The organism is Hydrogenophaga sp. IBVHS1, assembly GCF_002127265.1.
Taxonomy (GTDB): Bacteria; Pseudomonadota; Gammaproteobacteria; order Burkholderiales; family Burkholderiaceae_C; genus Hydrogenophaga.
This window is the reverse complement of record NZ_NFUU01000001.1, coordinates 277,157-332,526: the sequence shown is the minus strand read 5'-3', so window position 1 is coordinate 332,526 and position 55,370 is coordinate 277,157. Positions and strand designations below refer to the sequence as shown.

Sequence of the window (55,370 nt, the reverse complement as noted above, 5' to 3'; positions counted from 1 at the left end):
CGGACCCTGCTCGCGGGGCTCACCGCGCTCGTGCTGCTGGCGGCCACGGCACTGGGCATCGGCGTTTTCCTGGCCGAGCGCAAGATGCAGCGTTTTGTGGACGTGCCGGTGAAACCGGTGGCGCTGCGCACCGATGCCGCCGCGCTCGAGCGGGGCAAGTACCTGTTTTCGTCGCGCGGCTGTGTGGATTGCCACGGCAGCACCGGCACCGGCCGCACCTTTGCGGAAGACGGTGGCCTGGTGATCGCCGGCCCCAACATCACCACCGGCCCCGGCGGCGTGGTGGCCGGCTACCAGGAGGTGGACTGGGTGCGCGCCATCCGCCACGGCGTGGGCCCCAAGGGCCGGCCGCTGATGATCATGCCGAGCGAAGACTACAACCGTTTCACCGACGACGACCTAGCTTCGCTCGTGGCCTACGTGCGCTCACTGCCGCCCGCGAGCGGCCAGGGCACGGTGCTGAAACTGCCGCTGCCGGTGAAGGCGCTCTACGGCTACGGCGTCATCAAGGACGCCGCAGCGCGCATCGACCACAACCTGCCTCCGCAACAACCCGTGCCCGAAGGCGTGACCGTGGAACACGGCAAGTACGTGGCCAACATGTGCATCGGCTGCCACGCCGAGAATCTCGGCGGCGGCAAGATACCCGGCGGCCCGCCGGACTGGCCCCCGGCGTCGAAGCTCACCCCCGGTGAAGGCAGCGTGATGGGCCGCTACCCGGACGCCGACGCGTTGATCGCCTTGTTCCGAAGCGGCAAGCGGCCCGACGGTTCGGCGGTGAAGGTGATGCCGTTTGAATCGCTGCGGGAAATGAGCGAGACGGATCTGCGGGCCTTGTATCTCTACCTGAAGTCGCTGCCGGGGAAGGGCTGATCGATGCGCGCAAAGCGGACTATTCAGACCGTCAGCGAGCCGCGGAAGCCCCTGACGGCGTAGTACGACTGCGCTCCGTTGTGGTACGTGAACACCACACCATAGCGGCGGTCACAGAACAAGGAAGTTGCGCATCGTCGTCATCCGAGCAGGAGCGCATCGTCCTCGATGCGTTCGCCACGTGTTCGTTCAAAAAGGTGAAGAAGATCAGGGACATCCATGCGCGAGCGCTCATCGCCGCTCACGTCAAGCACGACTCGTCCCTCGTGCAGCATCACGGTGCGCGACCCGTGGGTGAGGGCCTGCCGCATGCTGTGCGTCACCATCATGGTGGTGAGCCGACCATCCGCAACGATCTTGTTGGTGAGTTCCAGAACGAATGCGGCCGTCTTGGGGTCTAGCGCAGCGGTGTGTTCATCCAGCAGAAGGATCCGGGAAGGTTGCAGGGCCGCCATCAGCAGACTCACCGCCTGGCGTTGACCGCCGGACAAGAGGCCCATGCTGTCCTTGAGTCGTTTCTCAAGGCCCAGACCCAAGGTGCTGAGACGTGCCCGGAAGATGTCCCGGAGTTCTTTGTTGAGCGCCAGAGACAGGCTTCTGGGATGGCCTCGCCGCCAGGCAAGCGCCAGGTTCTCTTCGATAGTCAAGGCCTCGCAGGTGCCCGCCAGCGGATCCTGGAAGACCCGCGAAACCAGCTGGCTGCGTTGCCATGAGGCCAGCGAGGTAACGTCCACATCGTCAATCACGATGTGGCCGCCGTCGACGATCAAGTCCCCACTCAGCGCACTGAGCAGCGTGGACTTGCCGGCGCCATTGGAACCAATGACGGTCACGAACTCGCCGCTGGGAATGGTGAGGTCGAGCCCGCGCAAAGCCCGGTTTTCCATGGGGGTGCCGGCATTGAAGGTGATCTGCAGACCTTTGGCGCTCAGCATGTCGAGGCCTCCTTCCTGACACCGCCCGCCCGCGTGAAACGCCGCACCAGGTAACGCCGGGATGCAGGCAACACCAGCGCAACGGCCACGAGCACGGCGGTCACCAGGTTGAGATCCTGCGCTTTCAGGCCGATGAAGTCGCTGTTGAGGCCCAGGGCGATGAGCATTCGGTAGAGCACCGCACCGACAATGCAGCCGAGGGTAGCGATAGCGATGGTGCGTCCCGGCAGGATGGTCTCGCCGATGATCACGGCCGCCAGCCCGATGACAATGGTCCCGATGCCCATGGACACATCAGCCCCGCCCTGCGACTGTGCGAAGAGTGCTCCGGCCACGGCCACAATGCCGTTGGACAGAGCAAGCGCAGCCAGCGACAGGCGATCAGTGGAGACTCCGACCGCGCGCGTCATGCGAGCGTTGCCGCCCGTCGCCCTCATGGCCAGGCCGCTCTCGGAGGCGAAGTACCAGTCCAGCGCGAACTTGATGAGCAAGGTCAGGACCAGCAAGACCACCGCCGTTCCCCAAGGCTCGGGAATGAAATCCAGAGGGAGCAGCTGGAAGATCGTGGGCGTGTTCAGAAGCGGCTCATTGGGCTTGCCCATCACGCGCAGATTGATCGAGTAGAGCGCGATCATCATCAGGATGCCAGCCAGCAACTGCATGATCTTGAGCTTTACGTGCAGCCACCCCGTCACGAGACCTGACAACGCGCCGGCCACAAAGGCGGCCAAGGTGGCAAGCATCGGGTGCCAACCCATCACGAGTGCCGTGGCCACCACCGCACCACCCAGGGGGAAGCTGCCGTCCACGGTGAGATCGGGGAAATTGATGACGCGGAACGAGATGAACACCCCCAGCGCCACCAATGCAAATATCAATCCGATCTCGAGCGCACCCGCAAAAGCGATAGCAGTCATTGAATGCTCGAGGGTGGGTTAGTCAATGAGCCGGGTCGCCGTCTTCAACAACTCGTCGGTCAACGTGAGTCCCTGTTTTCTGGCCGCCGCCCGGTTTACATGCATCTCCAGCGTGGGGCTGACCTGGGGTGCAATTTTTCCGGGCGCTTCGCCTTTGAGAACTCGAACCACCAACTTGCCGGACTGGCGGCCCAGGTCGTAGTAGTTGGTGCCGATCCCGATGGAGGCGCCCCGCTCTGCCAGGGCCGGGTCGGCCGAGATCAGGGGCAGTTTGCCCTGCTCCGCCACTTTGGCGAGACTTTCAAATGCAGAGGTGACGTTGTTGTCCGTGGGCTCGTAGAACAAGTCCACCTTCCCGATGAGACTTTGGCCAGCGCTGGCTACGTCCACCGTTCGGGGCGCGGCGGCTTCATGCACCGTCATGCCCAATCGGGTTGCCAGCTTCTTGAGTTCTGCGATCGCAGCCACGGAGTTGGCTTCACCGGGGTTGTAGATCACGCCGATGCGCTTGGCGGACGGCATCAGCTTTCGAATCACGTCCATGTGCTTGTCAAGCATGGGGAGATCGGAGACACCGGTCACATTGCCTCCAGTGGCTTCCCAGGACTTGACCAACTTGGCAGCGACGGGGTCGGTCACGGCGCTGAAGACGATGGGAATGGTGCGCGTGGCCGCCACGGCGGTCTGGGCCGAAGGGGTGGACATGGCGACGATGACGTCGGGCTTGTCTCCCGCAAACTTGCGAGCGATCTGCGCCGCCGTGGCGGTATTGCCCTGGGCATTCTGGTAATCCAGCTTCATGTTCTTGCCGGGCACATAGCCCGCATCCGCCAGTTCATCGAGGACGCCTTTTCGAGCGGAATCGAGCGCGGGGTGGTCGACGATGGCCGTGAGGCTGACCCTCACATCGGCGGCCCAAGCGGTCGTGGCGAGAGCGCCTGTCAGCGCAAAACCCAGAAAGGCCGAGCGGAACTTGCTTGTGAACATGCATTTGTCTCCTGAGGGTTGTGTATGTCGCTTCAACAACGACTGATCAAACTGGAAAGCCGGTGACCTTGCCCGGATTCATGATGCCGAGAGGGTCCAGCGCGTACCGGAGGGCTTGCATGACTTGAAATGCGGCGCCCGCTTCTTCTTTCAGGAACTCCACCTTTCCGTGACCAATGCCATGCTCACCGGTACAGGTGCCTCCCACCGCCAACGCGCGGCGGATCATTCGCGTGTAGACGCCTTTGGCACGGCCCATTTCGTCCACATCCAGCGGATTCACCATGAAGCAGAGGTGAAAATTTCCGTCGCCTACATGCCCACACATGGGGGCGATGAGGTTATGCGCCGCAACGTCCTGCTGCGCCGCCTCGACCTGATCCGCGAGTTCAGAGATCGGGACGCAAACGTCGGTGGGAAGTCCTTCGGCTCCGGGCCGCAGGCCTTTGTTGGCCCACCAGATGTCATGGCGTGCCTGCCACAGACGGGTGCGGTCTTCGGGTCGTTCGGCCCAGGCGAAGTCGCTGGCACCATGCGATGCGGCAATCTCCTGGACCATCGCCACCTGATGCGCGACCTCCGGTTCGCTGCCGTGGAACTCGAAGAAAAGGGTGGGCGCCACCTGCATGCCGAGTCGCGAGTACCGATTCACCGCGTCGATCTGCACGGCGTCGAGCAGCTCCACCCGGCCGATCTGCACGCCGCATTGCAAGGTCTCGATGACGGTATTGACGGCTTCGCGCAATGAGCCGAAGGCGCAGCTGGCGGCGGCGACGTACTCGGGCAGAGGGTGCAGGCGAACCGTGGCGGCGGTGACGATGCCCAGCGTGCCCTCTGCGCCCACGAACAGACGCGTCAAGTCGTACCCGGCGGAAGACTTTCGAGCCCTCGTTCCCGTCTGAATCAGTTCACCATTGGGCAGCACCACCTCAAGCGACATGACGTTCTCCCGCATCGTTCCGTAACGCACTGCGTTGGTACCGGACGCCCGCGTGGAAACCATTCCGCCGATGGATGCATCGGCGCCGGGGTCAATGGGAAACTGCAGGCCAGTTCCATGGAGGTGCGCGTTGAGCGTCTTGCGGGTCACGCCCGCTTCCACGGTGGCATCCATGTCGGCAGCACGGATTGCGCGGATGCGGTTGAGCCCACTCGTGTCCACGCTGACGCCACCGCGGAGCGCGGCAATGTGCCCCTCGCAGGAGGTTCCCGTGCCGTAAGGGATGACGGGCACGCGGTGCTTGGCGCAGGCCGCGACAATGCGCTGCACCTCTTCCACCGTGTGCGGAAAGGCGACGGCATCCGGTGGCATCACCGGGTGGAAGGTGGTGTCGCGCCCATGGTGTTCGCGAACGCTGGTGGTTGTCGACAGACGATCTTGCAGCCACCCACGCAGCTCCTCGACGCATGTCTGCGTGGCAGTGTTCATGGCAGAACCGCCTTCTGGTGAATGCGCCCCAGCACGTCGCGACCGTCTTCGGTCTGGAAAGCCAGCGTCACGGTATCGCCGGGTTGCAGATACGGGGCCAGTTCGCGCTCGTCCAGCCCGGCCAGCGTTTGCAGCGTCCGTTGCTCCACGATGCAGGCCACACCACGCGACTCGTCGCGGTTGGAGACGGTACCGGCGCCCACGATGCTGCCGGAACTCAGTCGCCGGGTGCGCGCCGCGTAGCAAATGATGTCGGTGAAGCTGAAGTCCTGATCAACGCCTGTCATCAGGTCGCCCCGCACCTCGTCGTTGACTTCGATCCTGAGCCGCCCGAATGCGCGACCGTCTCTCCAGCCGGAGCCGAGTTCATCGGGCGTCACAGCGAACGGGCCGAATGCACTTGCGGGTTTGCTGTGAAAGAAACCGAAGCCCTTGGCCAACTCAACGGGGATGAGCGATCGCAGCGAGAGGTCGTTGACCAGCACGACCAGGCGGATCTGCGAGAGCGCCTCTTCAGGCGTGGGCCTGGGGCCCACTTCGCCGGTGATGACGGCCAGCTCTCCTTCGATGTCGGCACCCCAGCTCGGGTCCGCAGGAATGTCGTCACACCAGGCCAGGTTCCGGTCGGACAAGCCCTGGTAGATCACAGGCTCCGTGCGTGCCGAGGGCGGCATTTCCGCGCCACGGGCTCGTCGCACGCGCTCCATGTGAGAGAGGTAGCCGCTGGCGTCCACCCACTGGTAAGCACGCGGGAGTGGCGCCAGCAACGAAGCAGGGTCGAGTCGATGTCCGACTGCCGGACCGCTGGCCAGGCGCTCACTGATCGCCTGCAGAAGCGGCTTCACGTTGTCCCAGTCGTCCAAGGCCGCCTGCATCGTAGGAACACCGTCCACTGCCACGCAGCGCTCGCCGTCGGCCGACACCACCACCAGTTGGCCGTCACGTCGACCGTTGTTCCGAGTGGCGAGTCTCATGCCGCCACCTCCTGCCTGGCCTGGGAATCGGTGTCGAGATAGCCCTTCCATGAGTCGGCGTGTCCTTGCCGCTCACAGGAATCCATGCCCGGCGCGATATCGAGTGGGTCGCGCGTGTCGATGTTGATGGCCACCTCGTGCAGCTCCGTTCGGGGTTTGGTCAGGCTTGCCTGGTAGGCGGCGGGGTGTGGGCCATGAGGGAAGCCAGCAGGGTGGAACGTCAGCATGCCGGGGCCCATGCCGTCGCGGCTGAAGAACTGGCCGGCGTGCAGGAACAGCAATTCGTCGCAGTCGTCGTTGGAATGGAAGAACGGGACCTTCAGAGCGCCAGGGTCGCTCTCGACCGGACGCGGACAGAACGTGCACACCGCCATGCGTTGCGTGACAAAGGTGGTGTGGGCCGTTGGTGGCACGTGATAGCGCGCCGAAAGAATGGGCCGAATGTCGCGCCAGTTCAGGCGCACCGGTGCCAGGGTGCCTTTCCAGCCCACCGCATCCAGCGGGTTGTGCGGATAGATCAGCGTCGACATGCGGTGGCGCGCCTGAATGCGCACAGCCCACTCCCGGCCACTGCCAGCAGCTTGCTGCTGCGCCTGGAATTCGTCGTCGAGCTGGGGCACGTCCAGCACGCCCTGATCGAACAGGGCGTGCTCCCCCAGCAGACCACGATCGGGCAACTGGAAGCTGTCGCCCGTGGCCTCGAGCAGCAGCAGGAAGGATGTGGAGGTTGGCTCAAATCGCCACGCGGTGCCGCGTGGAATCACCACATAGTCGCCGTCGCGCAGCAGCAGATGGCCGTAGTCGCAATACAGGTGGCCTCCGCCTTCGTGAACGAACATCAGCTCATCACCATCGGCATTGCGTGCCAGGTGATGCATCTGCGTGCGCGGCTTCCAGCAACGCAAGCGCATGTGCGCGTTGCTGGCCACCAGGGGCGCGTCCAGCGGGCAATGCATGCCCGGGCCAGACCCATCGAGCACGCCATTCAGGTCGTACGCGCGTGGTCGATGCGGCCCTTCCCAACGCAGCCACGCGGTCGGCGCGTGGCGGTGGTAGAAATGCGTGGCGGGCCCGCCAAAGCCTTCGCGACCCACCTCCCGCTCATAGGTGCCGGGCGGGATGTCTGCGTGGGCCTGGCGCGACACGATGCCCGCGCGCATGGGGATGTGGACAGGTTTGTTCATCTTGTGTTCAGTGGCATTTCTGGAGTTCGCTCTGCAGAAACTCGGGTCCGTTGGGAGGCGTCATCTGGGCGAGAGGCGTGATCTCCACAGAGGAAAACAGGCCCGCGCGGCAGTAGGGCTCTGTGTCGATGAATCGTTGAGCCTCGTCGGAAGATTCAACAGCCAGCGCAACGACCATGCCGATGAAATGCTGACCATCGGCATCCAGCATGGCGGCGCCAAACACGGTCTGGGGCAACCACGCCAGCATGTGACGGATGTGTTCCGCACGCACGGCCAGGCGGTCGCTCGCGCCTCCCGGTCGATACAGACAGCGGACAAGCCAGGCCATGCCTTCAGCCTCCCGCTGTCTCGCCCGGCTGACGGGCTTCCTGCTCGCGCTTGATGGCCTCGAACAGTGCCTTCGCGTTGCCTTCGCCAAACGAGGTGTTGCCTTTTCTCTGAATGGCCTCGAAGAAGATCGGGCCTACCATCGGCCGCGTGAAGATCTGAAGCAGGAAGCGCGCGCGCTTGTCAGGGTTCTCGCCCGTGCCTGCGCCATCCAGCAACATGCCCAGCGACTTCATTCGCGCCACATCCTCGCCATGGCCGGGGAGGCGTTCATCCAGCACGTCGTAGTAGGTGGACGGCGTGGGCAGGAACTCCACATCGTTTTGCTTCAAACGTTCGACGGTGGTGTAGAGGTCGTCGCTGTACAGCGCGATATGCTGGATGCCCTCGCCGTGGTACTGGTCGATGAACTCCTGGATCTGCGAAGCCTTGCCCATGGGTTCGAGCACGGTCACGCAAGCCGTGTTGTCGGGGTCGCGCACCGCAATCGTGTCGAAACCGTTCGAGGCGTTGCCTGCCACGAACTTGAACACTTCTTCAAAACCGAATATCGACCGGTAGAAGTCGACCCACTGCGCCATGTTTCCGGGGTGTACGCAATGCGTGACGTGATCCACGCGTACGAAGGGCGATATCTGGGCTTCGGCCTGCACTGCCATCAAGTCATCGAAGACAAACTGGGTGTACAGCTCATTCCTCGCGGCTTCATCCACGAGGTACAGCGCGCTGCCCCCGATACCTTGAATGGCCCGTGCTGGAAGCAACGAGTTCTCCGACGCGTCCAGGGGCTGCGCCCCACGCGCCAGCGCGATCGACAATGCGGCAGCACTGTCGTCTACGAAGAAGGCCATGCCTGCACAAGACGGGCCATGGTAGGCCGCAAACGCCATCCCATGGCTACCCGGCCGCGTGGACACGAAGAAATCGACTGTCGCCTGGCGCATCAGCAGGCCGTCTCCGTCTCGATGCCGCGCGACCGTGCGAAACCCCATGCGTTCCAGCACGCCCACCAGCGCCTCTGGTTGCGGACTTGCGAATTCCATGAATGCGGTGCCAAGCACCTGCACCCGTTGCGGTGTGTTCATGAAAAGCTCCTGACTTCAACTGTCAATGGAGAAGCCGGTGGACTTCACGATGGGCGCCCACTTGTCGAAATCGGTACGCACCATGGCATCAAGTTCCCGGGGGGTCACGGCGCTGGGCAGAAAGGCCCTTGCGGCAAACGTGTCCTGCAACTCCTTTGTGTTCACGGCGGCGCGAATGTGCTCTGCCAGCGCACTCACGATGGGCTGGGGCGTCTTTGCCGGCGCCCAGACCGCGAAGTACTCCTGGATATCGACATCCGGAAAGCCCATTTCGCGCATCGTCGGTACGTCGGGCAAGAAAGGCGTGCGCGTCGAGCCGGTCGTGGCGAGCACGCGGATTCGCCCTTCCCTGGCAAAGGGCAAGGGTTCGGCCAGCACGTTGATGGACGCTGCGATCTGGCCACCGACGACATCCTGAATTGCGGGCGCCCCTCCCCTGTAGGGCACGTGTTGGAGGTCCATTCCTGCGGCACGTGCCACCATGACCCCGGCGAAGTGGGCCATGGTGCCTTCGCCGGGTGAACCGAAACTGGCGCGGGACGGATTGGCCTTGCACCATTGAGCGAACTGTTGAATGGTGCGGACCTCGGCAGGCACCGCCGGTCCCACGCTGAAGCCAAACTGAAACGTACAAGCCGTGGACACAGACGTAAAGTCCTTGAACGGGTCGTAGCTGAGTCGCTTGTATACGTGGGGATAAATCACCATCAGCGATGCAGGCGCGATCACCAGCAAGGAACCATCGGGCTCAGCGGCTTTCACCGCATCCATGGCAATGCGACCACCCGCACCAGATCGGTTCTCGGTGATCACGGTCGGGGCGTAGCGACCGCGCAGGGCTTCCGCCAGCGGTCGGGTGACGGAGTCCAGCGAACCGCCCGGAGGAAAACCCTGCAGGATGCGCACGGTTTTCGCGATCGTTGGTAGGGCAGCGGTCGGCTGAGCCAGCACGGCGGGTGCTGCGAGCGAGCAGACAGAGGCTGCGAGAAGGGTTCTGCGTTGAATCATGGGTTGTCTCCTTCGATCCGACTTCTTTGCCTGGCAAGGGCCACTCCCCTGCTGGCCTGGCGATTCTAGATCATTTAATTTCAAATTGAAAATATTAAATGTAGAAATCGTTTTATCGAGGCGCAGAGGAGCTTGGCGCGCTTGCGCCGAGACAGAGAGTCAAAGGGGTCGCCTGGACCTAGACTGCAGGCAGGGTCGGGATCTGCTCCGGCACCAGCTCGCGCCAGTCACGAGCTGCGTCCAGAGCCGTGTTGGCGCGATGCACCAGCGCCTTCATTGCGCTGTGCAGGGCGTCGATCTCCTGCGGCGTCATCTCGCTGACCAGCTCGCGCTCGATCGCCTGGGCGAGCGGCATCACGCGCTCGTAGGCTGCCGCACCATCTTTGGTGAGGCGCAACACCACCTTGCGCCGATCTTTGCCATCGACGCGCCGCGACACCAGCTTCTTGCTCACGAGCGAGCTCAGTGCACGCGTGACACTGACCTGGTCCATCGCCGTGGTTTCGGAAAGCTCTTTTGCCGACATCGGGGAGAACGATCCCAGATTGGCCAGCAGACGCCACTCCACGACGCCGATGCCGAATTCTTCGTGGTACATCCGCGCCAGCATCGAGCTGACGCGGTTGGTGACCACCGAGCATTGGTAGGGAAGCCAGTCATCGAGACGAAGGATTCCGTTGGGCAAAACGTTGGCGCGGCGAGCGGTCATGGGGGAGCAGGCGTATCTGATGAAGATGCACTTTAGCTCAGCAAGCTGTCGACGAGCGCGCGCCACCTGGCTGCACGTTGCCGCATCGCTTCAAGCCAAAACCGCCCCATACACCAACCCCCGCATCACCGACCGGTAAAACACCCGCTGGTTCGGAGCCTGTGCCATGAAGATGGCGAACAGCTCTTGCGCTGGATCGACGAAGAAGTGGGTGCCGCCGATGCCGCTCCAGTGGTATGTGCCCAGCGAACCGGGCACGGGGGCCAGGCCGGCTTCGGTTCGCACGGCAAAGCCAAGGCCGAAGCCGTGGCCGGGGGGCAGCAGGGGGTTGTCGGTGTGGCCGATGGCGCTGCCCAGGTGGTCGGCCGTCATGTAAGCCAGGGTGTGCGGCGACAGCAGGCGCTGGCCTTCGAGTTCGCCGCCGTTGCACAGGCATTGCAGGAAGCGAGCGTAGTCGTGCAGTGTGGACATGAGCCCGCCGCCACCCATCTCCAGCGCAGGAACTTCGCGCGGGTCGTGCATGGCCATCTGGGTGCCGCCGTCGGGGTCGTGCGCAAAGGCTTCAGCGATGCGGAGGTGCTGCTCGGGGGGCACAAAGAAACTGGTCTCTTTCATGCCCAGGGGTTGCAGGATGTGGTCGCGCAGGAAGGCGCCCAGCGTCTGGCCTGTGATCACTTCGATCACGCGGCCCAGCACATCGGTGGCGCGGCTGTAGGCCCAGGTGGTGCCGGGGTGGTGAGCCAGCGGCAGCGCCGCCAGGCGTTCGCACAGCTCGGCATTGGTCTGCTGCCTGTCGCCAAGGCCAGCCTGCGAATAGAGCTGGTTCACATGCTCGTTGCCGGTGAATTCGTAGGTGAGGCCGGCGGTGTGGCGCAGCAGGTCCTGCACGGTGCTGGGGCGTCTGGCGGGCACCAGCGTGATGCCTTCGGGTGCGGACCTGGCCACCTGCTGCTTCATGAACCCAGGGATGTACTGGCCCACCGGGTCGCTCAGCAGCAGCCGGCCCTGCTCCACCAGCATCATGGCGGCCACCGAAACAATCGGCTTGGTCATGGAGTAGATGCGGAAGATCGCATCGGTGCCCATGGGCACGTCGCGCGCCGGGTCGAGCCGGCCCACGGCGGTGTCGAGCACCACGCGGCCGCGCCGCGCAATGAGCACCGCGGCGCCAGGCAGGCGGCCTCGGTCCACGTCGCGTTGCAGCGCCTGCACAATGCCTTGCGTGCGTTCGGGACACAGCCCCGCTTCAGCCGGCGTGGCCGTTGGCAATCCGTGCATGTTCAGACTCCGTAGCGTTCACGGGCCAGCGCAGCGCCCTTGGCCAAAGCTTTGAGCTTGGCCACCGCCACCTCGCGGCTCATCGGGGCGAGGCCACAGTTGGTGCAGGCGATCAGGCGGTCTTTCGGCACGTACTTCAGCGCGAGGCCAATGGTCTCGGCCACCTGCTCGGGCGTTTCCACCACTTCGCTGGCCACGTCGATCACGCCCACCATCACGTCCTTGCCTTCGAGCAGCTTCATCAGGTCGGGCGGCACGTGCGAGTTGAAGCACTCCAGGCTCACCTGCCGGATGCTGCTTTTCGCCAGCGCGGGAAATACCTGCTCGTACTGGCGCCACTCTTCACCCAGCGTCTGCTTCCAGTCCACATTGGCCTGGATGCCGTAGCCGTAGCAGATGTGAACCGCGGTGGTGCAGGTGAGCCCCTGCGCCGCGCGCTCCAGCGCGGCCACACCCCAGTCGGCGGCGTCCTTCATGTAAACGTTGAACGCCGGCTCGTCGAACTGCACGATGTCCACGCCATCGGCCTGCAGCGCCAGCGCTTCCTGGTTCAGCAGCTCGGCGGAGGCAAAGGCCATCTTCACCCGGCCTTCGCTGTTCCCGCCGTAGAAGCGATCGGCCACGGTGTCGACGATGGTCATGGGCCCCGGCAGCGTGAACTTGAGCTTCTTCTTCGTGTGGGCGCGCGCCAGCTGCGCTTCAAACGCATGCACGCGGCCCTTCAACCGCAGTGGCGCCACCACCTGCGGCACCATGGCGTCGTAGCGGTTGTTGCGGATGCCCATCTTCACCTTGTTGGCGAAGTCGATGCCTTCCACCTGCTCCAGAAAACCGTGCACGAAATGCTGGCGCGCCTGCTCGCCGTCGCCAATCACATCGAGGCCGGCGTCTTCCTGTGCCTTGATCCACAGCAGCGTGGCGTCTGCCTTGGCCTGCTGCAGTTCGGGGCCTGCGGCCTTCCACTGAGGCCAGAGTTTTTCAGTTTCGGCCAGCCAGGCCGGCTTGGGCAGGCTGCCCGCTGTCGCGGTTTCAAACATGGGTGGTGTCTCCAGTCGTTGTTTCTGGGCATTGTGTACCGAGGCCTGGTGTTCTCAGGCAAGCAGCCGGGGTACCGCAGCCACCAGCATGGCCACGCCCGACAGGCTGAGCAGCGAGAGCACCAGTCGGCGAAAGGCCAGATCGCTCAGCCCCACATAAACCCGGGCACCGATCAGCGATGGCACCAGCAGCGCCACCGCCACCAGGGGCAACAGCGGCCACATGTCGCGCGTCACCAGGCCGGTGGCCACGTACCCCGCCATGGTGAACGCAAGCGCCGCAAGGTTGAAGTTCTGGATGATGGCGCGTTGTTCATCTTTGGCCATGCCACGCAGCGTGCACCACAGCGTGGGCACCACACCGGTGAACCCACCAATGCCGCCCATGAAGCCGCCCACCGCGCCCGCCACGCCATCGGCCAAACGGCCGCCCCGGGTCACTTTCGGCAGGCTGGACGCCAACAGCATGACCGGGCAGCACACCACCAGCACGCTGCCCAGGGCCAGGCGGAAAAGATCGGCATTCAGGTGCGGCAGCACCGCAATGCCCAGCGGAATGCCCACCGCGCCACCGGCCAGGAAAGGCGCGAGGGCGATCAAGCGGAATTGCCGCCGGCTGGACAGCGCCGCCACCACCTGCCCGGTGAGCGAACCAAACACCGCCATCACCGCCGCCACGCGCGGTTCGATGCCCCAGACCCAGAAAGACATGGCGACCATGCCGAACGCGAAGCCCGAAAGCCCCTGCACGAAGCCCGCCACGGCGGCACCCGCCACGAGCAGCCAGAGCTCGGGTGTCATGCCAATTGATACAAAAAAGAGGCCATTCACGGAGTCTGCCAGCCAAAGGAGCACAATACACGGGTGCACGTCGCATTGCGGCTGCACAGTTTGGGTGATCGGTCAGTTTCGCGCGCCACGGCGCACTTTCGGGTTTGTTGTGCTTACGGGACCGCCATCGCTTTTGTTTCTATGTTTTTGAGGAGTCCCCCATGGGCAACAAACTTTACGTCGGCAACCTGCCGTACACCGTCCGCGACGAAGACCTGCAACAGTCGTTCGGCGCCTTTGGCTCGATCACGAGCGCCAAGGTCATGATGGAGCGCGACACCGGCCGTTCCAAGGGCTTCGGCTTTGTGGAAATGGGCAGCGATGCCGAAGCACAAGCTGCCATCACCGGCATGAACGGCCAGTCGCTCGGCGGCCGCAGCATCACGGTGAACGAAGCCCGTCCGATGGAGGCACGTCCTCCCCGCACCGGCGGCTACGGCGGTGGCGGTGACCGCTCCGGCGGTGGCGGCTACGGCGGTGGTGGTGGTGGCCGCGGCGGCTACTAAGCCCTGACGAGCACGCACAGTGCTCGCGCTTTCAAGCCAAAAGGCCTCGAAACTTCGGTTTCGAGGCCTTTTTACTTCATGTCAGTTGCTTGCTGTTTCAAGGCTTCACGCCCAGGACACGGTTTGTCACAGAAGCGCATGGAATCGAGACTAGATTTGGTTTCACAACCCAACAAGGAGTGAGCAGATGGACAAGTCAATGATCAAGGGCATCGCAGTGGGCGGTCTGGCCATGGTGGTGCTGGGCGCCAGCGGCGTGACCGGCTACAAGACGCTGATGCAACCGAAAGAGGCCGAAGTGGTCGCCGTGAAAGAGGTCATGGAAACCGTGGTGACCCCGCGCGAGCAATGCGAGAACGTGCAGGTTCAGCGTCAGGCCCCCGTGAAGGACCAGAACCGTCTGGCGGGAACCGCCATCGGCGGCCTGGCTGGCGGCCTGCTGGGCAGCACCATCGGCAAAGGCAGCGGCAACACCGTGGCCACTGTGGCGGGCGCTGTTGCAGGCGGTTATGCCGGTAACCAGGTGCAAAAGAACATGCAGCAGAAAGACACGGTCACGTCGGTGGAGCAACGCTGCAGGACCGTGAACGAGAAGTCGCAGAAGCTCAAGGGCTACGACGTGACCTACCGCCTGGATGGCAAGGACGGCACGGTGCGCACCAGCTTCAAACCGGGCGCCACACTGCCGGTGAAGGATGGCCAGGTGGTGACGACGCCACCGGTTGCTGCGGCGCAGGCAAAGTCCTGAACCCTCGGAGCCTCACCGCTCCGCAATGTAGTGCGACATCTTCGCGCTCTCGCCTTCGGCGAGGTAGGCCCGCACTTCGGACTCGATCGTCCGGTCGGCCACGGTGGCGCGGGCGCGCTGGTGCAGGTAGTCGGCCCACGATTCGACGATGAACCTCTCGACGTAGCGTGAGGGTTCGCCGAGGTCGCGGTAGACGCGCCAGAAGGTGGCGCCATCGCGACGGCGGGGGGCTTTCATCTGGCTGATGGCGTCGAGGAAGGCGCGGTCTTCGTTGGGGCGGATGCGGTAGCCCACTTCCACCGCCACCGGGCCGGCCTCGGGCGCGGGCTCGGCTTCCACAAAAAGATCGTCCCAGGGTGTGCCCTGTGTCACGTCCTGGTCGCCGCCCACCCGCAGGGGAAACGGCCGCACCAGCAGCAGGCCGGCCGCCATGAGCGCGCTGGCGGCCACCAGTGCGCTGGTGAGACCGGCGATGTCGGACACCGCGCCCCAGAAGGCGGAGCCCATGGCGAAAGCGCCGAGCGCGGCGACGATGTGCATGGCCACCGCGCGGGAGCGCACCCACGGCGGCGCGCTGCCCTGGGTGGCGGCGTTCAGGGTGGACATCGACGACATCCACGCGCCGCCGCCCACCGCCATGGCCAGGTACACCACCGCGGGTACGCGGACGAGCGCGGCAATGAGCATGACCACGGCAAACACCACGCAGGCCACGGCGACGATGCGGTCCAGGCTGAAGCGTGCGCGCATGCGTCCGATCATCAGGCCCGAGATGACGGCCCCCGTGCCCAGGCAGCCCATGAGCAGGCCGAAACCTTCGGCGCCCGTGCCGAGCTGGCGCTGCGCGATCACCGGCAACAGCGCCCAGAGGGCCGAGCCCGCCGCGCTGTAGGCCATGACGCGCACCAGCTGCGCCAGGATGATGCGCGAGTGCCAGGCAAAGCGCAGGCCGCTGAGCGTGCCACCCCACAAGCGCTCGGGCGGCAGATTGGACGGCGGGTGCGCGCGCGGTGGCCAGCGGCGGATGGACTCCCACATGACCAGCGTGGTGAACACGGTGATGAGGAACACCCAGCCCGCACCCGCCCAGGCGAACAGCAGGCCGGCCAGCGTGGGGCCAATGGCGCGCGCGGCGTTGTAGGCGATGCTGATGGCGGTGATGGCCAGCGGCCATTCGGCGCGCGGCACGGGGTCGATCACCGACGAATTCCAGGCCGGTGTGAGCACCGCCGTGCAGCACCCGCACACAAACACAAGGAACAGCACCGAGGCCGGGCCGCCGCGCCCGCTGAGCACCAGCAAGGCGAGCACCGCGCAGGCAGCCACCTGGGCCAGCAGCGCACCTGAAATGAGGCGCCGGCGGTCGGTGGTGTCGGCCAGCACGCCGGCGGGCAGGGCCAGCAGGAACATGGGCATGAACACCGCCGTCTGCACCAGCGCGGCCAGAAAGGACGAGCCGGTGAGCTCGATCATCAGCCACGCCGCGGCCATCGACTGCATGCCGCTGCCGATGAAAAACACCGCGCCACAGAACCACAGCCCGCGGAAGGCGGGCTGTCGCAGCGGGCTCCAGATCGAGGTGGACATTCAGCTCGGGCTCGCGCTAGACGATTCCATTGCGAATGGCATAGACAGTGAGTTCGGCATTGTTCGCCAGATGCAGTTTCTCCAGCACGCGGGCCCGGTACACGCTCACGGTCTTGGGGCTGAGCATGAGTTCTTCGGCAATGTCGGACAGCTTCTTGCCCGAAGCGATCTTCTGCAGCGTCTGCAGTTCGCGCTCGGACAAAGTGGCGTGCAGTTCCTCGCTCTCGGGCGCGCTGAGCGTGTCCACCAGCATCTGCGCCACTTCGGGCGTCACATATTTGCGGCCCTGCTGCACGGTGCGGATGGCGCCCACCAGCTCGGCGGGTTCACCGGCCTTGTTAACGTAGCCGCGCGCTCCAGCACGCAGGCAGCGGATGGCGTACTGGTCTTCGGGGTACATGGAGACGACCAGCGCTTTCACGGCAGAGCCCTCTTCCTTCAGCGCGCCCAGCACTTCAAGCCCACCGCGTCCCGGCATGTTGAGGTCGAGCACCAGCACGTCGCATTCCACCTTGCGCATGAGCTCGCGCAATTCGGGGTAGCTGCCGGCTTCGCCGACCACCTGGATGTCGGTGGCTTCCGAGATCGTGTCCCGGATGCCTCGCCTCACCACCGCATGGTCGTCACACAAAATCACCTTGATCATGGGGTTCCTCGTCGGCATTCGCCGCGTTGTCCGGGTTCGTGGAAGTTGACAGGGGCACCGAGAGGATCACTGAGGTTCCCTTGGGCGAGGAGCTCACGTCGAGCCAGCCGCCCACCTTGGCGGCCCGCTCGCGCAAGCCCAGCAGGCCAAAGGAATTCGCCTTGCGCAGGGCCTGCGGGTCCAGCCCTATGCCGTTGTCGGTCACTTCCAGCGTGAGCACGCCCTCGCGGTCGCTCAGGTCGATGTCGACGGCGCTGGCCTGTGCGTGCTTGGTGATGTTGGTCAGCGCCTCCTGGGCGGTGCGGTAGGCCACCAGCTGCACTTCGCGCGGCACATCCAGCTGATCGGAGGAGCGCCGCACGGTCATGCGCAGGCCGGTTCGCCGCTCGAAGCCCGAGGCCAGCCACATCACGGCGGCCACCAGGCCCTGGTCCAGGATCGGAGGGCGCAGGTTCATCATGATTCGCTGGCTCGCGCCCAGGGCGTGCTGCAGCATCTCCAGCGCCGAGCCCACATGGCGGCGCATCTCTTCGTCGGTGGCACGGCGACCAACCCAGGCCAGATCAAGCTTCACCGCAGCCAGCGCACCGCCAATGTCGTCGTGAATCTCGCGCGCAATGTCGGCGCGCTCCTGCTCGATGCCGGTCTGCAGATGCTCGGCCAGCTCGGCCAGGCGCTGGCGCGACTCGCCCAGCTCCGCATCGGCCCGCATCTTGGCCTGCCGCGTCTCCCGCACCTCGATGGCGCGCTGGATCACGTGCGAGAGCCGGTGCATGCTGTCCTTGAGCAAGTAATCGCTCACCCCACGGTGCATGGCGTCCACGGCGGCCGCTTCGCCGATGGCGCCGGAAAGAATGACAAAGGGCACGTCGAGCTGGAGTTCGCGCACCACGTCCCAGGCGTCCATGCCGGTGAAACCGGGCAGGTGGTAGTCGGCCAGGACGATGTCGTGCTGGCCGGACAGCAGCTCCCGGCGAAAGTCATCCACGGTGTCCACCAGCACCACGTCGCAGACAAGCTGGCTGCGCTGCAGGGCGAATTTCACCAGGGCGTGGTCCACCCGGGAATCTTCCAGATGCAGGATGCGGACCGGGCGTTTTTCCGTCTTGTCGGGCGTGGCGCTCATGCTCTGGATGGTGGTGACAGGACGCCGCGAGCGTCTCGTGGGGGACGCAGGCGCGGGAAATTGGTGCTGAATTCGGGCCGTTTTCTGTCGATACACCGGGGGACAGATGCTGAAAATTGTAATACCCACCCCCCTACCCAGCCTAAACGCCTCCCATGAACCAACCGACGATGTTGCACGCACCTCCGTCCGTCTCGCTGCCGGTGCATCTGGTGGCGGGCCTGCAGGACGCGCTGCTCATGGCCATGACGGACCTGCAGCGCCTTGAAGGCCTGCTCGACCACGCCACCGCCAACCTGCTGGACCGCTTCGGTTCGGCCAACCGCACGCTGGGCCAGATCGATGGTGAACAGGCCGCCGAGCTCGCCCCGGTGCGCGAGGCGCTGCACCAGGCTGTGACCGAATTGCAGTTCCACGACATGGCCACGCAGCTCATCGTGCACACCGGCAAGGTGCTGCAGAGCTGCGCCTGGCGCCTGGCCGAAGAGGCCATGGAGCCCGAGGAAGACGAACAACCCATGGCGCTGGACCCGATGCCCGAGCGGCCCAGCCCGGTGACGCAAAGCGAGATGGACGCCGGGTCGGTCGAACTGTTCTGAAACCCCACATCCCCATGACCCAGCGATTCAAGTCGACCCCAGAGTGGTCGATACCTGACCCAACACGGAGTACGCCATGCGATCGATTCTTGCCGTAGATGACTCGGCTTCCATGAGAAAAATGGTGTCCTTCACCCTCACAGGGGCTGGTTTTCACGTCGTGGAAGCGGTGGACGGCCAGGACGCTTTTGAAAAGGCGCAGACCCACAGCATCGACCTGGTGCTCACCGACCAGAACATGCCCAACCTCGACGGCCTGGGCCTCACGCGCAAGCTGCGCGAGCAGGCGAAGTTCAAGACCATCCCCATCCTGATCCTCACCACCGAGTCGAGCGACCAGATGAAGCAGGCAGGCCGCAGCGCGGGTGCCACGGGCTGGCTGGTCAAGCCATTCGATCCGGGTCGCCTGATCGAAGTGATCCAGAAAGTGATGAGATGACCCGCCGCCCCGCCAAGGAGACCCACCATGGGTGAAATGAATCAAGGCCACCAGGTTGGCGACGACATCGACCTCACACAGTTCTATCAGATCTTCTTTGAAGAAGCGGGTGAGAACCTGGACCAGATGGAGCAGATGCTGCTCGCGCTGGACGTGGAGAAGGCCGATGACGAAGAGCTCAATGCCATCTTCCGCTGCGCCCATTCCATCAAGGGCGGCGCCGCCACCTTCGGCTTTGCCGACGTGGCCGAACTCACGCACCAGATGGAGTCGCTGCTGGACAAGCTGCGCCGCCACGAACTTCAGCCAACCACCGCCATGGTGGACGTGCTGCTGGAATCTTCCGACGCCCTGCGCGGCTTGCTGGCCGCTCACCAGGGCCGCGGCGTGACGCCGCCCGCCACCGGCGACTTGGTGCACCGCATCAGCGTGCTCGCGCACGGCGACGCCCAGCAACCCATGCCGGCACCGGTGGCCGTTGTTGCTGTGGCGGCCGCCCCCGCACCGGTGCGCCCGGCCGCCAAAGTGGAGCGCGAGCTGGAGATCCACATTGGCCCGCTGGAGAACCCGGCCCAGGCCGACGGGATTGCCGAGCTGTTCCGCGACATCCCGGGCCTGGGCACGGTGGAAGCCCTGCCTTGCGACCTGAACACGCACCGCGCCTGGCGCGCCCGCACCTCGGCCAGCGATGCCGACCTGATGGACCTGTTCACCTTCCATGTGGGCAAGGACGACATCCGCATCGTCGAGCAGGCTGCGGCCGCGTCGCCCGTGCTGACCGCCGAAGACGGCAACGAGGTGCTGATGGGCACCGGCCACCCGAACCCGACCACCGAAGGCCGCGACTACGGCTTTTTCGACGGTGCGCCCGGCGTGCCGGCCCGCACCGCCGCACCAACCGGGGCCGACAGCGCATCCGCATCCAGGGCATCGCCCCGGGTGGAGACACGCGCGCCCGCCGGCGCTGGCGCCGCGCCCGAATCGAGCACGCTGCGCGTGTCGGTGAGCAAGGTCGACCAGCTCATCAACCTGGTGGGCGAGCTCGTCATCACGCAGGCCATGCTGGCGCAGAAAAGCCGCGAACTCGATGACAGCGCCAACCAGCCCCTGCTGGCCGGCCTGGCCGACCTGGACCGCAACACCCGCGATCTTCAGGAAGCGGTGATGTCGATCCGCATGATCCCGATGTCGGTGGTGTTCAACCGCTTCCCGCGCATGCTGCGCGACCTGGCGGGCAAACTTGGCAAGAAGGTGGAGCTCATCACCCAGGGCGAGGCCACCGAGCTCGACAAGGGCCTGGTGGAAAAAATCACCGATCCGCTGACCCACCTGATCCGCAACAGCTGCGACCACGGCATCGAAATGCCAGAGGAGCGCCGCGCCAAAGGCAAGACCGAGCACGGCACCATCACGCTGTCGGCCACGCACGAAGGCGGTTCGATCCTGATCGAGGTGCGCGACGACGGCAAGGGCCTTTCGCGCGAGAAGCTGCTGAAGAAGGCGCGCGAGAAAGGCATTGAAGCCCCCGACTCGATGACCGACAACGACGTGTGGAACCTGATCTTCGCGCCCGGCTTCTCCACCGCCGACGAAGTGACCGATGTCTCTGGCCGGGGCGTTGGCATGGACGTGGTGAAAAAGAACATCACCGCGCTCAACGGCACGGTGGAAATCGACTCGGCCGAGGGCTACGGCCTGCGCGTGTCGGTTCGCCTGCCCCTGACCCTGGCGATCATGGACGGCATGTCGGTGCGCGTGAGCGAAGAGGTTTACATCCTGCCCTTGTCCAGCGTGGTCGAGTCTTTCCTGGTCAAGCCCACCGACATCAACACCCTGGCGCAAGGCGCGCAGGTGGTAAAGGTGCGCGATGAATACATGCCGGTGATCGAACTCGAACGCGTGTTCGACGTGCCGCGCTTCGAGCACAACGGCGCCAGCCCCATCATGGTGGTGGTGGAAGCCGATGGCTCGCGGGTCGCGCTCATGGTCGACGAGCTGCTGGGCCAGCAACAGGTGGTGATCAAGAACCTGGAATCGAACTACCGCAAGGTGCCCAACATCTCCGGCGCCACCATCCTGGGCGATGGCAAGGTCGCGCTCATCCTGGACACCTCCGGCCTTGTGCGCCGCTCCAGACACTGACCCTCCGCCACAGCCAGCGGCCCCGAATCCCCAAACACGCCGCAAGCCCACCATGTTGCTCCAGACCACCCCTCCCCGCCGCGCACCGGTCGTGCCACCCCGGGCACCTGCCGCGCAGGACGGCCCGCTGGCCGAAGGCCGCGAGTTCATCTGGTCCGACGCCGACTTCGCGCGCATCAAGGCGCTGATCTACAAGAAGGCCGGCATCAGCCTGCACGATGGCAAGCACGCCATGGTGTACAGCCGCGTCTCGCGCCGCTTGCGCGAAACGGGCCACGGCAGCTTCAAGACCTACCTGGACTGGCTGGAACAGCACGATGGCAGCGAGTGGCAGGAATTCATCAACGCCCTCACCACCAACCTCACGGCGTTCTTCCGCGAGCAGCACCATTTCGGCATCCTCGCCGAGCTGATGGGTGCGGCGCGTTCGCAGCCCTGGCGCATCTGGTGCTCCGCCGCCTCCACCGGCGAGGAGCCCTACTCCATTGCCATGACCGCTACCGAAGCGCTGGGCACCAGCGGCTCGTTCCAGATCGTCAACAGCGACATCGACACCCAGGTGCTCGCCACCGCTCAGCGCGGCGTCTACAAGGTCGATGGGGTGAAGGGCCTGAGCCCGGAGCGGCTGCAGCGCTTCTTCATGCGCGGCAAGGGCAGCAATGCCGGCCTGATGCGGGTGAAGCCCGAGCTGCAGAAGCACATGAGCTTCCAGACCGTCAACCTGATCCAGGACCTGCCGTTTCGCGAGCCTTTCGACGTGGTGTTCTGCCGCAACGTGATGATCTATTTCGACGCCGCCACGCAGCGCCAGGTGCTGGAGCGCATCCACCGCGTGATGAAACCCGGCGGCATGCTGTTCGTGGGTCATGCCGAAAATTTCAGCGACGCGCGCAACCTGTTTGCGCTCAGGGGAAAGACGGTCTATGAGCGGCTCTGAGACCCTGCTGGCACCTCGTGGCGCGCCTGCGCCATCGCAGCTCGACCTGCTGAAGGCCCGTGCGCGCAAGCCCGGCGAAGCCAGTTTTTTCTACCACGACCACCACTTTCACCACGACGCGGTGAAGGTGCTTCCGGGTGAGTATTTCGTCACCGCCGACGACCTGCTGGTGATGACGGTGCTGGGTTCGTGCATTGCGGCCTGTCTCTGGGACCCGCGCGTTCGCGTGGGCGGCATGAACCACTTCATGCTGCCTGAGGGCAACGGCGACACCAGCGGGCGCTACGGCTCTTACGCCATGGAGCTGCTGATCAACGAGATGATGAAGCTCGGCGCCCGGCGCGAGCACATGCAGGCCAAGGTGTTCGGCGGTGGCCAGGTGATGCACAGCTTCACCACCATGAACGTGGGAGAGCGCAACACAGCCTTCGTGCTGGAGTACCTGCAGACCGAACGCATCGCAGTGATTTCAAAGGACGTGCTCGACATCCATCCGCGCAAGGTCTGCTACTTCCCCGCCAGCGGCAAAGCCATGGTGAAGCGGCTGGCGCATTCGCACCCCGACACACTGGAAACGCAGGAACGCAAGGGCAGCGCGGCGGTGGTGGCCAAGGCCACGGCGGGTGGCTCTGTCGACCTGTTCTGAGCCCAGGGAGAAAACAACATGGCCAAGATCAAAGTGGTGGTAGTGGACGACTCGGCGCTGGTGCGCAGCCTGCTCACCGAAATCATCAACCGCCAGCCCGACATGGCGTGCATCGGTGCCGCCGCCGACCCGCTGGTGGCGCGCGAGATGATCCGCGAGCTCAACCCGGACGTGATCACGCTCGACGTGGAAATGCCGCGCATGGACGGACTCGAATTTCTCTCGCGCCTGATGCGCCTGCGCCCCATGCCGGTGGTGATGGTGTCCACGCTCACCGAGCAGGGCGCCGAGATCACGCTGCGCGCGCTCGAGATGGGCGCGGTGGACTTTGTGGCCAAGCCGCGCATTGGTGTGAGCAGCGGGCTGCAGGAACTCGCAGGCGACATCGTCGACAAGATCCGTGTGGCCGCCAGCGCCCATGTGAAGCGCCTGCCTTCGGCCCCCGCGGCCGGCACCACCGCCCCGGCCAGCGGCAGCTCCACCACGGCACAACGCGCCGCACTGCCACGCGTGTCCACCGAAAAGATCATCTGCATCGGGGCCTCCACCGGCGGCACCGAAGCCATCCGCGAAGTGCTGGTGCCCATGCCAGCCGATTCACCGGCCATCGTGATCACGCAGCACATGCCGCCGGGCTTCACCACCAGCTTTGCGCACCGGCTCGACACGCTGTGCCGCATCCGCGTGCAGGAAGCGCGCGATGGCGACCGCATCCTGCCGGGCCATGCGTACATCGCACCCGGTGGGCACCACCTGCGCATCGACCGCAATGGTTCCAACTACGTGGCCGTGGTTGAAGACACCGAGCCGGTGAACCGCCACCGCCCTTCGGTCGAAGTGCTGTTCAAGTCCGCCGCGCGTGTGATCGGACCCAACGCGCTGGGGATCATGCTCACCGGCATGGGCGCAGACGGTGCCGCCGCCATGCGCGAAATGAAGGACGCCGGCAGCTACAACTACGTGCAGGACGAAGCCAGTTGCGTGGTGTTCGGCATGCCGCGCATGGCCATTCAGCACGGGGCTGCGCACGAGGTGCTGCCCCTTTCCCAGATCGCGCCCGCCTTGCTGGCGCGTCTTGCGGCGACGCCTTCGGGTGTGCGGCACCGCATCTGAAAAGCGCCCGTATCGAAGCCGCGATCAGACCCGCTGGCTGAAGTGGCTGCCGGGATCGAGTGGAGCGAAGCTGCTGTTGCCGCGATCGTCGTAGGCGACCACGTCCACTGGGGGGTTGTCCTGCGGGGTCGCCGCCACCTGAGAGAGGTCGGGCGCCGTGTCGCTCTGGGTGCCGGGTGTCGACGGTTCGCGACCGAGCGCGCGGTCCACCACGGCGGCGCTCGCCTGCCACACGTTGGTCAGTACGTCCTTGAGATGCTCCATGGCCTGCTTCTCGCGCTCGCGGGCGGCGTGGGCCTCTCGTTCGGCCTCACGCCGCAGCGCCTGCGCCTGAGGATCGCGGGCCTCGGCCCGGGAGGCTCCAGATGCCTCGCCTGCCGACAAGGGTTGCGCCTGAACGGAACGCTGACCCGGGGAAGGAAACGCATGGCCAGGCCCGCCCTGGCCCGAGCGCGGTCCGGTCTGGCTCTCGCTGCCGGCACCGGACAAGGCAGGCACCGCCGGCACCGCAGACACGGGCGCCACGGCGGCCGACGGCGGCGCCGGCCAGGAAACGGCACTGGGGCTGGTCAGGTTGATCACGGCATTCCCTTTCAAGCACGCAACAGGCACAAACAAGCCCGGTGTTCTCCCCTGCATTTCGACCCCTCTTCCGGAAACTTGAGGACTATTTCAAGCTTTCCTGATTCAAGTCAGGCCTCCAGGTTTCCCCACACAAGTCGCGGGCGTAGTCGCCGAAGACACCGGGTGACATCTCACCCACGAAACCGAGGCCACCATGCGCGTCAACACCCCCATCACCCAGCGCGAATACGCATTCCCCGACAGCGCCACCCTGATGTCCACCACGGACACGCAGAGCAACATCACCTACGCCAACGCCGCGTTCGTCGCCGTGAGCGGCTTTACCCTGGAGGAGATTCAGGGTCAGCCGCACAACCTGGTGCGCCACCCGGACATGCCAAGGGAAGCCTTTGCCGACATGTGGGCCACGCTCAAGGGCGGTGAACCCTGGACCGCGCTGGTGAAGAACCGGCGCAAGAACGGTGACCACTACTGGGTGCGCGCCAACGCCACGCCGGTGATCCGCAACGGCCAGCACCAGGGCTACATGTCGGTGCGCACCAAGGCCACGCCTGAAGAGATCGCCGGTGCCGAGAAGCTCTACGCGGACATGCGCGAAGGCCGCGCCCGCCACCTGCGCCTGCACAAGGGCCTGCTCCTGCGCACGGGCATTCTGGGTCTGGGCTCACTGTTCAAGACCATGGGGGTGCGAAGCCGCATCCGCCTGCCACTGGCGGGCTTGCTGGCGCTCTTGATCGGCGGCGCCTGGGTGCTTGGCCTGCAGGGCGTTCAATGGGCGTCGTTCGCCGGCCTGTCGGCCACGGCCGTGGGTCTGGCCTGCTGGTTCCTGGAGGCGCAGATTGCCTCACCGCTGGAGCAGTTGCGCCAGACCGCCCTGCGCGTGGCCAGTGGCGACACGCAGACCGTGTCGCACATGGACCGCGTGGACGAGATCGGCATGACGCTGCGCACCATCAGCCAGCTCGGGCTGATGTTCCGCTGGCTGATCGACGACGTGAGCGAACAGGTGCTGACGGTGCAGACCGCAGTGAGCGAGATCGCGCAGGGCAACAACGACCTGAGCCAGCGCACCGAGCAGGCGGCGTCCAGCCTGGAGGAAACCGCCGCATCGATGGAGCAGATGACCGCCACGGTGCGGCAGAACGCCGACGCCTCGCGCCAGGCCAACCAGCTATCGGGCTCGGCCAGTGAAGCAGCCTCGCGCGGCGGCCAGGCCGTGGCCCAGGTGGTGAACACCATGGGACGCATCAGCGAGAGTTCGCGCCGCATCGGCGACATCATCGGCGTGATCGATGGCATCGCCTTCCAGACCAACATCCTCGCGCTCAACGCCGCCGTGGAGGCTGCGCGCGCGGGTGAACAGGGCCGGGGATTCGCCGTGGTGGCGGGCGAGGTGCGCAGCCTGGCCCAGCGCAGTGCCGAAGCAGCGAAGGAAATCAAGCAACTCATTGCGGCCAGTGTGACCACCGTGGAAGCGGGCACCGCGCTGGTGGACGATGCGGGCAAAACCATGGAAGAGATCGTGCAGCAGGTGAGCCGCGTGTCCGACCTCATCAGCGAGATCAGCGCGGCCACCATCGAACAGAGTGGCGGCATCCAGCAAGTGAGCCAGGCGGTGGGCCACCTCGATCAGGTGACGCAACAGAACTCGGCCCTGGTTGAGCAAGGCGCGGCCGCCTCGCAGAGCCTGCAACAGCAGACGCAACGGCTGGTAGAGGCGGTCAGCGTGTTCCGCTGAAAGGGGAAATTCAAACCCCCTCAGGCCGAAATCAGAGTCCCTGGAAAGCCGACGGATCGCGGTGGCTGCGCGTTACACGGGCGCGGCGCGAGAGGTAGGTCACCGCGTCCAGAAAACCTGCGAGGCGAATGAAGCCGAGCGCTTCGTCGGGCACACCCACCGCCCTGGGCACGGCTTCTGTCCAGCCCTCGAAGGGGGCCGGGTAAGGCGCGAGGGCATAGAACTTCTGCTGTGCGGTGCGCCAGTCGTTCGGACCCACGCGTTCGAGCAGGTAGAGCAACCAGGCTTCCTGCTGGTTCAAACGGTAGAAGGTGAAATTGATGTTTGGCGCATGGCCGGGCGCGCAGGCATGGCGGCGCGATGCATCGGCACTGTCGGGTGAACTCGGCCCGTAGAACAGCGGTGCCGCAGGTGCGGCTGCGTCGGCCAGGGCCTGGCGCTTCGCGTCCACCATCGACAGCCAGTTGCTGTAGATGCGGTCTCCGCGCAATTCCAACCGCTCCTGCGCGGCGCGCACCAGTCCCTGTGTGTCGGGGTGGTGCTCCCAGAAGAATTCGCCAAACGATTCAAGCTGCTGGGCAGCGAGCCGGCGATCGCGCAGGGCTGCGGTGGGTGGCATCCGGACCTTGAACGAAAGACTGGCGACCTCGGAATCGGTCCGTGCTGGCGCGGCTGCCGCATCCCCGAAGCGCACAAAAATGTGCAGGTCGACGCCGGTGTCCAGTCTGGCGCGCGCTACCGGCTCGCCGTCGTCCAGAGCTTCTGGCCTCCACTGCACATCGCCCAGAATCTGTGGGGCCCATTGCGCGTCTTCGCGCAGGTGCACCAGCGAACGCGTCAGCGTCAATTCATGTCGGTAGATGGGCAGGGTGAAACCAGGGGTCGACATCTGCTGCTGCAGCAGCTGGAAGACGAAGCGGCGAAGCAGGTGCAGCGCAGCGGCCCCGCATTCGGGCCGCTCCTGCGACGCTTCGTGTGCAAAGTGCCAGTCGTTCGCCATGCCCTGGCGGGCCACCAGCGGGCTGCCGCACTCGGGACACAGGCACCCGCACTCGGCGCCCCGCTCCACCTCGCCGATGAACCGAATTTCGCCCGCTGCATCCTGGGCGATGAACAGCTTGCTCACGGAGTATTCAGTCGCCGGCTGGCTCTTCGTCGGGGACCTTCACCAGCGTGACGGGCACCGCCGAGCGCTGCACCATCTCCTGCGACACGGAGCCCAGCACCGCCGCACGCAGGCCGCCACCGCGGGCGCTCATGATCACGGCATCGCAGCCATGGCTCTCGAGGATTTCCGCCAGCATGTGTGCCGGGTCGCCACTGGCCACGGCGGTTTCCACCTGCTGGCCTGCCGCACTCAGCAGGGCCACCGCCGGGCGCACCAGGTCGCGTGCGGCCGCCTCGCTGACTTGCTGAAGCACCTGAGGATCGTGCGCCACCACCAGCTCGTACAGGTTGGCCGACTCCTGCACGTTGGCCACCAGAAAGCGCGCCTTCAGTCCCGCGCCCACCAGGCGAAGCGCATGGTGCACGGCGAGCAATGAGGGCGTGGAGCCATCGACGGGGATGAGGATTTTCAGCATGGGAACTCCGGACAGTGGGATCAATAGGGGCGCTCGTTGAGCTGGCACCAATGCCGCTCGATGTGCTCAGCAACATGGACGAATTGACTGAAGCTCACCGGCTTCTCGATGTAGCCGTTGACCCCCAGATCGTAGGCGGTCTTCAGGTCGCTGTCTTCGCGCGAAGAGGTGAGCATCAACACTGGAATGAAACGCAGCTGCGCATGGGACTTGAAGCGATGCAGCACCTCCAGACCGTTGAGCCTGGGCATGTTGATGTCCAGCAGGACCACCGCCGGCCAGAGCGCGCCCGCTTCCCAGCGAGGGATCCACGCCAGGGCCTCTTCGCCGTCGCGCGCCACCTCGACGGGATTGGGAAGTCCGCGCTTGCGAAAGGCGCGCAGCGTGAGATCGACGTCCATGGGGTTGTCTTCGACCAGCAGGATCGGCGGCAAAGGCTTCATTCGGGAAACTCCACGAAGAAGGTGGCGCCTTCGCCGGGCTGGCTTTCGGCGCGCACGCGCCCGCCCATGCGCTGCACCGCCTTGGCCACCAGCGCCAGGCCAACGCCGGTGCCCGCGTAATCCTCGGCCCGCTGCAGGCGCTGGAAGATGCCGAAGATGCGGTCGTGGTACTTCATGTCGAAGCCCACGCCGTTGTCGCGCACCCACAGAAGGCGCCGACCCGCCTCCACGCGGGAGCCGATCTCCACCACCGGCGGTGTTCGTCCCCGGCTGAATTTCACGGCGTTGCCGACCAGGTTGCGCAGCACCACCGCCAGGCCTTCTCGATCAAGCTGCAGCACCATGGGCTCCACCTTCAGGTTCAGTTGCGTACCGGCCGCGCGGATGTCGGCGCCGTGGCCTTCAATGACGAGTTCGATCAGTGGCAGCAGATCGACCTGCTGCGATTCCATGGTGCGCCGTTCCATGCGCGAATAGTCGAGCAGGTCGGAGATGAGCGCGCCCATCTGCTGCACGCCGCGGCGGATGCGGCCGATGAACTGGCGCCCTTCCTCGTCGATGCGATCGGCGTACTCTTCCTCCAGCAACTGGCTGTAGCCGTCGATGCCCCGCAGCGGTGCCTTGAGGTCGTGCGAAACGGAATAGGAAAACGCTTCCAGTTCTTCGTTGGCGGCGCTGAGCTGCGCGGTCCGTTCGGCCACCCGTTGCTCCAGTTCGGCGTTGTTGCGCTCCAGTGTGGTCTGCGCCTGCTTGAGGGCGGAAATGTCCAGCAGGACGCCGCTGATGCTGCTGACCTTGCCATCGGCGTCGCGCGTGATGGAGGTGCGGTCGTCCACCCAGGCCCACTGGCCATCGGCACGCCGCAGCCGATATTCCTGGCGGTACTCGTCGGTGCCCCGAGCCTGGTTGGCAGCGCTCTCAGCCGTGATGCGTTCGAGGTCGTCCGGATGGACCAGATCGTGGAAGCGCATATCCATCAGCAGCAGCGCGTCGGGCTGGTAGCCCCACTGCGCCACCGAACGGCTGAGGTAGCTCATGGGTCGGCCCGCTTCGTTGCGCCATTCGATCACCACCACCGGCGAGCGGTCGACCAGCGCGTTGATGTGCCGAAGTTGCGCCTGCCCGGCCTGCAGACGCTCGGCCATGCGGTCGGCCTGGGCACCGATCAGGGCCAGTTCGTCAAATCCCTGCAGACCGGCGCGCACCTGCAATTGCCCTTCGCCCATGGTGGCCAGCGTGCGCGCCAGGCGCTCGGCGCGGCGGAACCAGATGAGGTGCGCCAGCACGGCCAGCAAGGCCACAAGCAGCGCGAGCAGCAGGGCCTCACGCAGCACCTCATCGCGCAGACCCGCCTGCCGCTGGGCCAGCGGCAGGCTCAGGTCGGCCACGGTGAGCAGGTGGCCCCCGGTATCAATGGCGGCCTGACCGAACAGGTAGGGCGCGCCGGGCGGCCGGAACACCTGCACGGAGCTGCCGTCGGGGATCAGGTCATCGAGTTGCCGCAGCCCCGCCAGCTCGGGCTGCCGCTCGAGCACCTCGCCCAGCGGTCGGCCGATGTCGGCCCGCGCCAGCGAGGCCACCACCAGACCGGCTTCGTCCACCAGATAGGCATGGAGCATGCCGCTGTACACGCCCAGGCCACCAACGAGGCGGCGCACGAGCAGCGCGTTGGCGAGGCCGGATTGCGCGCTCAGGCGGCTCTGCTCCACGCCCAGCCGCTCCAGCAGCCGCCGCGATTCAAATTCGGTCACACGCTGGTCGGCATCGCGCCATTGCAGGGCAAAGCCCACGGTGATGGTGGTCAGCGCGAACACCGCCAGCAACAGCGGCGCGAGCCAGCGGCCCGGGATCGACACCAGCTCACGCCATGGCTTCATGGCAGCAGCCCCGACTGTGGCGCGCGCTCTGCCGGCGCACTGTCGATCAGGGCCGCCCAGTTGGGCGGCTGGCGCAGCAGGCCCAGACCCATGAGCGTGTCGGCCACCGGCTGGCCCAGCCGCACCAGCTCCGGTGCCGGCCCGGTCAGCAGCAGCAACGACTCATCAGGCGCAAAAAAGCGCAGGCCCTTGAGCACCTCCAGGTAATCGCGCGGAGTGAGGTCCGCGCCGGGTGCGAGCGTCGCGGCCGCGCCGGGCGCGTCGAGCCGCAGCACGCTCAACCCGCCGCTCCAGGCGTTCAGCAGCGCGTCCACCGCGGCCGGGCGCCGCCGCAGGACCTCGCCGCGCACCACCAGCACATCCAGAATCTCGCCGGGCATCTGGCTGCTGTCGAAGATGCGCCGGTAGCCCGCGCGGCGAATGGCGCCCTCGATCGGCGCGTAACTCACGGCGGCGCTGACCCGGCCGCTTCGCAGCGCCATCAGGTGCTGGGTCGACTCCATCTTCACCACCGACACGTCGGCGCTCGTCAGACCGGCCTTCTGCAGCAGGCGCTCGAGCACCAGGGTGCCCACGGTGGCTTCTTCCACCGCGATGGCGCGGCCCCTCAGCTCGGGCAGGGAGCGCACTTCCGGCGCGGCCAGCACCACATCGGCGCCGCTGGAGGTGTCGAGCACGGCCACGATGCGCACATCGAAACCACTGTCGGCCAGCCGAAGCGTTTCATCCAGCGTCAGGGCGGCAGCGTCCAGCAGACCGTTGCGCAGGTGGCGCAGTGCCTCGGCGCTGGAGATCAGTTCCACCACCTTGATGGTCTGGCGGTCGGTCATGCTGCGGTCGCGCGCCAGCACAAGGGGGTCGAAGCCCACCCAGGTGTTGATGCCCACGGTCAAGGGCGGTTGCGGCGCCTCTCCGCAGCCCACCACCCCGATGAACAGGCAGGCTGCGCCCACGACCGCCCGGATCCGCCCTCCCCACCCTGTCATGAACACTCCCTCCAGCATCGAAACATTCTGTCACCATCAGGTTCTTTCATCGGTGCGGCGCCTGCAATCTTGAGCGGAGCGCCGGATCAAGCCCCGCTCGACCTCGTGAACTTTCCCGCCGCCAGCCTCCCTCACACCGCATGATTCAAGTCTCCGGCCTGTCCCTTCACTATCCTTTGGGCACCCAGCGCATCGAGGTGCTGCGCTCGGTGGACCTCCACATTGCCGCTGGCGAGCGCATTGCCATCACCGGGCCATCGGGCTCGGGCAAGACCTCGCTCCTGCTCCTCCTCTCGGGCCTGGAGCGGCCCACGGCGGGTCGCATCCGCATCGCCGGCACCGAGCTGGCAGACCTGAACGCCGATGCCCTGGCCGACCTGCGGCGCGACCAGCTCGGCATCGTTTTTCAGTCGTTCCACCTGTTGCCCAGCCTCTGCGCGCTGGACAACGTGGCCCTGCCGCTGCAGATGGCCGGCCGCCGCGATGCCTTCGAGCGCGCCGGCGAACTGCTGCACCGCGTGGGCCTGGGCGACCGGCTGCAGCACCACCCAAGCCAGCTTTCGGGCGGGGAGCAGCAGCGGGTGGCAATTGCGCGCGCGCTGGTGCACCGCCCGCGCCTGCTGCTGGCCGACGAACCGACCGGCAACCTGGACGACCACACCGGCGAAGCCATCCGCACCTTGCTGTTCGAGCTGAACGAGGAAACCGGTGCCACGCTGGTGCTGATCACGCACGACCCCGACTTCGCAGCCCGCTGCGACCGCGTGCTGCGCCTGCACGACGGCCAGTTGCACGAAGCCACCACGCCGACCCATGCGCTTCCTGTTTAGCCTGGCCTGGCGCGACCTGCGCGCCAGTGGCCGCCACCTGTGGATCTTCTGTGCCTGCCTGGTGCTGGGCGTGGCGCTGGTGGCCGCCGGCGGAGGTCTCTACCGCCAGGTGGCGGACGCCCTGCGCAACGATGCCCGTCTGCTCTTCGGTGGCGACCTGGAGGTGGAGCACACCGCGCCACTGCGCGAAGACGTGCTGGCCTGGATGGGCCAGCGTGGTGATGTCTCTCGCCTGGTCGAACTGCGAACCATGCTGCGCGCGAGCGACGGGCGCTCTCAACTGATCGAACTGCAGAGCGCCGACAAACGCTACCCGCTCTACGGCACGGTGGAACTGGCGCCCACCAGCGATCTGGCCACGGCGCTCGGCGAGCGCGAGGGCGTGTGGGGCGCGGCGGTGGATGGCGCACTGGCGCAACGCCTGGGCCTGGCCGTGGGCGACCGAGTGGAGGTGGGCGACCTGAGCCTGGCGGTGCGCGCCGTGGTGCTGCGCCAGCCCGACCGCAGCCTGCGTGCCGACTGGAGCGGAGCACCGGTGCTGGTGGCCGATGGCGCCCTGCTGGCCAGCGGCCTGGTGCAACCGCTGAGCCGCGTGGAGTACCACTACCGCGTGCGCACCGCCGAGCCGGCGGCCGCGTGGCGCGACGCGTTCGTCGCCGCTTTTCCCGATCTCGACGCCGAGGTGCGCACCTTCGAGGAGCGCAGCCAGCGCATGGCCGAGGTGCTGGGCCAGATCGGCTCGGGCCTGCTGCTCATTGGCTTCTCGGCACTCTTCATTGGCGGGCTGGGTGTGTTCAACAGTGTGCAGGCCTACCTGCAGGGCAAGCTCGGCACGCTGGCCACACTGCGCGCACTGGGCCTGCGCGATGGCCGGCTGGCCGCCCTGGTGCTGCTGCAGATCCTCATGCTCGCGCTGCTGGCCAGCCTGGGCGGGGTGCTGATCGGCAATGCACTGGCCGTGGCCGGCACCTGGGCCGCCGCCGAGCGCCTGCCGCTCGCCCCGCTTCTGCGCGCTCTGTGGGCACCCTCGGCGGTGGCGCTGGGCTTTGGCGTGCTCACCGCGCTGGCATTTGCGCTGCCGGCGCTGGGTCGGGCGCTGTCGGTCTCCCCGGCGGCGCTGTTTCGCGGCGTGGACGGCACCCGCCTGCGCACACCGCGCATGGCCTGGCTGCTCACCGGCGCAGCGGCCGCGCTGGTGGCCGCCCTGGTGGTGATGAGCGTGCCCGACGCGCGCTTTGGCGCCGCCTTTGTGCTGGCCACCGTGGCACTGCTGGTGGTGCTGGATGGCCTCACCCGGTTGCTGCGCCGGCTGGCGCGCGCTGCCCTGGCCCGCCAGGCGTGGCACCTGCCGCTGGAACTGCGACTGGCGCTGGCCGGCCTGCAACGGGCCGACTCACCGCTGCGCGCGGCCCTGCTCTCACTGGGTTCCGCGCTCACACTGCTGGTGGCCTGCACGCTGGTGGTGGCTTCGCTGCTGCGCACGGTGAATCAAACCGTGCCCGACAACGCGCCCGCCCTGGTGTTTTACGACGTGCAGACCGAACAGATACCGCTGTTGCAAGCCACCCTGCTGGCGCAGCGTGGTCTGCGCCAGCTCACCACCGCACCGCTGGTGCTGGGCCGCGTGGCCGCCGTGAACGGCGCAGCGCTGCGCGAGAGCAACGATGGCGAGCGCGTGCGCGAGGCGCGCGATGAACAGAAGCTGAGCAACGCAGCCGGCAACATTGACGAGGTGGTGCTGCGCGAAGGCGCCTGGTGGCCACCCGGCCACCAGGGCGCACCGCAGGTGGCAATGGAAGACCGCGAGGCCGACCAGCTCGGTCTGAAACTGGGCGACCGTGTGCGATTCGACATTCTGGGTTCTGCCGTGGAGGCCAAGCTGGTGGCGATCTACAGCCAGCGCCGACTGCAGGCGCGCCTGTGGCTGGAAGCGATCTTCAGCGACGGCGTGCTCGACCCCTACATCACGCGCCATGTGGGCGCCGCCTACCTCGACGCCGCCGGAGCGCAACGCGCACAGGACGCGCTCGCCGCAGTGGCGCCGAACATTGCGAGCGTGCGCACCGAATCCCTGCTCGTGGAAACGCGTGCGCTGATGGCCCGCGCCAGCGGCGGGCTGGCGCTGGTGGCCGGCGTGTGCCTGGCAGCGAGCCTGCTGGTGCTGGCCAGCGTGGTGGCCAGCAGCCGGGCGCGGCAGGTGTTCGAGGCCACGGTGATGCACGCCGTGGGCGCGCGCCTGTCCAGCCTGCGGCGGGTGCTGTATTGGGAATATCTGTTGCTGGCGCTGCTCACCGCCGGCTTTGCCATGGTAGCGGGCAGTGCGCTGGCCACCGCGCTGCTGCGCTGGCGGCTGGATCTTGACCCCGCCGGCCTCTACTGGACCGGCGCGCTCACCGCCCTCGGCGTGAGCGCGGCAAGCCTGGGCCTGGGGGCGCGCTACCTGCTCTCGCAGATGCGCCTCAACCCCGCCATGCTGCTGCGCGACGGGGCTTGAGGATCGCGGCGAAGCTTACTTCTTGAGGGTCATGCCGTTCTGGACGCGCTGAACGCCTTCCACAGCCTTGGCGACCTCCACCGCCTTGTCGATCTGCATCTGGTTGTCGACCACACCGGTGAGCTGCACTTCGCCCATGGTGGTGTTGACCGAAATGTCCATGCCCTTGACGGTGTCGTCCGCCAGCAGCGCGGTCTTCACCTTGGTGGTGATCACGGTGTCGTCGATCTTCTCGCCCATGGTCGTGGACGGTCCGGATGCCGACATGGCGGGCGCTTCAGCCGGTGCTGGTGCCGGGGCCGGGGTGCTCATGGGCGGGGCAGCGGCTGGCGGTGGCGCCTCCACAGGTGTCTCGGTCTTGCCACAGGCGACCAGCGAGGCCAGAGCGAGGGCGAGCGCGGACGCGCCTATGAGTCGGTTGGTCTGGAATTTGCGCATGCTTTTCTCCTGAAAGGGTCCACCGGTGTGGTGTCCATCAGCTCACTGTCGCGGCCGCAGACCCGCGTGTCGGTTCGACAACGCACACACAAAGGCAACCGAATGTGTGGCAACAGACAGACCGGATACCGCGCGTCGCCCACACTGAACAGCTACGACGCTCAGGGAATCCCGCCAATGCCACGCATCATGAAGGCCGCCACGGCATGAAGGCGCGAGGCGGGTCCACTTCGACCTGGCTCCGGTCGTTCAACCGCAGCGTCAAGGCCATGGAACGCGCGGCCAGGCCCGCGCGCAAAACGCTGGTCGGTTCCATGAAGCCCTGCGTGAGCGCACGGTCTAGCGCGGACACCACACAGGGCAGCTGGACCGCAGGCATGGCGCTGGGCCGTGCCGGCATGCGCCGCTACCGCCTGTTTCGTCCACCCGAGATGCAGGCCGGCGAGAGGCTGCCCCTGGTGGTGATGCTGCACGGTTGCGGTCAGGATGCCAACGACTTTGCTGCCAGCACGCGCATGAACCTGCTGGCACGTCGCGAGCGGTTTCTGGTGCTCTACCCCGAGCAGGACCGCTTGAGCAGCGCCCAGCGCTGCTGGAACTGGTATGAGACCCGCAACGGTCGGGCACAGGCCGAGGCCGCACTGGTGCTCGCGGCCATCGACCAGATCTGCCTGCTGCAGAACGCAGACCCATCCCGGGTCGCGCTGGTCGGCCTGTCGGCCGGGGCCGGCCTGGCCGCTCTGCTGGCCACGCGCCATCCGCATCGCTTTGCCGCGGTGGTGATGCATTCCGGCGTAGCGCCCGGCGTGGCCGACTCCACCGCCACCGCGCTGGCGGCCATGCGAGGCCGGCGGTTGCCGCCAGCGCAGGCGCTGGACGACGCGCGTGAAACCCTGGCCTGGCCACCCCTGCTCGTGATCCAGGGCGAGAGCGACCACGTGGTGGTTGCGCGCAACGGAGCGGCGGCGGCACAGGTGTGGGCAACGGCCGTGGGCGCCACCGCAACGCCTGGCCGCGTGGTGCAGCGCGGCCAGCGCTACCCCATGACGGTGACCGATTTCAAACGACGCGGCCGCGCCCTGGCCACGCTGGTGACCGTGGAGCGCCTTGGCCACGCCTGGAGCGGCGGGGCAAGCCGCCTGCCATTTGGCGACGCCAAAGGACCCGATGCCTCGCGCATGGCATGGGCCTTTGCCGCGCGCCAGTTCCGCCGAAGCACGCCCGCCGCCAGTTGAAGGATGCGACACTCGAACCATGAACCGCCCGCCCATCACTCCCGTTGCTCCTGTGACCCCCGTTGACGTCGCCAGCGCGCGCCACGCCGACACCGCGCCCGTGGACCCGTTGTTTCTGGCCGCGCCCCACGTGTCCACCTTCCACGGCACGCAGCCACTCACCAACGCCAGCGGCTTCTTCTTCGAGCGCGATGAGCGCCTGTATCTGGTGACGAGCCGGCACGTGGTGATCGATGAAGACACCCAGCACCTGCCCGACCGGCTGGAGATCGAGCTGCACATCGACGCCACCAACCTCACGCGGTCCACCGGCCTTTCCGTGCTCCTGTACGAGGATGGAGCGGCCGTGTGGCGGCAGGGCCGCGACAGTGGCAGCGAGATCGATGTGGCGGTGCTGGAGCTCGATCGCAGCGCGCTGCCCGAAGACGCGGTGATCCGCGCGTTCACGCCGGAGCACCTGCAGACCGCCTTCGACGAGGTGCACCCCGGTGAATCCCTGCTGGTGGTGGGCTTCCCGCTGGGATTTCACGACGCGCTGCACCACCTGCCGGTGCTGCGCCACGCGGTGATCGCGTCGCCCTATGGCATTCGCTTTCAGGGCCAGGGCTTTTTCCTCACCGACGCACGCACGCACCGGGGCACCAGCGGGGCCGCGGTGGTGATGCGGGATGTCAACCCGAGCGAGGGGACCGCTGCGCTGCCCTGGAAACTGCTGGGCGTGCATTCTTCGCGCATGGACATGGGCGACCGCGACGTGGTGCTCGACGAATCGCTGGGCCTGAACTGCGCCTGGTATGCCGACATCCTGCTCACCCTGACCGAGCCCCGTGCTGACCAGGGCTCGTAACGCTTCAGTGCTGCGGCCCTCTCCCGCCCGCAGCCGGTCCGGATGGGGATGGGGATGGAGGAACGCCGGCGGATCCCCCCTGAAGGATTTGCTGGTAGTGCATGCCACCGGCACCCGCAGCACTTGCAGGTGCAGCACCTGCAGCAGCACGGGCGTTCTCCACAGCTCGCGGAACCGCAGCCATCAACGCTTCCGGGGCCATGTCTTTTCTGGCGGTTTCAAGTGCCGCCCGCACCATGGCCAATCGCTCAGGATCACCCTGGGCGAAGGCTGAGGAACGCAGGAAGGCTCCGGCTTCTGCCGAGGTGTAGGTCGCCCCGGCGAGAGGGTCAAAAGGGCGACGTTCGGACAGCATCCGGTACGCCGCTTGTGCAGAGATCACGTTTCCCGGCATCAACTGTCCAGACGAGCCATGCCCGTCCGGCAGCCTCACCGGCCTGAAATCGCCAACGCGCGCATACGGTTCCGCGAGAATCGGGCATTGAAGATCTGCCGCCAGGCTTTGGTGAGCCTGACTGCCCGAAACCGCCTTCAGCACCCCACCCAAATCCCGGGAATCTTCATAACCTGCCAGCAGGTTCGCCACTTTTGTTTTCCCTTGGGAGGCTGCCAGGTCAACGGGCTTCTTCCCATTGCGATCTGTCTGAAACAGATCCGCATCGGCCTTGTACAGGGCCAGGATCGCTCGCTCATGTCCGAGAATGGCCGCCGCATGAGCCGGGGTGCTCCCCGTGTGATCTGGCGCACTCAGATTCGCACTGCCCGCGTGCAGGGCCTCGATCGAACGCCAATGCCCAAGACCGGCCGCAGCGTGAACCGGGGTGCGCCCAGACAGATCTGCCGCACTCAGATTCGCGCCGCCCGCGTGCAGAGCCGCGATTGTTTGAACATGGTCGCCACTGGCCGCCCCGTGAGCGGGCACCGCTCCCGTAGCATCTTGCGCATTCAGATTTGCACCGGCAGCTCGCAGTGGCTCGATCAATCGCGCATGACCAAGAGTGCCCGCCAGGTGGGCCGGGGTCCGGCCCCGATGATCTGCCGTATTCAGATCCACACCGTCCGCACGCAGGGCCTCTATGCGCGCAATGGCGTCATCGATGCGTCCTGCGACGATCGCGTCCAGGAGTTCTTCCATATCTTGTCTCCAGAATGGGTGTTGTGGCGCGGGCTGTGCCGCTGAAGGAGCGCGAAGAATAGCCATGCTGGAAGATCCACAGTGCAAAAACGCACCAACCGTCCTGCCTGAAGCTTCAAAGTCTTCTGGCCATCAACCAGGTGCCGACGGGTAGGACAATCGGGGCATGTCCCTGCCCATCCGCCCCGCCGTCGCGGCCAGCCCCGACTATCCTTTCTCCGCCGTCAACGCGCCGGTCAAGCTCGACCAGAACGAGTCGTTCGCCGACTTCCCAGACGAGCTGAAGACCATCGCTCTGCAGCGCCTGCGCGACCTGCCCTGGCATCGCTACACCGACCTGCACGCCGAGGCGCTGTGCGAGGCCGTGGCGCACCACACCGAATGGTCGCCTCCGGGCACGGTGGTCACCACGGGCAGCAACGTGCTGATCGCGCTGCTGGTCCAGCTCGCCGGCATGGGCGCGCGCGTGCTCACGGTGAAGCCCAATTTCGCGCTCTACGGGCTGGACGCGCAGCTGCTCGGCGCCACGCTCACCGAAGTGCCACTGCGGGCCGACTTCTCCACCGATGTGGACGCACTGATAGCCGCACTCAGCGAGCCTCCGTCGCGCGGCGTGGTGTTCGTGCCGCGACCGCATGCGCCCACCGGCTCGTTGTGCGAGCTAGACGACCTGGAACGCCTGGCGCGCGCCTGCCATGGCGACTGGCTGCTGGTGATCGACGAGGCCTACCACCACTTCACCGAGCACGATGCGCGCGCGCTTGCCCGCAGGCACCCGCATGTGGTGCTGCTGCGCACCTTCTCCAAAGCCTGGGGGCTGGCCGGGCTGCGGCTGGGCTACGCGCTCGCCAGCGACGAAGTGGCGCGCCAGTTGCGCAAGCTGGTGCCGCCGTTCGGCGTGTCCGTGCTGCAGATGGTGTGCGCGCAGGTTGCGCTGGAACACCCGGGTTACGTGCGCGAGCGCGTGGCCCAGACGCTGCGCGAGCGCGAACGTTTGTTCAAAGCCTTGCAGGCTCACCCGGTCTGGCAGGTGCTGCCCTCGCAGGCCAACTTCCTGCTGGTGCGCACACCCGACGCGGCCGAGGCCCATGCCGCGCTGCTCGCACAAGGCGTGCTGGTGCGGCGGCAGGACCGCCTGCACGGGCTGGAAGGCTGCCTGCGCGTGACCGTGGGCTCGGAGGCCGAGAACGACGCCTTCCTGCGCGCCGCAGGCCTGGCGCCCTGAGCGGCCTCAGGTCTTCGGGCGGTACTTCTGGATCAGCTCGCGCCCACCATCCAGCAGCTTCTTGCCGTCGAAGCCCTTGCGGTTCATGTCTTCCACCCACTGGTCGACGATGGGCGCGCAGAGCTTGATGAATTCTTCGGTCTCGGCCTTGCCCATCACGGTCACCGTGTTGCCGCGATCCACCACCGCCTTGCGCACCACCGGGTCGTAGTCGGCAATCAGCCGGCCAAACATGCCCGAGGTTTCCAGGCCAGCGTTGCGATCGATGATCTGCTTGAGATCGGGTGGCAAGGCTTCATAGCGGGCGCGGTTCATCACCATGAACTGCGCGCTGTTGTTGAAGCCGGGCATGCCCTTGGCAAACTCGGTGTGGAAATTGGTGAGCTCATCAAGCTTGCCTGCGGGCACGGTGTCCCACGGCAGGATGGCGCCATCGATCACGCCCTTGGAGAGCGCATCGGGAATCTGGGGCAAGGGCATGCCCACTGCCGTGGCACCGACCGCGCTCAGGATCTGTGTGGAGACGCGCGTGGGGCCGCGCATTTTCAGCCCACGCAGGTCAGCCGCCTTGGCAACCACCCGGCGCTTGTTGTGCAGGATGTTCAGGCCATGGGTGTGGAAAGCCAGCACCTTGACGTCCTTGAACTCGTCGGGGGCGTAGGTGGTGAGGTATTCCCACGCCGCCTTGGAAGAGCCTTCGCCGTCGTAGGTGAAGAAAGGCAGCTCGATCACTTCCGATCGCGGGAAACGGCCCGGCGTGTACCCCGCCAGCGACCACACGATGTCGACCACGCCATCGCGCGCCTGGTCGTAAAGCTGGGCCGGAGCGCCGCCCATCTGCATGGAGGTAAAGCCCTCGAACTTGATACGACCGTTCGATTCCTTCTCGATCTTGCCCATCCACGGCACGATCACCCGGCTCCAGACGTTGGACGTGGCGGGCACAAAGGTGTGGAACCGCAAGGTGGTGACGTTCTGGGCCAGGGCGGGCAAGGCAGGCGCGGCCACGCTCGCGGCAGCGGCGGCCTTCATCAGCGTTCTTCTGTTGATCATTCAAGTCTCCGGTTGGGGTCACCACTATGAAGCGATTAGGTTGATTCGTCAACCCAAATCCGCCGAATGGTTCAATGTTAGTAATCATTGAAAAGTGAGAAAACCCCGGATCGATAGCCGGCCAATGCGCTCTGGAAATCCTGCGCAGGTATCCTCTGCCGATTCTTGGAGACCCCGAATGACCCTGTCCTGCCGATGGTGGAAGCCCGCCTGGGGCCTGTTGCTGCTGATCGGCGTGCTCACGCTCTCTGCCTGCAAAAGCCTGCCGATCGTGGTGCCGGACATGGCCCGGACCTCCAAAGGCAACCGGGTTCAGCTGGAAGGCGCTCGCGGTCCGCTCTCGGTCGCGCAGAGCAAGGCGGTGCTCGATCGTCTTCGCGGCAGTGGCGGTGACACCGGCATCTTTGCGCGCCATCTCGCGCTGGAAGAAGCCATCGTCGGCAACCCCTTGACCACCGGCAACAAGGTGGTGCTGCTGGAAGATGGCCCCGCCACCTACCGCGCCATGCTGGCCGCCATCGCGGCGGCGAAGGACCACATCCACCTGGAGACCTACATCCTGGACGACGATGAAGTCGGCCAGCAGTTCTCCCTTGCGCTGCTCGAGCGGCAACGCGCTGGCGTGCAGGTGCATGTGATCCGCGACAGCGTGGGCACGCTCGGCACGCCCGTGGAGTTTTTCAAGCGCCTGACCGACGAGGGCGTCAAGGTGCTGGAATTCAACCCGGTCAACCCGGCGAAGGCGCGCAAGGAGTGGGAGCTCAACGAGCGCGACCACCGCAAGCTCCTGATCGTGGATGGCCGGGTGGCCTTTCTCGGCGGCATCAACATCAGCGCGGTGTACTCCAGCGGATCGTCCGGCTCGTTTTCGCGCGGGGCGGCGCCCGGCGAAGGCTGGCGCGACACCCATGTTCAGATCAACGGCCCGGTGGTGGCCGATTTCCAGAAGCTCTTCATGGCCACCTGGGTGGCGCAGAAGGGCGAACCCATGGCCGAGCGCAACTACTACCCGCCACCAGCGAGAGCGGGCGACGAGGTGGTGCGCGCCATTGGCAGTTCACCCGAAGAACCCTTCAGCCAGATCTACGCGACCCTGCTCTCCGCGATTGGCAGCGCTGAAACCAGCGTGTACCTGACCAACGCCTACTTCGCACCCGACCCGCAGCTGCTGACCGCGCTGGAAGACGCCGCCGCGCGCGGGGTCGACGTGCGCCTGATCCTGCCGAGCAAGACCGATTCGTGGCTGGTGTTCCACGCTGGACGCGGCTACTACGAACGCCTGTTGCGGGCGGGTGTGCGCATCTTCGAGCGGCAGGGCGTGATCCTGCATTCCAAGACCGGCCTGATCGATGGCGTCTGGGCCACGGTGGGTTCCACCAATCTCGACTGGCGCAGCTTCCTGCACAACCACGAGCTCAACGCGGTGGTGCTGGGCGCCGGGTTTGGCGCGCAGGTTCAGACCATGTTCGACAAGGACCTGGCGGGCTCCACCGAAATCACGCTCGCCCAATGGAAGCGGCGGCCCATCGACAACCGGATCATGGAAGGCTTTTCGCGGCTCTGGGAATACTGGCTCTGAGCGCGCAGCTCAAACCGGCGGGCTGATGTCGCGCGGCTCGAACGGCACGCCCACCTTGGGGAACAGGTGCGCGGCCAGCGACACCTTGCACAGCGGATAGTCGCCCGCAAAAGAGACGTAGGCCTTGAGATTGGGCAGGTCCTGAATCTGGCTCGGCAGCAGCACTTTTTCCGTCACGTTGCGGCGCGAGATGGTGCGCGAGCTGTTCTTCATGGAATAGCCTACCGAGCGCTGTGTTTCCTTGCGCACGAACTCCGATTCACCCACGCCCTTGCTCAGCTCTTCGGCGGTGGCGGGGTCGGTGTGCGGGATGTTGAGGAACAACAGGTTGCGGAAGCAACTGCGCAACGTCACGGCCTTCTCCTTGCCGTACAGATCGTCGAGCTGCGCCGTGGACTGGATGCCGCAAAGAAAGCGCGCGCCGTGCTTGCGGCCTTTCGTCAGACCCGCTTCCAGGCTGCTGAGTTTCTCCAGTGAGGCCAGTTCGTCGCAGACAAACCAGGTCGGCCGTGGCGGTCCATTCACCGGCGACGAGAGGGTGGCGGTGATGACCACGTCGAACCACGTGGAGATGAGGGAGCGCAGCGCATCGGCCATGTCTTCGCGCCACGTGATGTAGAGGTTGCCCGGAGCCCCTTCGAGCCAGTCGCGCAGGGAAAAGTCACCCTGCGGCATGTGCTTGTGCGGCCCCAGGTACTTGGTGGCAATGAACCTGGTCGAGCCCATGGTCTTCTCGGCGCCTTCGGCAAACATCGAGGCGGCAGGGGTGTCGGCCATGTATTCGGCCAGCGTCTGGATCGGCAGCTCGCACACGAACTTGATGAGCACACTGGTATCGCGGCAGCCCTGCAACCAGAGCTTGTTCATCACTTCCTTGATCAGGAACTGCGCGTAGCCGTTCCACTCGCGCATGTCGCCCGTGCCGTCGGGCACCACGCTGCGCGCGAAACGCTCGCAGTCGTAGGCGGAACGGATCTCGTTGAAGATCGACCAGCCGGGCGTGCGGCGATCGAACGGGTTGAGCAACAGGTCGCCGGCCTGCGCGAAGATCGAATAGTAATCGCCGTTGGGGTCCACCACCAGCAGACGATCGCCGCGCTTGATCGCACCGGAGAGGATCTCCTTGATCGCCTGCGATTTGCCGGCACCCGTGGTGCCTGCCACCAGCATGTGCAATGGCTCCACCGAAAGGGGAATCGGCACGCCGCCTACCGTGGCCTGCGGGACGGTGCGCCAGAAGTCTTTCCAGAGTTCCGCCGGCCCGGGCTTGGTCTGCGCAAACTGATACGCCGCATGCACACGAATCAGCCGGTTGCGCACTGTCTGCTCGTTCGTCATGTTGCGCAACACCGCCACCGAGGCAAAGGTGGCCCCCCGAACATGCCGCGCGGGTTTGCTGTGCGGATTGCCCAGCACCCAGACCAGCCACACCACCAGCAGGCAGAGGGCGGTGCCAGCGGCCAGGCTGGTGTGGGTGATGAACACCAGATTGGGCGCGCTGAAGGCGAGCGAGGCGGCGGCCTCGAGGTCACGCGCCATCGGGGCCTTCAAACCAAAGGCGTTGACCACCCACAGCAGCCAGATGAGCGCACTCACAAGAGGCACGCCCAGCAAGCCGCCCAGGCCCAGCAGAAACAGGCGCACGCGGCGTTCCTAGGAGAGCTCGAGCCCCGCTGGGTCCACCCGGTCGCGCGGGCCGAACCAGACCTGCGTGACGCCACGTGAGCCGTTGTCGAAGCGCTTGAACTGCACCACCACATCGATGACGGACTGGATGTAGGCCAGCAGCGCCTGCGTGCTCATGGCCTGAAAGCCTTCGCGGCGCTTCACCATGAAGCACAGCCGCTCAAAGCACAGGCGCGGGCTGTCGGCGTGAATGGTGGAGATCGAACCGGGGTGACCCGAGTTGATCAGCTCCAGAAAGTCCGCTGCCTCCGATCCCCGGATCTCACCCAGCAGGATGCGATCGGGCCTCAGGCGCATGCTGGCTTCCAGCAGGTCGGTCACGCTGACCTTGGCCACGCCCTGCCCGCCCTTGCTGGCAATCAGGGAGAGCTTGTTGTGCTGCGACAGCGCAATCTCCGGCACGTCCTCGATGGTGACCAGGCGCTCGTGCTGGCCCATCTCGTCCGTGAGCGCGCGCAGCGTCGTGGTCTTGCCGGTGGAGGTGCCGCCCGAAATGATGATGTTCTTGCGCAGACGCACCGCGGCCCGCAGGAAACCCACCATGTCGCCGCCTTCGAGCATGGCCGTGAGTTCGGCATCGTCTTCGGCACCCCCGCTGACCGCTTCGCGCACCCGCAAGGCCCCGCCCGTGGCGAGGTCTTCGAGCGAGAAACGTTTCTGGGAAGGCATGCGGATCGCCAGACCGAACATGTCGGGCAGGCAACCCGGGGGCATGACCACCTGCACCCGCTGCCCTTCGGGCAACTGTGCCGACAGCAAGGGTTGGCGCGGTCCCACGGTCTGGTGGGAATAGGTGGCGATCAGGTCGGCGAGCTGGTTGAGGCGGCGCTGATCGAACTCCGGAATGCTGTGCGGCACCCAGGCCCCCCCGGATTCGACATAGACCTCTCCAGGGCGGTTGACAATGATTTCCTCGACGCCCGCGCTCTCCAGCAAGGGCCGCAGGGGCGTGAGGTAGGAGCGAAGTGCGACAGTGCTCATGCAGTGGGCATTCAGCGGGCCTGAGGCGCCACAGACGACAGGTCGAGATCGCGCGCCACAAACACGCGCACGCGGCTGCCCTGCGCGATCTGGATGGTGGGCGGAATGTTGGCCTGCGACTTGAGGATGCTTTCCACCGTGGACTGCAAGCCCCTGACCGCTTCGCCCCGGGCCCGATCCACAATGATCAGCCCACCCGCGTTGTTGCTGCTCATGTTGTTTGAATATGAAGCCTCCTCCAGGGCGACACCCAGCATGGACACGAGAAATGCCGCACCAAAACGTTCGAGGTAGTGGTTGTCGACATCGCCCGTGATGCCGGAGCGGCCCAGACCGTCCGTGCCCGGGCTCGCCAGCCGCACGCTCTTGCCGTCCGGCAACAGGGCGCGCTGCCAGATCACCATCACGCGCGACTGACCGGCGGAGATTTTGGCCGTCTCGTACTCACCCACCAGCCGGGACATCTTGGGAATGAGCACGCGGCGCCCCGATTCTCCATACACGTCTTCGCTCACCATGGCCCGCACCTGACCGGGCAGCGCGGTGTGTATCGCGGTTTCCAGCACCGCCGGGATCGACTTGCCTTGCAGGATTTTCTGGTCCAGGGTCTGGTCGTCTGGCTCCAGCGCCGTGAGCACGAAGCCTGGATCCCTCTGCGGTGCCGACACGTTCCGATCGGCCTGGGCAGCGCGCTCTGCCGTGGCGGCATTCATCGCGGGGATGTTCTGCATCGCCACATCCTGAACCACCCCGGCGCTGGCATCAGACGCCTCGACCACGGCATTCCCTGCACCAGCCACGGGCACCATCAACGGCGCCCTGCGTCGCAGCCTGAGCGCTTCTGCAGCAGCTTCCCTGCGTGCTGCCGCGTCCACGGCAGCCTGATCAACCGTCGGAAGCGCGGTGCCCTGGGGCAGGGGCGGCACGGCAGCGGCCACCTTCATCGGCACAAAATCCGGCTCGGGCGGGGGCCGCACCGCACGGGGAGCGGGCTTGATCAGTTCAGGCTCTGGCTCCACCAGTCGCGCGGTCTTCGAGTCCGAATCGGAAGCAAACGCTCCGTAAATCAGCAGGCCGGCCACCCCCATCGACAGGGGCCAGACGAGCTTGCTCAAACGGGACGGCCCCTTGCGGGTGAAACGACCGATCGGCTCCCTCGGGGGAACGGCGGCGACCTCCGGCTCAGAGGGCAAAGAACTATCGTTTTGCATGTCGCGGGCTCAGGTAAGGGTTCACGGGAGTTCGTGCAGTCGACCGCTCAGCGCTCGCGCAGAGCGGTGTCTGGGCGTTGAGGAAATGCATCGTTGAACACGCAGGCAATTTCGGTGTTGCCCGCACTGCGGAAGACCAGCTGGCGTGACACCTTTTCAATCACCAGCCATTCGCCCTCGCGGCGAAAGTTGACCAGCGTTTCATTTTTCTGGGTGTCCACATCGAACACCGCAGGCACGCTCTCGTAGCTGGCGAAGCGCAGGTAGGTGAACTCGCCATCGTCCAGCACCTGAACCGGCGCAGCCACGCGAGAACCCTTGAAGGAGTATTTGAAGTTCCATTGCGAGGGCAATTTGTTGCGCGCCTGCGGGGGCATGCCCGACGCCATGGTCGTGGACAGTCCCACCGTGGTGCGTGCCTCGCGCTCGGCCTGCTCCCTCGCGGCACTGGTGCGTGCCTCCATCAGGCGGGCTTCGTCCTGCGGATACCGGAAACGCACCCGGTAGGTAAGGCGACCGTCGCTCAACCCAAAAGGCTGGAAGGCCTGCAGGTTGAAGGTGTAGGAGCGCCGGGTGGTTTGCACCAGCAGGTTGGTTTCAGCCTTGTCCTCGTGCGGCTTGAGAAACAGGACGTTCTCACGCGGAACCGCCTGCCAGGCCACGCTGTCGCCCAGGGACATGGTGAGAATTTTCTCGTCGGCCGCGAACTCCACCGCCAACGTGTAGCCGTAGGCACCCTGCAGGCGGATCACCGCGTCGGGGTCGTAGGTCACCAGCCGAATGCGCTCGTCCATGCGCACGGGTCGGGTCTCGATGCCAGGCGAAGTCACGATCGGCACCGAAGCCCTGGGTGCGCCCTTGCGCGAGGGCGTTTCCGCGGCCTGTGCGCTCAGCGCCAGACAGGCGGCCAGAAGGAATGCAGTGAATTTCATGGGTCTCGTCCTGGTTGAATCGCGGTCTGAAAACAAGGGGTTCTTCATGGATTTCGCACGGCGGCGGCATCCCGTCGGTAGTTGGTCACCTGAAAGCCGAAGGGATTGACCAGATCGCTGCCGACCATGGGCCGATGGGTGAATCCGAACTCGATGATCGAGGCCCACTCATAGATGCCGATCGATTTGCCATCAATGAACTCTTCGGTCTGGAACTGCACGTGGGCCACACCGTCCTTGAGCTGGGAAATCGAGTGAATCTTCAGAACGCGCTCCAGCCGCTGCCCCATGGCCCGATCTTGCGCACTGCCGCCAAACAGCGCCGACAGCCGGGGTTCGACCGACGGCGAAGCAAAGAGGCGCAGGGTCTTGACCCGGCTTTGCACATCGGCCTGGCTCCAGGTCTCGGCGGCCAGCATCCACTGGTTGATGTGAAATTTGCGCACCGCCTCCATGCCAGTAAGGCGCTGCGCATCTTCGGCGTTGTAGCGAACATGGCGCACGGTCTGCGTGGCATCGTTGTAGGCGATCGTCACCACCTCCACCTTCTCGCGCGTGAAGACCACCGCCATGGCGATGGTCGCGGCGAAGGTCACGATCCAGCTGAGCGCAGCAAACAGGTAGGCGCGGTTGCGCGCCACGCGGACGTTGCGAATTACTTCGGCGTCCCAGCTGGAGGCGGCGGCGTAGTACTGCGCCTCAGCGGGCGGGTGTTCGGTTTCGGCTTGCGTCATCGTGCTTGTGGTGCTCGTGGTGCTCATGCGGTCTGGCGGCGGTTCGGTTCGTGGTGGAGATCGGAGATGGCGATGCGTCAGCGCATGGCGCCAGCGGCGCCTTTCGCGGCGCCCAGCTTCGCGCCGGCAGGCCCACCCATGGCAAAGCCCTTGACCGCACCTTTGGCCGCACCGATGCCGGCGTCAATGCCTTTGTGCATGCCTCCAATCAGGCTGTGCGCCGCTTCGCCGCCGACATGGGACAACATGGAACCCACCAGGCCGGAGGCGAACTGCGGGATGCTGGCGACGGACTTGGCGAGTGCGTAGTAGACGAGCAAGTAAGCAATCGCCGGCCCGATCAGACTCAACGCACTGGGCATCAGAGGCCACCCGGCTCGGGCTCTACCTTCAAGGATGCCGGAACAGGCATCAGCAATCATCAGAATGAGCACCAGCAGCAGCGGCGTCAGGATGAAGCCCAACATACCGCGAAACCAGGCATCGGTGTATGAGCGGGTGTGTTCAAACAGTGCCAAGGCAATGAAGATGGGCGCAACAGCCAGACAACTCACGAGGCCGAGTCTGGACAGCAGCATCACGATGAAAACGCTGGCAAACAGTACGATCGTCATGACGAACCTAATCAGACCGGCGATGTTGCCGATGAGGTTGGGAAACACCATCGGGATCGGGATCTCGAACTTATCGATGTCGACAGTGCCCCCCACGAACGGTATCTTCGGGATCGGCACCGTGAGCTTGGCCGTGTCACCGCTCAGCGTCACGAACTTTGGCTCAGCCACCATATCCAGAAAGGCCGACTCCAACTGTCCGACAAATGCCGCGTCGAGCGTTGAAGCCTTGAGGCTGAACATCGTCACACCCGGAAGTCCCACGCCCCACGTATCAAAAATCGCATCGCGCTTCGATATCAAAGTTTTGGCAAGGACGTCTGCAAGCTCCGTATACGTGCCCCAGACCGTGGTGTAGACAAGGTCATTGAAAAAGGGCCAGTTGATCAGCAACTCTGTGACCAAGGCCATCTTGAGGATCAGCCACCCCACATCCACACTGGACAGGCCTTGGGTATGACCCTTCATCAGCCGGAAACCGTGGGCCGCAACGAGCAGGATCATGCCCATGCGCAGCGGAAACGCGACAAAGTCGCTAAGTGCCTTGAATGCCGGCTGAATGACGCCCTGGCGCAGCAATTGATCAACGCCATCCAGCACAAAAAAGATCACACCTGCCTCCCTGCCGCCTCGGCGTTGCCCGCACTGTGGTGCCCTGCCATGAAATGTGGCAGCCAGGCCGCCGGGTCTTCACCGTGCTCGGCCATCAGGCGGTCCATGAACGCCACGGTGTTCTTGTTGCCCGAGAGCACCGCTATGTGGTCGTCCATGCCCTGCATGTCGAGCTGGCACACGCTCACCCCCAGGCTGTTCTTCACCAGGAACCAGCCGCGCCCGGGCCGCATGGGCAGGTCGTTGCGGATCATGTTGAACTGGGTCTGGTTCAGGCCCAGGTAACCCCGGTACACCTCTTCTTCGGCCTTGGGGTTGGGGAACAGAATGAAGGTTTCCGACTGCTGCTTGAGCGCGGCCGAGATGTGCGAGTTCATCACCGTTTCGGGTGTCTGCGTGGCGAACACCAGCAGGCCGTTGTTCTTGCGGATGACGAATTCGAAGTTCTCGATGCGCCGGGCCACAATCTCGTCGTCCAGCAGGCGCCAGCCTTCGTCGGCAAAGATCGCCAGCGGCTGGCCGTCGAGCAGGCTCTCGACGATGTAGAACAACCAGGTCAGCACGGCGGGGCGAATCTGTTTCGCGTCCAGCACGTAGGTCATGTCGAAGCCAATCACCGGGTTGCTCAGGTCCAGCTCGTTGCGCGGGTTGTCGAACACCCAGGCATGCTGCCCGCGGCCGTAGCGAGGGTGCTCGTACCAGTCGAGCAGGCGCTTGGCCAGCTTGTCCTGCTCGGCGTTGCCAAACATCGGGGCCACGTGGCAGAGCTGGCGCAGATCGGGCGCCAGGTCGAACACGCTGGAAACAATCTGGCGGATGCGCTGGCGGTCCTCGGCGTCCACCGGTGTGCCGCCTTCATCGGTCAGCAGGGTCTCGAACCAGTCCACCAGAAAGCCACGTGCCGCCGGGGTGTCGGGCAGCTGCAGCGGGTTCCAGCCGGTGCGGCGCTGGCTTTCAATGCGAAAGTAGTTGCCACCGATCGCGCGCACAAAAATCTCCATGCCACGGTCCTTGTCGAGAAAGACGCGGCGCCCGCCGAGCTTGAGGCTCTGTGCGAACAGGAACGACGTGGTGAGCGTCTTGCCCTGGCCGGTGGGGCCCAGCACCAGCGTGTTGCCCCGGTCGGCCACATGCAGGTTGAAGTGGTAAGCGGTGCCGGAGGCGGTGGGCAGCACGGTGATGGCCGGCCCCCAGATGGAACGGGAACGCCCGCCGAGGTAGTTGTGGCAACTGGCGAACGAGGCAAAGTTCTTGGTGGAAATGCGCGCGCCCCGGGCAATGAAGCGGAAGTTGCCCGGCAGCTGGGCGTAGAAAGCCGCTTCCAGGTTCACGTCTTCGCGCACGCTGGTGATGCCGTTCTCGGCCAGCTCCGCGTCTACCGTGGCGAGCTTGCCCGCTACCGCGGAGGCATCTTCGTCCCACACCATCAGGGTGTGGTGGTGCAAGCCGAAACCGGCTTCGCCCTTGGTTTCTTCCATGGCCATGTCCAGCGCGTGAATCTGCGACTGGCCCGAGTCGCCAGCGTTCAGGAGCCGGTTGCGCTGCTGCTTGATGGCGGCTTCGCTGCGCGAGCGCTCTTCGAAGCGAAACGACTGAGTGGCGCAGAATTCGAACGGCAGCGTGAGCAGCTTGTCGTACATGGTGGCCGCGGTCTGCGAAGGGTATTCCTTGATGGAAGCCACGCCGGCATAAATGGTGCGCGCCGTGTGCCGCAGCTCCACCACTTCGTTGCGAAAAATGGTGCGGGCCACTGGCAGAATTTCGGCTACAGGCCGTTCGGGCACCGCGTAACGACGCTCCTGCAGGTTGATGAAGAAGCCATAGAGCTGCATCAGCTCGCTGCACGGCACACCGCCCGGACTGGGCTGCACGCCCAGCAGCCGGGGCTGGTAGGCCTTGAACACCTCCAGCAGCGCGCGCATGGAATCGTTCAGCGCCTGCAGCGCCTTGCGTTCGTATTCCTCGCGTTCCTGCGCATCCAGCCGCTCCGACAACGCCTTGAACAACTGGTCGATCCGCTTGGCCACACCTTCGCCAGGTTTGTGCACCAGCGTGAGGTAGATGTCGTTGGTGTAGAGCTTGCGCTGTGCCAGGCGTTCGCACCAGGCTTCGTTCAACTGGGCGGGGAAGCCCCCCGCGTTGAACTCGCCCTCTGGCAGGGTGACGCGGCGGCGGCGCACCAGGTGGTGGTACACCGCGAGGTTGGAGGTGCTGAAGGTCTTCCAGAGCTGGTTGCGGATGCGCTTGAACAGGTCGAGCTCATCGGCGTCGGCGGTGTCAAAGGGCAGGCCTCCCAGGTGCAGCACCTGCAACAGGCTGCCGTCCTGCGTCTTGAGCGTGTGTGCATTGACATGCGACACATAGGGAATGCACCAGCGGGAAGCCTGTGCCTCATGCGTGACCTTGCGGACAGCGTCGTCCGCCATGCTGCTCAGGTTGCGCCACATGAGAAACCCCTTCAGGGCGGCGCGGCCGACCGGGCACGCACCACCTGCAACGCCGGCAATACACAACTCGGATCGAACGACGGGCCGCCCCAGTACGCAGCGCGGCGCCGGCCCTGGGAAAAATACGCCAGCTTGGCGACCCAGAGCTGAAACACCCGCGCATCGCGCTCGCACATGGCGTAGCCGAACACATACAGCGCGGGCGCGCACATCAGCCCGTACACAATGCCCTTCATGCCCCCGAGCCCGAGGAACACGATCATGACGAAGAAGGTCATGAACACCGCGTACACGTCGGTGATGCCGAAGAACATGGGCGGGCGGGTGAGGCCGAGGAATACGTGGTCGGACTCACATTGGGGCGATGTGTCGGCCATAGGGCGCGCTCGGTGAATGCTCTGCGGTCAGGCGAACGCGGCGCCCTGGCCGCGTGAGGCCTGGGCCACCGAGGTGTTGAGCGGTTTGGCGGGTCCGCAGTCGGGCACGGTGGAGGCGCAGGGGGCGGGGGGTGCTGCAAGTTCGCCCATGGCGCAAGCCTGCAACAGAACTGTGAGTCCAAAGATGGTCAGAACGCTTTTCATACAGGAAACAACGCAGTGATCATGGCTGCCGCCGAAAAGATCAAGCCCACACCCAGCACCACAACAATGGCACGGCTCCACTCGACCCTCCCTGTCAGCGCGGCAATACCCATACCAATGACGGCAATGGCGGCGAGGGAGCGAGCGATGGCACCGTTTAAAGCGGCGACCAGGCTGCCCAATGCGGTTGCCAGAGCGGTACCGGCAAACGGATCTGCCGCCGCTTTCACTGGATCTGCCGCAAACGCCACATCACTGAACATGAACAAAGCCAACGCCAATACACACAACACCGCAAACCGCTGACCGCTGCATTCAAAACGGACCGGTCCGACGCCGAAGCACGCGAATTCCCTCATGAAACACTCTCCAGGTTGATGCCTTGCCGAGCCGCTCGGTGAACGAACTCGCGTCTGGCGTGGTGCGCGAATTTGAACAGCCGGCCATTCCGTTGGGGCTGGCTCATCACGAAACATGCGGCCTCATCCACGAATCGCGGCATCGTGGCGCCGAGGTGCAGACTGAGCACCACCGCCTGCCACCCAGACGGGCTTCACGGAGTCGGGCCGGACGCTGCTCCGGCTCCGGCCGCGGCTGCGGCACCAGCAGGGCCGGGACCTGGCCAGGGCTGGGCCCTCAAACTCATATCTCTCGGTTGCTGGCCCAGAATGTTTGCCTGGGTCAGCGCCGTTCGCATGGGATGCCCGGCGCGGAGATTCCTGGTGGTGGCGATGTCAGCCAGCGCCTCCACGCGGCCCCCACTCGCAACCCAATAGTGGGCAGGGGTGTTGCCAGAGGCATCGCCCTGTATCAGCGCCTCTGAGAGGCCAAGGCGATCTTCGGCATACAACCTCAGAATGCCCGAGCGGCGGTACAAGCCCGCCCAATGAGCTGGTGAACACCCGGCTCGGCTTGTATCGCAGCGCATGAGCACTTCACGAAGTGCCGCGCGCAGTGCCGGGTCCACTCCCCGCGTCGCCAGGGGCGTCGCGAGCGCAATCAAGACATCAGACTGGCGATTGGCCACTGCCCAGTGAGCGATGGATTGACCCGCCGGATTGCGAAGAAACAAGGTGTCCAGATCCTCACGGCTCGCATCTCCGGCAATGAACGCTCGCACCGCACCGCGAACACGGTCGTAGTCCTGAAGGTGCTCAGGAAACTGGCCGGTGGCATTGAGGGCAGCCTGAAAGGACACAGCCGGCGCAGGAGTGGGCAGTGCGTCAGACTCCACCAGGGAAGGGGGGCTGCCTGGCCGTTGCGCATCGCCAGGTTGGGCCGCCTCATCCGGTGACAACGAAGCAGTTCTTCTGGGGCGCATGAAATCAGGCCCCCAGCCGTGGAAGGGGCTGCCGAGTTGCGCGGGAAGGCCCGATGGCAGATGCGGTGGTCATGCGAGCTCTGTGCTTCTGGCTACAGAGAGCGCTGAGGGCCGTTCCCAAAGGAAATACGTTTCGCGAAATTCAAGCGACACGTCCACCAGCATGTTCACCAGGGCCTCCAGGCCTTGGCCTTCCAGACCCCCCAGACCCACGTGGATGGCGCCGACCACGTGTCCGCTGGCCGGAGAGATGCAATAGGTCAGGCCGCGGCTGGTCGAATGCGTGAAGTTTTGCTGCAGCAGCATGCGCAGCACCGCTGCTTCGCCCGCGCGGGGTGGAAAGCCGACGTCGACATAGATCGAAACGGCAGGAGCCTGTGGAACCACCTGGTTGAGGGTGATGGCCATCTGCACACCCTCGATGTCGATCGATGCCCCTCGAGCAACGGCTTCTTTGTCGCTCAGGTTCATGCGCGCACAGAAATCGCCGATTACCTGGTTGTAGAGGGTGGATTCGTTGGTATCCGACATGTCTTCGCGCTCCCAGGATGCAACGCTACAGATCGAGCGCGACGCGGATGATGACGGTGATGACTCGCGATGCCAGAACAAGGGCACGAATGCACCTGAAACGGCCACGAACGACTCATGCAGGCATCAAAACTCAGGGCGGGAGCTTGCCCATGCGCGTCAACGCCCGCACCACACGGCCTTGGTAGATCTGGTTGAAGGACGGCGTGACGCTGTGGTACGCGCCCACCGCAAACCAGGTGTTGCCGTGTCGCAATATCTGGTTCTTCAGGTGCCAGGCCGCCACATGGATGCCCACGCAGGGCTTGAGCAGATGCTGCCATTCCACGCCGTAGCGACGAAGCTCGGAGAAATGAATGCTGTTGATCTGCGCAATGCCCACGTCGATGCTTCCGTTGGCATTGCGGCGCACCGGATCGGCACGCAGACCGGATTCGACCTGGAGTATGGCCAGCAGCAGATCGGGGTTGACGCCGTGGCGTGTGCTGGCATCGGACACGCACTGCCCAATGGCTTCCTGGAGTGCCGGCTCAGGCGCGGCTGGCGCGGCCAGCGCGCCGCTTCCCACGCCGATACAGGCCAGGCCGACCAGCCACGCGCGCATCGGGTCCATCGCACTACCGCGCAACGGGGGTCGACGAAGTGGCCAGAACGTCGGCGTAGTGCAGCCGCTTGCCGGTGGTGACTTCATCGCCTCTGCTGCCCACCAGCGCAGGCGTGGGGGGGCGCTCGACGAGCTGAGGCGGAAGCAAGGCGGGCACGGTGGCCATGCGCGCTACCCGTGGCCGCCGGGCTGGTCGGGGGGGGTGGCTGGTTTCCGAAGTGAGCATGGCGCGCGGTCCTTGTTCCGAATGCGGGGCCGGCAAAAGTTGCCTGTCATTTCGGGGAAAGCCTATGTCAGGACGACCGCCGCACCAGGGAACGTCTCCAGATGCCAAAGGCTGGCGACGAAGCGGCAGGAGCGCGCCATGACCTGCGAGGTTATCGATTTCCGACCGCCACACCGGCACAGTGGAGGCAACTCAACGAAAGGAGCCCACCATGTCAGACATCAGCAGCATTCCCCTCGCCGTCGGCCACATGATCGGCCTGGGCGCACTCGGTTCGTGCATCGGGATCGGCATCATGGCCAGCAAATACCTGGAAGCCTCGGCGCGGCAGCCGGAGATGATGGAGGCCATGCAACCCAAGGTGTTCTTGCTCGCCGGCCTGCTGGACGGCGCCTTCATCATTTCGGTCGCGCTCGGGGTGTGGTTCGCCATCGCGGACCCGTTCAATTCATGAGGTCGGACAGCCCGTCCAGTCGAGTATCTCGACATGCCCGTGCATGGCGGCGAGGTCTGCGGGCGTGAGCCCGCGAAGGTTGCGCACGTTCATGGGCACACCGGCGTCGTGCAGCTCGGCCATCACGTCGATATGGCCACCGCTCGCGGCATCGTGTGCGGGCGTGGTGCCCGTGGCGTCGGCCACGTCCAGGCAGGCCCCCAGCCGGCGGAGTTCGTGCAGGACCGCCAGGTGACCGTTGCCAGCGGCGTAGTGGGCCGGCGTCAGGCCACGTGCATCCATCGCGTCGAGCAATCTGCCCTGCCCGTGCAGGTGCCGCAGC

General features: G+C 65.5%; 56 protein-coding genes and 1 pseudogene (2 of these 57 running past the window's edge). 17 read left to right on the top strand and 40 right to left on the bottom strand.

The window, feature by feature from the left end; translation table 11 throughout:
- Window positions 1–873: the 3' portion of a cytochrome c gene (locus CAP37_RS01635; protein WP_086122557.1), read on the top strand. Its footprint begins 21 nt before the window's first position; the window shows 873 of its 894 coding nt (coding positions 22–894); the start codon falls outside the window, past its left edge; its stop codon occupies window positions 871–873.
- A 23-nt stretch (window positions 874–896) separates the two neighbouring features.
- Here the strand turns inward: CAP37_RS01635 and CAP37_RS01630 are convergent.
- From CAP37_RS01630 to CAP37_RS01565, 14 genes and pseudogenes are all read right to left on the bottom strand, one after another.
- A pseudogene (locus CAP37_RS01630) lies at window positions 897–1,001 on the bottom strand (DUF4256 domain-containing protein); the annotation flags it as partial.
- Between the two features lie 12 nt (window positions 1,002–1,013).
- Window positions 1,014–1,808, bottom strand: a complete 795-nt coding sequence (locus tag CAP37_RS01625) for an ABC transporter ATP-binding protein (RefSeq protein WP_086122556.1) — start codon at window positions 1,806–1,808, stop codon at window positions 1,014–1,016.
- Entirely contained in the window at window positions 1,802–2,725 is a 924-nt protein-coding gene (locus CAP37_RS01620) for an ABC transporter permease (protein WP_086122555.1), read from the bottom strand. The genes CAP37_RS01625 and CAP37_RS01620 overlap by 7 nt, the downstream gene beginning before the upstream one ends.
- 18 nt (window positions 2,726–2,743) lie before the next feature.
- Window positions 2,744–3,712 (bottom strand): ABC transporter substrate-binding protein, encoded by a 969-nt coding sequence (locus CAP37_RS01615; RefSeq protein WP_086122554.1) that lies wholly within the window; start codon window positions 3,710–3,712, stop codon window positions 2,744–2,746.
- 46 nt (window positions 3,713–3,758) lie between these two features.
- Window positions 3,759–5,141: an FAD-binding oxidoreductase gene (locus CAP37_RS01610; RefSeq protein ID WP_086122553.1), complete on the bottom strand. Its 1,383-nt coding sequence runs from the start codon at window positions 5,139–5,141 to the stop codon at window positions 3,759–3,761.
- Window positions 5,138–6,115 (bottom strand): fumarylacetoacetate hydrolase family protein, encoded by a 978-nt coding sequence (locus CAP37_RS01605; RefSeq protein ID WP_086122552.1) that lies wholly within the window; start codon window positions 6,113–6,115, stop codon window positions 5,138–5,140. The genes CAP37_RS01610 and CAP37_RS01605 overlap by 4 nt, the downstream gene beginning before the upstream one ends.
- Window positions 6,112–7,299: a homogentisate 1,2-dioxygenase gene (locus CAP37_RS01600; protein ID WP_086122551.1), complete on the bottom strand. Its 1,188-nt coding sequence runs from the start codon at window positions 7,297–7,299 to the stop codon at window positions 6,112–6,114. The genes CAP37_RS01605 and CAP37_RS01600 overlap by 4 nt, the downstream gene beginning before the upstream one ends.
- Before the next feature lie 7 nt (window positions 7,300–7,306).
- Window positions 7,307–7,630 carry a YciI family protein gene (locus CAP37_RS01595; protein WP_086122550.1) on the bottom strand — a complete coding sequence of 108 codons (324 nt, stop codon included), beginning with the start codon at window positions 7,628–7,630 and terminating at the stop codon, window positions 7,307–7,309.
- A gap of 4 nt (window positions 7,631–7,634) precedes the next feature.
- Window positions 7,635–8,714 (bottom strand): 4-hydroxyphenylpyruvate dioxygenase, encoded by a 1,080-nt coding sequence (hppD, locus tag CAP37_RS01590; protein ID WP_086122549.1) that lies wholly within the window; start codon window positions 8,712–8,714, stop codon window positions 7,635–7,637.
- A gap of 15 nt (window positions 8,715–8,729) precedes the next feature.
- The gene (locus CAP37_RS01585) at window positions 8,730–9,722 is read right to left on the bottom strand and encodes a Bug family tripartite tricarboxylate transporter substrate binding protein (protein WP_086122548.1); all 993 of its coding nucleotides are present in this window, start codon (window positions 9,720–9,722) and stop codon (window positions 8,730–8,732) included.
- Between the two features lie 178 nt (window positions 9,723–9,900).
- Complete coding sequence (locus CAP37_RS01580) at window positions 9,901–10,431, bottom strand: MarR family winged helix-turn-helix transcriptional regulator (protein WP_086122547.1); 531 nt, start codon at window positions 10,429–10,431, stop codon at window positions 9,901–9,903.
- A 90-nt stretch (window positions 10,432–10,521) separates the two neighbouring features.
- Entirely contained in the window at window positions 10,522–11,709 is a 1,188-nt protein-coding gene (locus CAP37_RS01575) for a serine hydrolase (RefSeq protein WP_086122546.1), read from the bottom strand.
- Between the two features lie 2 nt (window positions 11,710–11,711).
- Window positions 11,712–12,746 carry a methionine synthase gene (locus CAP37_RS01570; protein WP_086122545.1) on the bottom strand — a complete coding sequence of 345 codons (1,035 nt, stop codon included), beginning with the start codon at window positions 12,744–12,746 and terminating at the stop codon, window positions 11,712–11,714.
- Window positions 12,747–12,800: 54 nt separating this feature from the next.
- Window positions 12,801–13,547, bottom strand: a complete 747-nt coding sequence (locus tag CAP37_RS01565; protein WP_086122544.1) for a sulfite exporter TauE/SafE family protein — start codon at window positions 13,545–13,547, stop codon at window positions 12,801–12,803.
- Window positions 13,548–13,738: 191 nt separating this feature from the next.
- Here CAP37_RS01565 and CAP37_RS01560 point away from each other — a divergent pair, with 191 nt between their 5' ends.
- Together CAP37_RS01560 and CAP37_RS01555 are read left to right on the top strand one after the other, a co-directional pair.
- Window positions 13,739–14,083 carry an RNA-binding protein gene (locus CAP37_RS01560; protein ID WP_086122543.1) on the top strand — a complete coding sequence of 115 codons (345 nt, stop codon included), beginning with the start codon at window positions 13,739–13,741 and terminating at the stop codon, window positions 14,081–14,083.
- Window positions 14,084–14,270: 187 nt separating this feature from the next.
- Window positions 14,271–14,831, top strand: coding sequence for a glycine zipper 2TM domain-containing protein (locus CAP37_RS01555; protein WP_086122542.1), 561 nt, complete (start codon window positions 14,271–14,273; stop codon window positions 14,829–14,831).
- A gap of 12 nt (window positions 14,832–14,843) precedes the next feature.
- On the opposite strand, the gene CAP37_RS01550 is transcribed toward CAP37_RS01555, so the two are convergent.
- From CAP37_RS01550 to CAP37_RS01540, 3 genes are read right to left on the bottom strand one after another with little or no spacing between them, the layout of a single operon-like run.
- Window positions 14,844–16,418: an MFS transporter gene (locus tag CAP37_RS01550; RefSeq protein WP_086122541.1), complete on the bottom strand. Its 1,575-nt coding sequence runs from the start codon at window positions 16,416–16,418 to the stop codon at window positions 14,844–14,846.
- Window positions 16,419–16,434: 16 nt separating this feature from the next.
- Window positions 16,435–17,064 (bottom strand): response regulator transcription factor, encoded by a 630-nt coding sequence (locus CAP37_RS01545; protein ID WP_086122540.1) that lies wholly within the window; start codon window positions 17,062–17,064, stop codon window positions 16,435–16,437.
- Complete coding sequence (locus tag CAP37_RS01540; protein ID WP_086122539.1) at window positions 17,042–18,190, bottom strand: ATP-binding protein; 1,149 nt, start codon at window positions 18,188–18,190, stop codon at window positions 17,042–17,044. Before CAP37_RS01540 ends, CAP37_RS01545 begins: the two co-directional genes overlap by 23 nt.
- A 155-nt stretch (window positions 18,191–18,345) precedes the next feature.
- On the opposite strand from CAP37_RS01540, the gene CAP37_RS01535 reads away from it, so the two are divergent.
- From CAP37_RS01535 to CAP37_RS01510, 6 genes are all read left to right on the top strand, one after another.
- Entirely contained in the window at window positions 18,346–18,789 is a 444-nt protein-coding gene (locus CAP37_RS01535; protein WP_086122538.1) for a hypothetical protein, read from the top strand.
- A 76-nt stretch (window positions 18,790–18,865) separates the two neighbouring features.
- Window positions 18,866–19,228, top strand: coding sequence for a response regulator (locus CAP37_RS01530; RefSeq protein WP_086122537.1), 363 nt, complete (start codon window positions 18,866–18,868; stop codon window positions 19,226–19,228).
- A gap of 36 nt (window positions 19,229–19,264) precedes the next feature.
- Window positions 19,265–21,370 (top strand): chemotaxis protein CheA, encoded by a 2,106-nt coding sequence (locus CAP37_RS01525; RefSeq protein ID WP_373271084.1) that lies wholly within the window; start codon window positions 19,265–19,267, stop codon window positions 21,368–21,370.
- Between the two features lie 52 nt (window positions 21,371–21,422).
- Window positions 21,423–22,307 carry a CheR family methyltransferase gene (locus CAP37_RS01520; RefSeq protein ID WP_086122535.1) on the top strand — a complete coding sequence of 295 codons (885 nt, stop codon included), beginning with the start codon at window positions 21,423–21,425 and terminating at the stop codon, window positions 22,305–22,307.
- Window positions 22,294–22,953, top strand: a complete 660-nt coding sequence (gene cheD, locus CAP37_RS01515) for a chemoreceptor glutamine deamidase CheD (RefSeq protein ID WP_256926848.1) — start codon at window positions 22,294–22,296, stop codon at window positions 22,951–22,953. Before CAP37_RS01520 ends, cheD begins: the two co-directional genes overlap by 14 nt.
- An 18-nt stretch (window positions 22,954–22,971) precedes the next feature.
- The gene (locus CAP37_RS01510; protein WP_086122533.1) at window positions 22,972–24,066 is read left to right on the top strand and encodes a chemotaxis response regulator protein-glutamate methylesterase; all 1,095 of its coding nucleotides are present in this window, start codon (window positions 22,972–22,974) and stop codon (window positions 24,064–24,066) included.
- A 24-nt stretch (window positions 24,067–24,090) separates the two neighbouring features.
- On the opposite strand, the gene CAP37_RS01505 is transcribed toward CAP37_RS01510, so the two are convergent.
- Entirely contained in the window at window positions 24,091–24,648 is a 558-nt protein-coding gene (locus CAP37_RS01505) for a hypothetical protein (RefSeq protein ID WP_086122532.1), read from the bottom strand.
- 196 nt (window positions 24,649–24,844) lie between these two features.
- On the opposite strand from CAP37_RS01505, the gene CAP37_RS01500 reads away from it, so the two are divergent.
- Window positions 24,845–26,389 carry a PAS domain-containing methyl-accepting chemotaxis protein gene (locus tag CAP37_RS01500; RefSeq protein WP_086122531.1) on the top strand — a complete coding sequence of 515 codons (1,545 nt, stop codon included), beginning with the start codon at window positions 24,845–24,847 and terminating at the stop codon, window positions 26,387–26,389.
- A gap of 31 nt (window positions 26,390–26,420) precedes the next feature.
- Here CAP37_RS01500 and CAP37_RS01495 read toward each other — a convergent pair whose 3' ends face one another.
- The 5 genes from CAP37_RS01495 to CAP37_RS01475 are packed head-to-tail and all read right to left on the bottom strand — an operon-like array spanning window position 26,421 to window position 31,278.
- The gene (locus tag CAP37_RS01495; protein WP_086122530.1) at window positions 26,421–27,515 is read right to left on the bottom strand and encodes a competence protein CoiA family protein; all 1,095 of its coding nucleotides are present in this window, start codon (window positions 27,513–27,515) and stop codon (window positions 26,421–26,423) included.
- A gap of 7 nt (window positions 27,516–27,522) precedes the next feature.
- Window positions 27,523–27,972 carry a universal stress protein gene (locus CAP37_RS01490; RefSeq protein WP_086122529.1) on the bottom strand — a complete coding sequence of 150 codons (450 nt, stop codon included), beginning with the start codon at window positions 27,970–27,972 and terminating at the stop codon, window positions 27,523–27,525.
- A 20-nt stretch (window positions 27,973–27,992) separates the two neighbouring features.
- On the bottom strand, window positions 27,993–28,415 hold the full coding sequence (locus tag CAP37_RS01485) for a response regulator (RefSeq protein WP_086122528.1): 423 nt from the start codon (window positions 28,413–28,415) through the stop codon (window positions 27,993–27,995).
- A complete protein-coding gene (locus tag CAP37_RS01480; RefSeq protein WP_086122527.1) occupies window positions 28,412–30,292 on the bottom strand; it encodes an ATP-binding protein in 1,881 nt (626 codons plus the stop codon). Before CAP37_RS01480 ends, CAP37_RS01485 begins: the two co-directional genes overlap by 4 nt.
- Complete coding sequence (locus CAP37_RS01475) at window positions 30,289–31,278, bottom strand: ABC transporter substrate-binding protein (RefSeq protein WP_086124769.1); 990 nt, start codon at window positions 31,276–31,278, stop codon at window positions 30,289–30,291. The genes CAP37_RS01480 and CAP37_RS01475 overlap by 4 nt, the downstream gene beginning before the upstream one ends.
- A gap of 140 nt (window positions 31,279–31,418) precedes the next feature.
- Between CAP37_RS01475 and CAP37_RS01470 the strand changes: the two genes are divergently transcribed.
- On the top strand, window positions 31,419–32,108 hold the full coding sequence (locus tag CAP37_RS01470) for an ABC transporter ATP-binding protein (RefSeq protein ID WP_086122526.1): 690 nt from the start codon (window positions 31,419–31,421) through the stop codon (window positions 32,106–32,108).
- Window positions 32,092–34,602: an ABC transporter permease gene (locus tag CAP37_RS01465; protein ID WP_086122525.1), complete on the top strand. Its 2,511-nt coding sequence runs from the start codon at window positions 32,092–32,094 to the stop codon at window positions 34,600–34,602. Before CAP37_RS01470 ends, CAP37_RS01465 begins: the two co-directional genes overlap by 17 nt.
- Before the next feature lie 15 nt (window positions 34,603–34,617).
- Here CAP37_RS01465 and CAP37_RS21875 read toward each other — a convergent pair whose 3' ends face one another.
- Entirely contained in the window at window positions 34,618–35,040 is a 423-nt protein-coding gene (locus CAP37_RS21875; protein ID WP_256926847.1) for a BON domain-containing protein, read from the bottom strand.
- A 206-nt stretch (window positions 35,041–35,246) separates the two neighbouring features.
- Here CAP37_RS21875 and CAP37_RS01455 point away from each other — a divergent pair, with 206 nt between their 5' ends.
- Both CAP37_RS01455 and CAP37_RS01450 read left to right on the top strand, forming a co-directional pair.
- Window positions 35,247–36,275, top strand: a complete 1,029-nt coding sequence (locus CAP37_RS01455) for a PHB depolymerase family esterase (RefSeq protein ID WP_086122524.1) — start codon at window positions 35,247–35,249, stop codon at window positions 36,273–36,275.
- Window positions 36,276–36,294: 19 nt separating this feature from the next.
- Window positions 36,295–37,122: a serine protease gene (locus tag CAP37_RS01450; RefSeq protein ID WP_086122523.1), complete on the top strand. Its 828-nt coding sequence runs from the start codon at window positions 36,295–36,297 to the stop codon at window positions 37,120–37,122.
- Between the two features lie 4 nt (window positions 37,123–37,126).
- Here CAP37_RS01450 and CAP37_RS01445 read toward each other — a convergent pair whose 3' ends face one another.
- Window positions 37,127–38,257 (bottom strand): ankyrin repeat domain-containing protein, encoded by a 1,131-nt coding sequence (locus tag CAP37_RS01445; RefSeq protein ID WP_179190106.1) that lies wholly within the window; start codon window positions 38,255–38,257, stop codon window positions 37,127–37,129.
- A gap of 166 nt (window positions 38,258–38,423) precedes the next feature.
- Between CAP37_RS01445 and CAP37_RS01440 the strand changes: the two genes are divergently transcribed.
- On the top strand, window positions 38,424–39,482 hold the full coding sequence (locus CAP37_RS01440) for a histidinol-phosphate transaminase (RefSeq protein WP_086122521.1): 1,059 nt from the start codon (window positions 38,424–38,426) through the stop codon (window positions 39,480–39,482).
- A gap of 6 nt (window positions 39,483–39,488) precedes the next feature.
- Here the strand turns inward: CAP37_RS01440 and CAP37_RS01435 are convergent, their stop codons facing one another.
- The gene (locus tag CAP37_RS01435; RefSeq protein ID WP_086122520.1) at window positions 39,489–40,535 is read right to left on the bottom strand and encodes a TRAP transporter substrate-binding protein; all 1,047 of its coding nucleotides are present in this window, start codon (window positions 40,533–40,535) and stop codon (window positions 39,489–39,491) included.
- Between the two features lie 178 nt (window positions 40,536–40,713).
- Between CAP37_RS01435 and cls the strand changes: the two genes are divergently transcribed.
- The gene (cls, locus tag CAP37_RS01430) at window positions 40,714–42,114 is read left to right on the top strand and encodes a cardiolipin synthase (protein ID WP_179190105.1); all 1,401 of its coding nucleotides are present in this window, start codon (window positions 40,714–40,716) and stop codon (window positions 42,112–42,114) included.
- A gap of 9 nt (window positions 42,115–42,123) precedes the next feature.
- Here cls and CAP37_RS01425 read toward each other — a convergent pair whose 3' ends face one another.
- From CAP37_RS01425 to CAP37_RS21440, 13 genes are all read right to left on the bottom strand, one after another.
- Window positions 42,124–43,758 carry a type IV secretion system DNA-binding domain-containing protein gene (locus tag CAP37_RS01425; protein ID WP_086122519.1) on the bottom strand — a complete coding sequence of 545 codons (1,635 nt, stop codon included), beginning with the start codon at window positions 43,756–43,758 and terminating at the stop codon, window positions 42,124–42,126.
- A gap of 9 nt (window positions 43,759–43,767) precedes the next feature.
- Entirely contained in the window at window positions 43,768–44,781 is a 1,014-nt protein-coding gene (virB11, locus tag CAP37_RS01420) for a P-type DNA transfer ATPase VirB11 (RefSeq protein ID WP_086122518.1), read from the bottom strand.
- Between the two features lie 11 nt (window positions 44,782–44,792).
- Window positions 44,793–45,896, bottom strand: coding sequence for a TrbI/VirB10 family protein (locus CAP37_RS01415; RefSeq protein ID WP_179190104.1), 1,104 nt, complete (start codon window positions 45,894–45,896; stop codon window positions 44,793–44,795).
- A 143-nt stretch (window positions 45,897–46,039) separates the two neighbouring features.
- Entirely contained in the window at window positions 46,040–46,924 is an 885-nt protein-coding gene (locus CAP37_RS01410) for a TrbG/VirB9 family P-type conjugative transfer protein (protein ID WP_179190103.1), read from the bottom strand.
- A gap of 44 nt (window positions 46,925–46,968) precedes the next feature.
- The gene (locus CAP37_RS01405) at window positions 46,969–47,685 is read right to left on the bottom strand and encodes a VirB8/TrbF family protein (protein WP_086122515.1); all 717 of its coding nucleotides are present in this window, start codon (window positions 47,683–47,685) and stop codon (window positions 46,969–46,971) included.
- 50 nt (window positions 47,686–47,735) lie between these two features.
- Window positions 47,736–48,884, bottom strand: a complete 1,149-nt coding sequence (locus CAP37_RS01400; RefSeq protein WP_086122514.1) for a type IV secretion system protein — start codon at window positions 48,882–48,884, stop codon at window positions 47,736–47,738.
- Entirely contained in the window at window positions 48,881–51,331 is a 2,451-nt protein-coding gene (locus CAP37_RS01395; RefSeq protein ID WP_086122513.1) for a VirB4 family type IV secretion/conjugal transfer ATPase, read from the bottom strand. Before CAP37_RS01395 ends, CAP37_RS01400 begins: the two co-directional genes overlap by 4 nt.
- Before the next feature lie 11 nt (window positions 51,332–51,342).
- A complete protein-coding gene (locus CAP37_RS01390; protein WP_086122512.1) occupies window positions 51,343–51,708 on the bottom strand; it encodes a type IV secretion system protein VirB3 in 366 nt (121 codons plus the stop codon).
- Window positions 51,709–51,735: 27 nt separating this feature from the next.
- Window positions 51,736–51,912: a hypothetical protein gene (locus tag CAP37_RS21640; protein ID WP_179190102.1), complete on the bottom strand. Its 177-nt coding sequence runs from the start codon at window positions 51,910–51,912 to the stop codon at window positions 51,736–51,738.
- On the bottom strand, window positions 51,909–52,271 hold the full coding sequence (locus CAP37_RS01385) for a TrbC/VirB2 family protein (protein WP_179190101.1): 363 nt from the start codon (window positions 52,269–52,271) through the stop codon (window positions 51,909–51,911). The genes CAP37_RS21640 and CAP37_RS01385 overlap by 4 nt, the downstream gene beginning before the upstream one ends.
- A 1,031-nt stretch (window positions 52,272–53,302) precedes the next feature.
- The gene (locus CAP37_RS01375; RefSeq protein ID WP_086122509.1) at window positions 53,303–53,764 is read right to left on the bottom strand and encodes a CesT family type III secretion system chaperone; all 462 of its coding nucleotides are present in this window, start codon (window positions 53,762–53,764) and stop codon (window positions 53,303–53,305) included.
- A 133-nt stretch (window positions 53,765–53,897) separates the two neighbouring features.
- A complete protein-coding gene (locus CAP37_RS01370; RefSeq protein ID WP_086122508.1) occupies window positions 53,898–54,377 on the bottom strand; it encodes a lytic transglycosylase domain-containing protein in 480 nt (159 codons plus the stop codon).
- 4 nt (window positions 54,378–54,381) lie between these two features.
- Entirely contained in the window at window positions 54,382–54,534 is a 153-nt protein-coding gene (locus CAP37_RS21440) for a hypothetical protein (protein WP_179190100.1), read from the bottom strand.
- A 271-nt stretch (window positions 54,535–54,805) separates the two neighbouring features.
- Between CAP37_RS21440 and atpE the strand changes: the two genes are divergently transcribed.
- Window positions 54,806–55,048, top strand: a complete 243-nt coding sequence (atpE, locus tag CAP37_RS01365; protein ID WP_086122507.1) for a F0F1 ATP synthase subunit C — start codon at window positions 54,806–54,808, stop codon at window positions 55,046–55,048.
- On the opposite strand, the gene CAP37_RS01360 is transcribed toward atpE, so the two are convergent.
- Window positions 55,043–55,370 carry the 3' portion of an ankyrin repeat domain-containing protein gene (locus CAP37_RS01360; RefSeq protein WP_086122506.1) on the bottom strand. The gene runs 56 nt beyond the window's last position, so the window shows 328 of its 384 coding nt (coding positions 57–384); the start codon falls outside the window, past its right edge — the gene reads right to left on this strand; the stop codon is at window positions 55,043–55,045. The genes atpE and CAP37_RS01360 overlap by 6 nt on opposite strands.

Excerpts from the sequence above, each read along its gene's own strand:
- CAP37_RS01570 (WP_086122545.1), bottom strand. The coding sequence starts at position 12,746 with ATGTTTGAAACCGCGACAGCGGGCAGCCTGCCCAAGCCGGCCTGGCTG.
- hppD (WP_086122549.1), bottom strand. The coding sequence starts at position 8,714 with ATGAACACACCGCAACGGGTGCAGGTGCTTGGCACCGCATTCATGGAA.
- CAP37_RS01600 (WP_086122551.1), bottom strand. The coding sequence starts at position 7,299 with ATGAACAAACCTGTCCACATCCCCATGCGCGCGGGCATCGTGTCGCGC.
- CAP37_RS01555 (WP_086122542.1), top strand. The coding sequence starts at position 14,271 with ATGGACAAGTCAATGATCAAGGGCATCGCAGTGGGCGGTCTGGCCATG.
- CAP37_RS01395 (WP_086122513.1), bottom strand. The coding sequence starts at position 51,331 with ATGTGGCGCAACCTGAGCAGCATGGCGGACGACGCTGTCCGCAAGGTC.
- CAP37_RS01390 (WP_086122512.1), bottom strand. The coding sequence starts at position 51,708 with ATGGCCGACACATCGCCCCAATGTGAGTCCGACCACGTATTCCTCGGC.
- CAP37_RS01410 (WP_179190103.1), bottom strand. The coding sequence starts at position 46,924 with ATGAAATTCACTGCATTCCTTCTGGCCGCCTGTCTGGCGCTGAGCGCA.
- CAP37_RS01530 (WP_086122537.1), top strand. The coding sequence starts at position 18,866 with ATGCGATCGATTCTTGCCGTAGATGACTCGGCTTCCATGAGAAAAATG.
- CAP37_RS01510 (WP_086122533.1), top strand. The coding sequence starts at position 22,972 with ATGGCCAAGATCAAAGTGGTGGTAGTGGACGACTCGGCGCTGGTGCGC.
- CAP37_RS01580 (WP_086122547.1), bottom strand. The coding sequence starts at position 10,431 with ATGACCGCTCGCCGCGCCAACGTTTTGCCCAACGGAATCCTTCGTCTC.
- CAP37_RS01485 (WP_086122528.1), bottom strand. The coding sequence starts at position 28,415 with ATGAAGCCTTTGCCGCCGATCCTGCTGGTCGAAGACAACCCCATGGAC.
- CAP37_RS21875 (WP_256926847.1), bottom strand. The coding sequence starts at position 35,040 with ATGCGCAAATTCCAGACCAACCGACTCATAGGCGCGTCCGCGCTCGCC.
- CAP37_RS01560 (WP_086122543.1), top strand. The coding sequence starts at position 13,739 with ATGGGCAACAAACTTTACGTCGGCAACCTGCCGTACACCGTCCGCGAC.
- CAP37_RS01535 (WP_086122538.1), top strand. The coding sequence starts at position 18,346 with ATGAACCAACCGACGATGTTGCACGCACCTCCGTCCGTCTCGCTGCCG.
- CAP37_RS01500 (WP_086122531.1), top strand. The coding sequence starts at position 24,845 with ATGCGCGTCAACACCCCCATCACCCAGCGCGAATACGCATTCCCCGAC.
- cheD (WP_256926848.1), top strand. The coding sequence starts at position 22,294 with ATGAGCGGCTCTGAGACCCTGCTGGCACCTCGTGGCGCGCCTGCGCCA.
- CAP37_RS01435 (WP_086122520.1), bottom strand. The coding sequence starts at position 40,535 with ATGATCAACAGAAGAACGCTGATGAAGGCCGCCGCTGCCGCGAGCGTG.
- CAP37_RS01480 (WP_086122527.1), bottom strand. The coding sequence starts at position 30,292 with ATGAAGCCATGGCGTGAGCTGGTGTCGATCCCGGGCCGCTGGCTCGCG.
- cls (WP_179190105.1), top strand. The coding sequence starts at position 40,714 with ATGACCCTGTCCTGCCGATGGTGGAAGCCCGCCTGGGGCCTGTTGCTG.
- CAP37_RS01565 (WP_086122544.1), bottom strand. The coding sequence starts at position 13,547 with ATGACACCCGAGCTCTGGCTGCTCGTGGCGGGTGCCGCCGTGGCGGGC.
- CAP37_RS21440 (WP_179190100.1), bottom strand. The coding sequence starts at position 54,534 with ATGGCCACCGTGCCCGCCTTGCTTCCGCCTCAGCTCGTCGAGCGCCCC.
- CAP37_RS01375 (WP_086122509.1), bottom strand. The coding sequence starts at position 53,764 with ATGTCGGATACCAACGAATCCACCCTCTACAACCAGGTAATCGGCGAT.
- CAP37_RS01550 (WP_086122541.1), bottom strand. The coding sequence starts at position 16,418 with ATGTCCACCTCGATCTGGAGCCCGCTGCGACAGCCCGCCTTCCGCGGG.
- CAP37_RS01450 (WP_086122523.1), top strand. The coding sequence starts at position 36,295 with ATGAACCGCCCGCCCATCACTCCCGTTGCTCCTGTGACCCCCGTTGAC.
- CAP37_RS01440 (WP_086122521.1), top strand. The coding sequence starts at position 38,424 with ATGTCCCTGCCCATCCGCCCCGCCGTCGCGGCCAGCCCCGACTATCCT.
- CAP37_RS01385 (WP_179190101.1), bottom strand. The coding sequence starts at position 52,271 with ATGAGGGAATTCGCGTGCTTCGGCGTCGGACCGGTCCGTTTTGAATGC.
- CAP37_RS01455 (WP_086122524.1), top strand. The coding sequence starts at position 35,247 with ATGAAGGCGCGAGGCGGGTCCACTTCGACCTGGCTCCGGTCGTTCAAC.
- CAP37_RS01405 (WP_086122515.1), bottom strand. The coding sequence starts at position 47,685 with ATGAGCACCACGAGCACCACAAGCACGATGACGCAAGCCGAAACCGAA.
- CAP37_RS01610 (WP_086122553.1), bottom strand. The coding sequence starts at position 5,141 with ATGAACACTGCCACGCAGACATGCGTCGAGGAGCTGCGTGGGTGGCTG.
- CAP37_RS01620 (WP_086122555.1), bottom strand. The coding sequence starts at position 2,725 with ATGACTGCTATCGCTTTTGCGGGTGCGCTCGAGATCGGATTGATATTT.
- CAP37_RS01595 (WP_086122550.1), bottom strand. The coding sequence starts at position 7,630 with ATGGCCTGGCTTGTCCGCTGTCTGTATCGACCGGGAGGCGCGAGCGAC.
- CAP37_RS01625 (WP_086122556.1), bottom strand. The coding sequence starts at position 1,808 with ATGCTGAGCGCCAAAGGTCTGCAGATCACCTTCAATGCCGGCACCCCC.
- CAP37_RS01605 (WP_086122552.1), bottom strand. The coding sequence starts at position 6,115 with ATGAGACTCGCCACTCGGAACAACGGTCGACGTGACGGCCAACTGGTG.
- CAP37_RS01465 (WP_086122525.1), top strand. The coding sequence starts at position 32,092 with ATGCGCTTCCTGTTTAGCCTGGCCTGGCGCGACCTGCGCGCCAGTGGC.
- CAP37_RS01520 (WP_086122535.1), top strand. The coding sequence starts at position 21,423 with ATGTTGCTCCAGACCACCCCTCCCCGCCGCGCACCGGTCGTGCCACCC.
- CAP37_RS01475 (WP_086124769.1), bottom strand. The coding sequence starts at position 31,278 with ATGACAGGGTGGGGAGGGCGGATCCGGGCGGTCGTGGGCGCAGCCTGC.
- virB11 (WP_086122518.1), bottom strand. The coding sequence starts at position 44,781 with ATGAGCACTGTCGCACTTCGCTCCTACCTCACGCCCCTGCGGCCCTTG.
- CAP37_RS01585 (WP_086122548.1), bottom strand. The coding sequence starts at position 9,722 with ATGATTCAACGCAGAACCCTTCTCGCAGCCTCTGTCTGCTCGCTCGCA.
- CAP37_RS01470 (WP_086122526.1), top strand. The coding sequence starts at position 31,419 with ATGATTCAAGTCTCCGGCCTGTCCCTTCACTATCCTTTGGGCACCCAG.
- atpE (WP_086122507.1), top strand. The coding sequence starts at position 54,806 with ATGTCAGACATCAGCAGCATTCCCCTCGCCGTCGGCCACATGATCGGC.
- CAP37_RS01525 (WP_373271084.1), top strand. The coding sequence starts at position 19,265 with ATGAATCAAGGCCACCAGGTTGGCGACGACATCGACCTCACACAGTTC.
- CAP37_RS01370 (WP_086122508.1), bottom strand. The coding sequence starts at position 54,377 with ATGGACCCGATGCGCGCGTGGCTGGTCGGCCTGGCCTGTATCGGCGTG.
- CAP37_RS01490 (WP_086122529.1), bottom strand. The coding sequence starts at position 27,972 with ATGCTGAAAATCCTCATCCCCGTCGATGGCTCCACGCCCTCATTGCTC.
- CAP37_RS01540 (WP_086122539.1), bottom strand. The coding sequence starts at position 18,190 with ATGAGCGCCACGCCCGACAAGACGGAAAAACGCCCGGTCCGCATCCTG.
- CAP37_RS01545 (WP_086122540.1), bottom strand. The coding sequence starts at position 17,064 with ATGATCAAGGTGATTTTGTGTGACGACCATGCGGTGGTGAGGCGAGGC.
- CAP37_RS01615 (WP_086122554.1), bottom strand. The coding sequence starts at position 3,712 with ATGTTCACAAGCAAGTTCCGCTCGGCCTTTCTGGGTTTTGCGCTGACA.
- CAP37_RS21640 (WP_179190102.1), bottom strand. The coding sequence starts at position 51,912 with ATGAAAAGCGTTCTGACCATCTTTGGACTCACAGTTCTGTTGCAGGCT.
- CAP37_RS01445 (WP_179190106.1), bottom strand. The coding sequence starts at position 38,257 with ATGGAAGAACTCCTGGACGCGATCGTCGCAGGACGCATCGATGACGCC.
- CAP37_RS01575 (WP_086122546.1), bottom strand. The coding sequence starts at position 11,709 with ATGCACGGATTGCCAACGGCCACGCCGGCTGAAGCGGGGCTGTGTCCC.